Here is a 55,558-nt window from a genome sequence, read left to right as displayed (position 1 = left end):
CGCTCGCTGATCGCGGCGATCGTCGGCGGACTGATTCTCGGCTACGGCGCGCGCCTCGCGTACGGCTGCAATATCGGCGCGTACTTCAGCGGCATCGTGTCGGGCAGCCTGCACGGCTGGCTGTGGCTCGTCTCGGCATTTTTCGGCAACGTGGTCGGCACGAAGCTGCGTCCGGTGTTCGGCCTCGCGGTCGAGCGCGTCAAGCGGACGGGCTGCTGAGCGGGCGGCTTCGGCCGCCTATCGGGCGGGGGCTGCGCTGCCGGCCTCCCTTGCACCCGTCTGAAGCCGTCGCGCGAGTTCGTCAGCGATCTGCTGCGCGCTTTTCCTGACCGCCGTCTTTTCATCGCGGCCCGACAGCACGACCTTCGCGGCGATCACGTACGGGTTGAGCTTGATCACGGCGCCCGGCATATCCCTGCTCGCCCCCTCTTCAACAGTTTCATAGAGCGGCGGTAACTCCGGCGTAGCCAGGTTATCGCAGGAAACCGCGACCTGAAACTGGCTTTGGCCCGCGCCCATACCCACCATCGCGCGACGCAGCCGATTACCCTCATCGACACTGAGAAAAACGCCGCGCACCTGCCAGCCGTCGTGGGGCAGCGGTTCACCCGGCGTGACGCGGCGCGCGTCTACTCCGGCCTTCTTCAGATCGTCCGTCAGAGATTGCGCCATCAGCGCAACCATGTCTCGCGCACGCGCCTGCGGATCCTGCTGCTGACGCACCGGGCCCTCAGGCACCAGATTGCCCAGGATGCCTCGCGCGCGGTGGCCTGGCCCGCTGTCAGGGGCGATGTTCGCGGCGTCGAGATCGAAATCGGAGACATAGACGACCGGCGGTGCGACAGGAGCCGCGAGCGCTGCCGACGAATCCGCGGCCAGACATCCTTGCGCGCTGGCACACACGTACGTCGCCAGACATATCATTCGCACCCATCGCAACACCATTGCGCACCTCCACGCTGATCGACCGGTACTGGTTGCATGGCAGCGACGAAATACGGCATTCATATCGCGGCCGTTCATCCAGCTTAGGTCTTTCAGAAGCGCACCCATGGCTTGATCGTCTGCATCGCGATCTGAAAATCCTATACTGGGTCGGTGCGGTTGCCGACTTCGCGCTTTGTCTGCGCATCCGTTTGCGCGAGTCCAATCGTCCGACATGACGCCTCTGAAACCCGGTGCACCGCGCGTTGCGTCATCTGCCTGACAGAACGGAAAATCAAGCCATGCTGACGATCGACGACATCCGCGCCGTGCCGCTGTTCTCGACCCTCCCCGACAGCGAACTGGAAATCCTCGTGCACGCGTGCGCCGACCTGCATCTATGCGCGGGCGAGTTCGCGGTCCATGAAGGCGGCGAGCGCGCGTTATACGCCGTGCTGTCGGGCAAGATGGAAGTCATCAAGACGTTCGACGGCATCGAGCGAACCTTGGGCTGGCGTCTGCCCGGCACGATCTTCGGCGAAGTGCCGCTCGCGCTGAGCGCACCGTTTCCGGGCGCGTATCGAGCGGCCGAGCCTTCGCGCGTGATGCGGGTCGACGCGCCGCAATACTATGCGCTCGCGGCGGCGTCGCCCGACGTGGCGTTCAAGATGGGCGCGCTCGCGCGCGAACGCATCGGCGGGCTGCAAAGCCTTTCCGCCGAGCCGCCGAAGGCGCGTGTGACGATCGTCGGCAACCGTTGGGACAATGCGTGCACGCTGCTGCGTCAGTTCCTCGCGCGCAATCAGATCAGCGTCGACTGGCTGGCGCCGGATGCGCCCGAATTGGCCGCGCGCTGGCCTGGCACGTGTCCGACGCAAGGCGAGTGCCCCGCGTTGCGCCTCGTCGACGGCACAGTGCTGAGGCGGCCCGCGACCCGCGAGCTTGCGGGACTGCTCGGCCTCCAGACGCAGCCGCGTCTGGCCGGATACGACACGGCGATCATCGGCGGCGGCCCCGCGGGGCTGGCTGCCGCGGTATACGGCGCGTCGGAAGGTCTGCGCACGCTGGTGCTCGAGCGCGAGGCGCCGGGCGGACAGGCGGGCACGTCCTCGCGCATCGAAAATTATCTCGGCTTTCCCAATGGCGTTTCCGGCGACGAACTCGCGAGCCGCGCGCTGCAACAGGCACGGCGGCTCGGCGCGGAGATCCTCGTGACGCGCTCGGTCGAGCGCATCGATGTGCAGGCGCGGCGGATTCATCTCGACGGCGGCGACGCCGTGCACGCTCGAACCATCATTCTCGCGACGGGCGTCGCGTGGCGGCGGCTCGCGATCGACGGCTTCGACCGCTTGATCGGCAAGGGGATTTACTACGGCGCGGCGCGCAGCGAAGCGAGCGCGACGCACGGCCTCGATGTCCATCTGATCGGCGGCGGCAATTCGGCCGGCCAGGCGGCGTTGTACTTCGCCAATCATGCGCGCAGCGTGACGCTCCTCGTGCGCGGCGATTCGCTCGAAAAGGGCATGTCGCGCTATCTCGTCGAACAGCTAGCGGGCAAATCGAATGTCGCGGTGCGGCTGCGCTCGGAAGTCGTCGGCGCGCATGGCGATACGCATCTGACGGCCATCACCGTTCGCGATTCGACGAGCGACGCAGTGAGCCGACACGACTGCGGCGGTCTGTTCGTCTTCATCGGAGCGGATGCGCAGACGGAGTGGCTGCCGCCCGAAATCGCGCGCGATGTGCGCGGCTACGTTCTGACCGGCGATGACGTCGTCAAGGCCGGACGCTGGTCGCATCAGCGCGATCCTTATCTGCTCGAATCGAGCGTGGCTGGCGTGTTCGCGTGTGGAGACGTGAGACTGAGCCCTGTGAAGCGCGTCGCTTCGGCCGTCGGCGAGGGCAGCATGGCGATTGCTTTCGCGCACAGGTATTTGCAGTCGGACGGAGCTTGAGTTCGTCGCGTGAGTCTGCTGCGCGATCGGGTTGCGCGGCCGCTATGGATTCGCAGGCAGCGCGACGCGTTCCAATACCGTCATCGGGCCGAGCCTTTCGATCACGTCCAGTTGAGCCGCATCGCGCACGAACAGCGAACCCGCAAAGCCGAGCGCGTTGACCGACACGCCTTCGACTCGCTCTTGCGATCTCGGCACGAGCAACATCCAGCGCCGCGTGACCAGCAGGTTGTAGGGCGTCGCATGACAGCAGGCACGGTCGATTTCGAGCGCGCCGATATCCGCCGCGTCGAGCAGCGTGCGATAGCGGGAAAGCGCCAGCTTCGGCGCATCCGCGCGAGCCAGATCATCGGCGTGAAAGCGTGCGAACGCATGCCGGAACGGCAGATCCGCCATGCCGTCCTCCGCACCGAGCAAGGGCTCGACCGGCACGGACGGATCGGCTTCCCCGAGCGGCAGCGGCACGATCTGCAGGTGCTTGTGCGGCTGGCTCGCGCCCGCCTGCGTGCCGGCGTTGTAAAAGCCGATGCCGTCGAATTCGGCCATGCACGCGAGCAGCGCTTCGAAATCGGCAAGATCGAGCAGCGCTTCCTGCGGTTCGAATTCGCGCGTGACGATCAGCAGATGATGATCGATCACGTTGAACTTGTTCAGCAACGCGAGGTGAGTATCGGAGATGTCGGCGACGAACAGATCCGGCTCATAGGGAAGAAATGGGTTCGCCTGAGGGTGCTTTGCCGTCTGCAGCTTGCGCGCTTGCTCGCGTTGCTGTTCCTTGCGCGTCAGGCTCGACACCCGACGCACGAGAAAGCGGATGCCGCCGCTGTCGATCACGGACTGTTGCGTGTCGATCGGTCGCAGCGCGCCGCAGCTCAGCGCATGTCCGGTCTGTCGCACAATGGCGGGCCACAGCGTGCCCGGAATCAGGCGTCGTTGTCGTTCCATAGGATGTCGGCAGGCGTGGCGGCGCGCGTAAAGCGGGTGAACGCGCAGCCGCTACAACTTGTAGCCTATCGTGCGCAAAAGATCCTTGCGCCATTGAATGTCCTCCGCGCTTTCCGTGCCGACAGGCGAAAAACCATCGACCACGCCGACGATGCCTCGCCCCTGATCTGTTTCAGCGATCAGCACTTCGACGGGATTCGCCGTTGCGCAGAAGATGCGGCAGACCTCCGGCACGGCCTTGATCGTGTTCAGCACGTTGACGGGGAAAAAGCCGTCGCCCAGAAACACGAAGAAGCTATGGCCCGCGCCGACGTTGGTTGCGTTCTGGCATGCCATCTCGACGAGGCTTTCGTCGGTGCCGGAGCGCCGCACGAGGCGCTTGCCGGAAGCCTCGCAAAACGCGAGACCGAACTTGATGCCGGGCACCGTGCCGACCATCGCTTCGTGAATATCCTCGACAGATTTGATGAAGTGGCTTTGCCCGAGAATGAAGTTGGTCGCTTCGGGCTTGACGACCTTGACGGCGGACAATTGCATGGTGGACCTCGCTCCATTGCGGCAACACGCCGATGAAAACACGTCGAACACGGGCCAACGCGACCGTGGATGGTTCGCGCGTCAGCCGGTCTTCGTCGATCCGGCTTCTAGCCTAGTACTAACCGCGCGTGAGCGAAACCTCGACCGACCACGAGCCGCGGGATTCGAACGCGCCCGGACACCGCTTCCGGGTCGCGCCAGTCCAGGATCGAGCAGGCAGAGAAAGCCTGACTTATGGCGGCACTGATCGACCAAAAGCCGATTCATCCTCATAGCGTTTTGACCCGCTTTAAACCCCCATCGCACCGCGACAACCTCTCCGGGTCAACAAGGTCAACCGCCGGTTTACGCCCCCGACCGAGTGTGCAAGTATCTTCACCAAGCCGCATCCCGCACACTCTTGCGAGGTTCACGATGGCCTGGAAACTTTGGAAGACCGAGAAGCGGTACGACGAGACGCGAAGCTGGCCGAGCGGCACGCATGAGTCGTTGAAGCAGCTTCTGGATATGTACCTGAGCAGCGACTCGCCACCGTTTGCGAACTGGGCCGCGCCTGGAATTACTTTTGCGCCCGAAATCGAAACGCTCGCGCGAAACGGCGTCCGGGGGTATCAGCTTGCCCTCTGGTTGTGGCTTTTCGCCGAGAAGCACGGCACGATCGCGGCAAAAATGGTGCGTGAGTCTTTGTGCCTGCTCGCCGACGCGATGCAACCGTCGTCCGGCGACAAGATCGACTCGCTCCTCGACCTCGAAAACCGCCTCGCGCATTCTGTCGAGGACCTTTCCGCTCAACAGCGCACCTTCCGACTGGAGGGTCTGTCCGTCGAGCTACCCATGGAGTTTTTCCTCGCTACTGCCTTCCTCAGGCTCGCACCGGACTCGCCTTATGCCGGGAACGAAGGCACCGACCTGCAAGGCAACGACTTCAAACTGGCCGACTGTTTTCAGCATGCAACCGAAGAGGGGCTGGCGGTATTCCGGCCCATGATAGACGCGGTCGACTTCGACGCGAAATCGCTGCCCAACTGGAGATGGAGCGCTCATCCCGGCGCCGCCGAGCGACACCTGCAACGCCGCCACAAGAATCCCCTGTTCGCCCTTCATCGCCAGATGGTGACGGCTCACGAGGTCTATGAGGCGCGGCTTGCCGACGCTCGGGCCATCGAGGACATCAGGACCGAGCTCAATGAGACCAGCCGGTCGTTCTCCGAGACGACCGAATTGCCCTTGAACTGGCAGCCCTTCCTCGAAGGATACCGGGACCACGTCGACAGGCTCGACGAACGCCGGCTCGTCGTTGGCGGACAGAGCACGTCGCTCGGCAACGCAATTGCAGCGTTGCGCGCCGACATACTTGCGACCTGGCGCGCTTCGATTCACAAGAACCGGCACAGTCTCGCGACTCTGGAGCAGGAAGAAGCGAAACGGGCTGAGCGACGGACGCTGCTGTATGGATGCGAGTGGACGGCCCAGCTTTTGAGCCACGGGTCGCTGATCCCGGCGGAAGAGGTGGTTCCCGCCCTGCTAAGCGAGCCCCCCTCCGAGCTGGAAAAGGTGGTGACCGGTCTGCGGGGCGAACCGCGACTGCATGAGACGCTTGCGCAGTGTTGTGCAACTGCGCATCGGCTTGTGAACGAGCTTCGCGCGGCTGGCCATCAGCTTCCCGACATCGACGACAAGCTTCGCATTCTGGATGGTGCGCCCGGCCAGTTGCCGGTCTGATCGTCTTCGAGGTGTGCCATGTCCTGTTACCTATTTGGATGCCACGCCCGACCCACAAAAGGCCACTTATGAACTCTTCCTCTCGTGACCCCGCATCTACGCTTTCAGAGTACCTGGAGCTTTCGCTAGACAAAGGAAAGAGCCTGATTTTTGTGCTCTCTCAAGGCGAAAATTGCGAAGTCTACCTTGGTGATCCTGGCGAGCCAGACGCGGACTGGACAAGCTGCGCGGCCATTCCGAACAAGCTGGTCCACGCGCTTCTGGAGACCACGCGGTCAGGATTGAACCAATTGGTCATTGAAGGACAGGCCTACCGCTTCGCTCGGACCTTCGCGCAAGTTGCCGAGCAGGGCGCTGTCGTCTTCACACCTGCGTAGACGTTGTAGCCAATCAAGTTGATGCATTTGATCATGGATGATCGTGACGATTTCCTTGTGCGCAACATGGCGTTCCGCGAGGTCGATCTGGCGGTCGAATGGGCTGCGGCAGAGGGGTGGAATCCGGGCCTCGACGACGCGAGGTGCTTCTGGAATGCGGACCCCAACGGCTTTTTCGTCGGTACCTGGCGCGGGGAGCCGGTGGCATGTATCTCGGCGGTCGCCTACGATGAGCGCTTCGGTTTCATTGGCCTCTACATCGTCAAGCCGGCGTTTCGCGCCAGGGGTTTCGGTCTGCGCACCTGGCAGCACGCGATGCGCTATCTGGGAGATCGTACGATCGGCCTCGATGGTGTCGTTGCCCAGCAGCAGAACTATAAAAAATCCGGCTTCCAGCTCGCCTATCGCAACATCCGCTTCCAGGGCGTCGTGCAAGCTGCGTCGACGCCAAACCTGACGAACGCGCGGGAGGTACCCTTCGCGCAACTGGTTGCCTACGACAGCGCATGTTTTTCGACCGCCCGTCCCCGCTTCCTGGCGGACTGGATCGCGCAACCACAGGCGCTGGCCCTGGCGGCTGTGCGCAATGCTCAGATAAGGGGGTACGGCGTGCTGCGCCGTTGCGGGACCGGCTACAAGATCGGTCCGCTCTTTGCCGACGACGCACGGATCGCCAACGATCTGTTCGACGGACTGGTCGCGAGCGTCGCAGGCGAAGTCATCGCGTTCGACGTGCCGGAGGTCAACACGGCAGCCGTAGCGCTCGCTGAACGCTACGGCATGGTTAGCGCGTTCGAAACGGCGCGAATGTACACTCGCGCCCCGCCAGCCATTCCCGTGCAACGCGTGTTCGGGGTGAGTTCGTTCGAACTAGGTTGACTGCAAAGATCGAGCCGCTGGAAAAAACCGGCGGTGATGCGCCAGACCTCCACTACGATCCGAGCGGTCCGCCCCGAAAGGGAACGATCATCGAGCGACCGTAAGCGACGACTCACGCTTCAATCTTCACTTCGTCGCGCGAAGGCTTGGTACGAACGCTCAGATAGCCGACGGTCTTGCCGCTTTCAATCACCGGTGTGACGTTCGCGCATACCCAGTAATGGTCGCCATTCTTGCGGCGGTTTTTCACGAGCGCTGTCCTCGCGACATGAACGTCACTTTCGCGAGACCCACTTCTTCCTTTCCGGAACTTCGACGGTGGCGTCGACCGGTGTGAACGGTGCGTGAAAATGATCGACGAGGAAGTCGATGAAGGCGCGCGCCCGCGCGGTCTGATTGCGCTGCCTGGGGTAATAGACGAACAGGTCCGCGGACGGCAGCACGGTATTCGGCAGCACCAGCTTAAGGCGCCCGCTCTGTACATACTTGGCCAGATCCCATTCAGAGCGAATCAGAATCCCATGACCGTCGAGCGCCCACCGAAGGACAATGTCGCCGTCATTGCTCGATAGCGCGCCTTTCACCTTGATCGCCTCGATGTGGTCGTTCACGATGTAGCGCCACACGCCATAAGCGTCATCGTTCTGCCGATGAATGATGCAGCGATGCTGGTGCAGGTCCTCCACCCGCTCGGGCGTTCCAGAACGTTCCAGATATTTCGGGGACGCGCAAAGAAAACGGCGATTGCTCATGATGCGCCTCGCGCTCAGGCGACTGTCGGGTAGCTCGCCGAACCGTATCGCCATGTCGAAGGCCCCTTCGACGAGATCGACCGGCCGGTCTGTCACCTCGAACTGAACTTCGACATTCGGAAAACGCTTTGCGAAGTCGGAGACGAGCGGCGCGATGGTGGTCCTGCCAAAACCGAGCGTCGCGTTGATGCGCAACGGCCCATGCGGATCGCGTCTGGCGCCGGATATGGCCTCCTCCATCTCGCGGACCTGCCCGACGATCTGGGACGCGTAGCGCAGATAGGTCTCGCCCTCGGGTGTCAGGCTGACGCTGCGCGTGGTCCGGTTGACCAGACGCGCGCCGAGCCGCTGCTCGATGATCCCCAGCCGCTTGGTCGCCGCTGGCGGACTCAGATCGAGCGCCCGGGCGGCGCCGGACATGCTCCTGAGTTTCGCCAGGAGAATGAAGAACTCAAAGTCGGATGCGGGAGCAGTACTCACTTTTGGTGAAATATGTAGTGAACGTAAGTGAATTCTAGCAAGCTCTTTCGCGGCTAAGCTAAGCACCACATTGAAGCCGGTGTGGCTCAATAACTGTTCAACTCTCTGGAGACAGTGGCGTGAGAATCGTTGAAATCCGCGAAAAAACCGTTCCGATCAGTTCCCCGATCCGGAACGCCTACATCGACTTCAGCAAAATGACCTTGAGTCTCGTCGCGGTCGTCACGGACGTCATTCGCGACGGCAAGCCGGTGATCGGCTACGGCTTCAACTCGAACGGCCGTTACGGTCAGGGCAAGCTGATGCGCGAGCGCTTCATCCCGCGCCTGCTCGAGGCCGCCCCTGCCTCGCTGGTCGACGACTCCGGCGACAATCTCGATCCCCACAAGATCTGGGCGACGATGTTCATCAACGAGAAGCCCGGTGGCCACGGTGAGCGGTCCGTCGCCATCGGCACGATCGACATGGCCGTCTGGGACGCGGTGGCGAAGATCGCGGGCAAACCGCTGTTTCAGCTCCTCGCGCAACGGTACGGCAATGGCGAGGCCAACCGCAAGATCTTCGTCTACGCGGCGGGCGGCTACTACTATCCGGGCCAGGACCACGAAAAGCTCAAGGATGAGATGCGCAGCTACATCGACCGAGGCTACACGGTCGTGAAGAAGAAAATCGGCGGTGCCTCGCTCGACGAAGACCTGCGACGCATCGACTCGATCCTCAGCGTGCTGCAGGACGGCCAGAAGCTCGCGGTCGATGCCAATGGCCGCTTCGACCTCGATACGGCGATCAGGTATGCGAAGGCCCTGTCGCAGTACGACCTGTTCTGGTACGAAGAGGCGGGCGACCCGCTCGACTTCGAGTTGCAGGCGACGCTGCGCAACTACTATGACAAGCCGATGGCAACTGGCGAAAACCTGTTCTCGATGCAGGATGCTCGCAACCTGATCCGCTACGGCGGCATGCGCCCCGATCGCGACTGGCTGCAATTCGATTGCGCGTTGAGCTACGGCCTCGTTGAATATCTGCGAACGCTCGACATGCTGCACCAGCATGGCTGGTCGCGCAGCCGTTGTATTCCCCACGGCGGGCACCAGATGTCGCTGAACATCGCGGCGGGCCTCGGACTTGGCGGCAACGAATCGTACCCGGACCTGTTCCAGCCATACGGCGGCTTCCCCGACGGCGTTCGCGTCGAGAACGGATATATCACGATGCCGGAGCTGCCCGGCATCGGCTTCGAAGGCAAATCCGACCTCATCGCCGAGATGCGCAAGTTGGCTGAATAACGCGCGCGCGCAACGGCACCGACCAGTATTCCCGGTTGAATGGCTCATATAAAGACGGAACGAAGCCGGCTCAATGCGGCCTTTCCACGCTGCTGCGTGGGAGGGCCGCATTTTCCCTTTGAAGACGCCACGCACAGGAGACAGACATGCCAGTATCGAAAGTAAGAAGAGCACTTTCCAAGCTGTACGTTCAGGTCCTCATCGGCATCGTGGCCGGTGTCCTGCTCGGCCACTTCTACCCCGAGCTCGCCTCGCAGATGAAACCGCTGGGCGACCTGTTCATCAAGCTGATCCGGATGCTGCTTGCACCGATCATCTTTGCATCGGTCGTGGTCGGGATTGCGCGCATGAACGACCTTCATCAAGCGGGCCGGGTTGGCGTGAAAGCCCTCCTGTATTTCGAACTGGCCTCGACCATTGCGCTCATAGCGGGAATGGTGGTCGTCAATGTCATCAAACCCGGCAGCGGAATGAACATCGATCCCTCGCAGATCGATGCCGCTGCGATTTCGACCTACACGCACGCGGCGCAGCAACACGGCATGCTCGACTTCTTCATGAGCGTCGTTCCGAATAGCATCGTCGGGGCATTCGCCAAAGGCGAGATGCTTCCCATCATTTTCTTTTCAGTCCTGCTCGCCATCTCGCTGGCAAAGCTCGGACCTCGTGCCGCGCCATTCGTCGACATGCTCGACATGTTCCTTCAAGGAATGTTCGGCGTCGTGCGAATCGTCATGTACGTTGCTCCGATCGGCGCGTTCGGGGGCATGGCCTTCACCATCGGCAAATACGGCATCGGCACCTTGGCATCGTTCGGCGAGTTGATGCTTTGTCTGTATCTGACTTCGTTCTTCTTCGTGTTCGTCGTGCTCGGCCTCGTCATGAAAATGTGCGGGCTATCGCTGTGGAAGTTTCTCCGCTACATCAGGGACGAGATTCTGATTACGCTCGGCACGGCGTCGACGGAAGCGGTGTTGCCGCAAATGCTGATCAAGATGGAGGCGATGGGCTGCGCTCGCCCAGTGGTCGGCATGGTCTTGCCCACCGGCTACACGTTCAATGCCGATGGAACGGCGATTTATCTGACGATGGCGGCCTTGTTCATCGCCCAGGCGATGAACGTCCACCTGAGCATCTGGGACCAGTTGCTCGTGCTCGGCGTCCTGCTGCTCACGTCGAAGGGCTCTGCGGGTGTGGCCGGGGCGGGATTCGTCGCACTGGCCGCGACGCTCGCCTCGATGCACAAGATTCCCGTGGAAGGCCTCGTGCTGCTGCTCGGCGTGGACCGCTTTCTCAACGAGGCGCGCGCAGTCACGAACCTGATCGGTAATGGCGTTGCCACCGTCGTCGTCGCTCGCTGGGAGGGGCAACTCGACAGGAACCTGGCGCGCGCGGTGCTGGATCGCGACAATACGCCTCACTTCCGCACACCTGGTCCTGCCGCGCAACCGGCGATCCCGCCCGCACCGACGACCGAAGCCGCCGCGGTTCTCGACGGCTCGCCGAATCATCAATAGAACTGAACTTTTCCGGGTGGGTGCCGTTAATGCAGAGATATCTCTCCCGTTTCCGAGGCCGAGGCGGCCTTGTCGAAGGCCGTGGCCGACGCCCGGGAAGCGATGCTGCATGGCGCACTCGAGCCGATGATGGACGCGATGAGCCGTGGCGACCATGAAGCCGCCGACCACGATGCGATGGTCGTGATGCCACCGCTGTCGGCGGCTCTCACGCAGAAAACCGCGGATCTGGACAAGTTTCGCAACGAGCAGGGCAATGTGCGTTACAAGACGGCACAGGACCGGTATGACACCCTCGTGACGATTACCGGAATCGCGATCGCCGTCGGTCTTCTGACCTGCGTCACCTGCGGTTTCACGCTGCTTCGCGCAATCGCGCGCCCGATCGATATGACGGTGCGCCATGTCGAGCGACTCGCTCAGGGTGACATGTCGCAGCAATTGCGCTTCGACAGCGATGACGAAATGGGTCGCCTCGTCAGAAGCGTCGGGCAGATGCAGAAGGACATCGGCACGATGATCGAACAGATCGCGCGCGGCAGCGAGTCGATCGCATCCGCGACCCAGCAGATCTCGGCCGGCAACGCGGACCTGTCGGCGCGCACCGAGACGCAGGCGGCGTCCATCGAGGAAACGGCGGCGAGCATGGAGCAACTCACCAATGCCGTCACGGAGAACGCCGCGCACGCGCGTGAAGCGCGCGAACTGGCCGACGCGACGAAGGCGACGGCCGGTGCGGGTGCGGACGTGGTGCGTCAGGTCATCGCCGCGATGACCGACATTCACGACGGTGCGAAGAGGATGGGCGAGATCATTTCGCTGACCGAGCAGACCGGTCTGCTGACGAAGACGGCGGGTCGATTTCGCTTTGCGTCCCTGTCCTGATGCCGCGCTATGGGCTCGCCTGCCGCTGCCGGCCTTAGCTGCGCGCGTCGCCGGAGGTCGTGGCGTCGGGCTCGCCGGTAGGCACCGCCTCGAGAAAGCCGCGCCCCATCTCAGCCTCGAAGCGCGAAGCGCTGCCCTCCCAGATGATGCGTGCATGTTCGAGCACGTAGACACGGTCCGCCTGCGGCAGCGCAAACCTGACGTTCTGCTCGCCCAGCAGTACGGTAATGGGCGTGGACTTTTGCAGCGAATCCAGCGCTTTCGACAATTGCTCGAGAATCACGGGCGCGAGCCCCAGTGTCGGTTCGTCGAGAATCAGCAGCTTCGGCTGGGTCATCAGCGCGCGCGCGATCGCGAGCATTTGCTGCTCGCCGCCGGAAAGCGTGCGCGCGGTTTGGCCCTGGCGCGATTTGAGGATCGGAAAGAGATCGAACAGCCACGACAGCTGTTTGACGCGCACCGTATCGGCGAGATGATATCCGCCGAGTTCGAGATTCTCGCGTACCGTCATATCGCCGAATAGCTCGCGCGTTTCCGGGCATTGCACGAGGCCGGCGCGCGCGATCGCGGCTCCGCTGCTGCCGCGCAGATCGCGCCCGTCGAAGCGAATCGTCCCTTTGTACGGCACGAGGCCCGAGAGCGCGTTGAAAAGCGTCGTCTTGCCCGCGCCGTTCAGACCGACAACCGATACGAACTCGCCCTCGCGCACCTGCAGACTGACGTCGTCGAGTGCGCACGCCTTGTCGTAAAGCACACGCACACCGGTCACCTCGAGGATCGTGGGTCTGGCAATGCCCGCGGCTCCGGTGCGCTGGCGCAACTCCAGCTTGCTGCCCAGATAGACCCGGCGCACCGTCTCGTTCTGCATCACTTGTTCGGCGGTGCCCTCGGCGACATGCTCGCCAAGGTACATCGCGAGCACGCGGTCGGCGAGCGCGGACAGACTTTTGACGTTGTGATCGACCAGCAGCACCGCGCGGCCTTCGGCGCGAAAGCCGCGAATCAGCTCGGAAAACGCCTCCGATTCCGCCACCGTCAGTCCCGCGAACGGCTCGTCCACCAGCACGACCTGCGGGTCGCGCGCAATCGCTTTGGCCATCTCCATGCGGCGCAGATCCGCAAATGGCAGTGTCGCGGGATGCCGATGCATGACGGCGGCAAGGCCCACACGCGAGGCAATTTCCTGCGCGCGCCGGTGCACGTGCGGTTCGGCGGCCAGCTTGACGAGCGAATCAGGAAGCAGCGCGAGCTTGATGTGTTCCAGCACCGTCTGCCGATGGAGCGGCCGCGAATGCTGAAACACGATGCCCACGCCCGCGCGCGCGATCCGGTGCGGCGCCCAGCCGGCCATCTCCACGCCATTCACCTTGACCGACCCCGCGTTGGGCCGCTCGATGCCCATGATCAGCTTCATGACGGTGGACTTGCCCGAGCCGTTTGGTCCGATCAGGCCAAGAATCTCGCCGGGCCGGATGTCGAAGCCGATATCCTTCACGGCGACGAGACCGCCGAAGCGCTTGGTCAGTCCGCGTACGCAGAGCAGCGGCGTGTCGTTCATTGGCGCTCCCTCGCACGCAGCAGATTGCCGAGCAGACCGTCTGGAAAGAACAGCAGCGCCGCCAGTGCGACCGCCGCGACGACGAATGTGTTGAGCTGGCCGAGCGGGCGCAGAAATTCGCCGGCGACGATCAGGAAGATCGAGCCGAGCACCGCGCCGAGTATCGTGCGGCGTCCGCCGAGCACGGCCGCGATGATGATCTGTACTCCCACGCTGAGATCCACCACCGTGCTCACGGAGGCCGTGCCCTGGTAGAACACCAGCATCGCGCCGGCCACGCCGGAGAAAACGGCGCTGATGCAAAAGGCCACGAGCTTGTGTCGCGTGACGTTGAAACCCAGCGCCTGCGCGCCGGTCGCGTCCTGGCCGCTTGCCTGCAGGATCAGACCGACTGCCGAACGCGACAGGCCGAACAGCAGGACGGCGCAAACGATCAGGAACGCGAGCGCGATCCAGTAGTTATGGTTCGCATCGACCGACATCACGTCCGGCACCATCATGCCGATCTCGCCGCCAGTTATGCCCGCAAAGATCACGATGGCGTTCTGCAGCAGCAGCACGGCCACGAGCGTAACCAGCCCGAAGTAAGGACCGCGCAACCGCAGCGCGGGCACCGCCAGCAGCAGGCCGCCCACCAGCGCGACGCCGCCGCCAGCGAGCACGCAAACGGGTATGGGCAGACCCCATCTGGCGTCGAGGATCGCGGCCGAATAGGCGCCGAGTCCGATCAGGAACGTCGGCCCGAAGTTGACCTCGCCGGCAAAGCCGAACAACAGGTCCCACGACATGGCGAACACGCCGAAGTAATACGCAACCGTGAGCACGCCGAGGATGTAGCCCGAAAGCCACCATGGCAACGTCGCCGCCATCGCGACGAGCGCAACGGCGATCCATGCGCCACGCGAACGGAGAAGAACGGACATGGGGGTACGCTCCATTCGCACTGTTAGCGGCGTCCCAGGAAGCCCTGGGGTCTTACATACACCACGAGCACCAGCAGCAGCAACGCGGGCAGCGGCCGCAGGGTCGGCGCGATCAGATAGGCCGTAACGGTTTCCAGATAACCGACGACATACGCGGCCATCAGCGAACCGGACACGCTGCCGAGCCCGCCCAGCACCACAATGGAGAATGCGCTGGCCGTGAGCTGCCCCGCATTGTTGGTGCTCACGCCGAGGAACGAAGCGAGCAGCACGCCCGCGATACCGGCCAGCACCCCATAGATGCTCCACGCGAGAAGATAGATTCGGGAGAGTTCGAAACCGAGCAGCGTGAGACCACGAGGGTTCATCGAAGCCGCGAGCAGCGCCTTGCCCGCGCGCGTGCGGTTCACGAACAGCCACAACAGGGCGATCACGGCCCAGCAGACCGCCGCGATCATGATTTCGTTGAACGGCACGCGCACGCTGCCGACCATCGCCACACCGCTGATCAGCGGGCGCATCGTCACCGGGTTGTCGGTGAAGAGCCACGCCATGCCCTGCTGGATCATGATGCCCCACAGCAGCGTGCCGGTGAGCACGAAGATTTCCTTCTCTTCGCCGGGAATCGCGGCCGAGCGTTGAATGGGCCGCACCACCATCAGGTAGGTGACGAAGGCCGTCACGAGACCCGCCAACACGCCGAGCAGCGTGCCGAGATAGGTGCCAAGTCCCGCCTCGCCCGCGAGCATCCAGCCCATCAGCGCCGCGACCAGCATCACGCCGCCGTGCGCGAGATTCAAGATGCCGGAGACGCCGAAGATCAACGTGAAACCGATCGCGCCCAGCGCGTAGAGGGAACTGATCGCAAAGCCGTCGACGAGAATCTGCAGTAGCAACATGCCCGGCCTTTCATGTTGGTTAAGGTGTCGATGCGTGCGCTGTCCGGGCCTTCGCTACGCGCGGGTCCGGACAGTCGCGATCGTCGCGCTGCTAGTTCGCGCTTGCCTGCTGCACCTTCATGAAGGTCGGGAATTTGACCACGCCGTTGGCAATCGACTTGGGCCAGATCGCAACCTGCTTGCCGTTTTGCCATTGCAGGTCGATGCCCGTGATATAGCCGGGCCCGTACTTCAGCGCGTGCGTGAACTGATCGCTCTTGCCGTAGAACTGCCAGCGTCCGATCGTGCCCACGTAGTCGGTTTTCTCGAGTGCGTCGACCATCCGGTCCGGATCGGTCGAGCCCTTGTTGCGCTTGATCGCGTCCGCGAGGATGTAGACGAGGTCGTAGCTCGTGAAGCCGCAATACGCCGGAGAAACGCCGAACTTCTTCTGATACTCATCCGTAAAAGGGATCGTTTTCGGCGTGATCGCCACGCCCGGCGCCGCGGCCGAGGCCGTGATCACGCCTTCCGTCGCGCCGTTCGTGTCCTTCCAGAAGCTCGTGGTCGTGGCCTGCGAGCTTTGGCCCGACATCGGGATCGGCACCTGCTGGTCGTGCCATTGCACGGTCGGCTGCACGCCAACGTGGCTGATGCCGGTGGTGATCGTATCGGGGTGCTTCGCCTCGATCTGGTTGAAGATCGGCGTGAAGTCGGAAGTGTCAGGATTGAAGCGGATGTGATCGAGCACCTGAAGCCCCGCTTTGGGCAGGCATTCGAGGTAGCGTTCGTCGAGCGGCTTGGTCCACGCCGCGTCCTCGCTCATGACGACCGTCGTTTTCATCTTGAACTGGCCGACCAGAACGTCGTGTGAGAAGTCGCAGATGGACTGTGCGATGAACGCCGACGTCATCCAGCCGTGGAACGTGTACTTGTAGTGGTCGTAGTCGTCGTGAACGTGCTTCGAAATGTCGTTGCTAGCCGCGCCGGGCGTAATGAAGGGCATCTTCAGGCGTCCCGACCACGGCTCCATCGCGAGCGCCACTTCGCTGATGTAGCTTCCGATCACAGCGACTACCTTGTCCTGGGTCGCCGCGCGCTGGAAGGCGCGCACGCCGTCCGAAGCCGATGAATGGTCGTCGTACGCGACGATCTGGATGGGCCGGCCATCGACGCCACCGCTGGCGTTGATCTGGTCCGCGGCGAGTTGCGCCGCCTTGCTGATCGAAGCGCCCGCCACCGAGGATTCTTCGCTGATCACGCCGATCTTGATCGGCTCTGCCGCCGCATGGGCGCCTGCCGGCAGACCCAGGCCCGCCGCTACCATCCCCGTCGCGACGACGCAATGAAAGTTTCGCCACACACTGTTACTGGACATCATGCATCTCCGATTCGAAAGGATCGTTGAGCAACATTTGCCCGCCACATCGCAGCATTTGAAGAATGCGCACACAACAATATTCACGGGACTCGCAGCGCTCAATCGGTACAAACGATGACCGGGTCCCTACGGATTTCATGGTGCAGAGCGGAAAAAATTTTGCCGCCCGCGCCGCCGGACGCGGTTTGTCGTTTGTCCATAGTGAGAGCGAATGGCTATGGACCGCGAGATTAGCGGCCTTCGTCCTCTCGCTCATTCGTGATCCGAAGCATTGTGGCCGCATCGCTTTGCGGGGTTGGTGCGGCGGTTCAATGGACCAATCCGCGCCATGATCAGCCGAGGGCGGTCGCGGCGCGGAAACGGACCACGCGGCAAGCGTGCCTGCGTGCGGGTCCGAACACTGCGCGGCAACCCTGCTTGCTGACACATGTACGTCATGCTAGGTTGCTGCAATTCCCGCTGCCGCATCTGGCATCTATTTTTCGCAACGCTGCGCGCGATCAAAGAAAACGGGGTGGGTTGCTCTGGACTCATCGTACGCATACGCCTTTCCCCTGGAGGAATTCAAGAGCCATGGCTTCAATGATCCAGCGGACGACCCTGTTCGCCTGCCTGCGCGCGACTTCCGTCGCGGCTTGCCTGTCCATCGCCGCCCTTGGTGCCCATGCCGCGGATCTCGTGATCGCAGGCCGGGACGACATCTACGGCCGCGGACTCGCGCAGGCGGTGGACGGCTACAAGAAACAGCACCCGGGCGTCGATATCGAGTTGCTGAAGCTGCCGAACAACGACCTGTATCAGAAACTGAAGCTGTCATTACGCGAAAACACGCGCGCCTATGACCTGGTGATGATGGACGACACCTGGTCCCCCGAATTCATCGCCAACGGATGGCTTCAGCCGCTGCCCGCCACGCTCGCGGATGCCGACATGGTGACGTCCACGATCTCCCTCGGACGCACGTCGACGGGAACCTTGTACGCGATGCCGATCGTCGGCAATGTCGAGATGTTCGCTTATCGCAAGGATCTGCTCGCGAGTCGCGGCCTGCAGCCGCCGCGCAGTTGGGACGACGTGCTGAAGATCGCGCAGACCATCGGCACTGCCGACAAGGACGTCTCGGGTGTCGTGTTTCGCGGCGTGAAGGGTAACCCCATCGTCACCGGTTTTCTGCCGATCCTTTGGGCCTATGGCGGAGATGTCGTCGACACCAACGGCAAGGTCACGATCGATTCGCCCGAAGCGCTGGCCGCGCTGAAGATGCTGCTCGCCCTGAAGAAGTGGGCGCCGAAGGACGTCGACGTATATGGCGCCGGTGAAGTGCGAGACGCCCTGCAGGGCGGCACGGCCGCGCAGGCCATCGAAGTGTGGCCCGCCTGGCTGCCCGCGCTCGACGATCCGGCGAAGTCGCGCGTCGTCGGCCAGGTCGCGCTGCAACCGCCGCCCGGTCAGGTCAAGGGGCCGGCGCCGATGCTCGGCATCTGGCAAATGGGTATTGCGAAAGATGCGGCACATGCGAAAGTGGCGGCGGATTTCCTCGCCTATCTGACTTCGTCGGCCACGCAAACACAACTGGCCGTGCTCGGCATTCCGCCGACGCGCAAGAGCGTCTTCGTCAATCCGACGCTCGTCAAACAGTATCGCTGGTACCCGGACCAGCTGAAGGCGCTCGAAGCGGGCCGTGCGCGGCCTCGCGTGAAAGACTGGCAGCAGATCGAGGCGATTCTCGGCGACGCGTTGCAACTCGCGCTGACGGGGCAGGCCGCGCCCGACGCAGCCTTGCATCAGGCGGCGCAGAAGATCGCCCAGGCCAACGCCGCATTGCAGTGAAAGCGGCGGTGACAGCGCAGACAAGCGTGGGAAAGAGTCGATGAGCGGATTGCGACGTTATCTGCCGCTGATCGTCCTGATGAGCCCAGCCGCGCTCGTGCTCGGCGTGCTGGCGCTCTACCCGATGGCGCGCGTGCTGATCGATTCGTTTTTCTCGGTGAATTACGCGTCGGGGCATCGCTCGTTCATCGGGCTCGCCAACTATCGATCGGTCATTGCGGACGGCGAGTTCGGCACGAGTTTCGTCAATACGATCCAGTTCATGAGCGTGGCCTCGCTCGCTGAAGTCCTGTTCGGCCTCGCGCTCGCGCTGCTGTTCGTGCGCGCGTTTCCGGGCCGGCGCATCGCGTTGCCGCTCGCCGTGCTGCCGATGATGCTCTCCACGCTCGTGTGCTCCGCCATTTGGCGCAATTGGCTCAATTACCGCGGCTTCCTGAATGCGCTGCTCACGGCGGCAGGTCTGCCGGCGGTGCCCTGGTTATCCGATCCGCACCTCGCGCTCTGGTCGCTGATGTTGGTCGATGTCTGGCAATGGACGCCGATGGCATTCCTGATCATTCTCGCGGGGCTGCAGTCGATTCCGCCGGAAATCGCCGAGGCGGCCCGCATCGACGGCGCGAACGAATGGCAGTGCCTGCGATACATCACGCTGCCGCTCGTTGCACCCCACGTCGCCCTCGCGATGCTGCTGCGCTCGATCGACACCTTCAAGCTGTTCGACAAGGTGTACGCATTGACGGGCGGCGGTCCGGGCAATGCCACGCAAACGCTGTCGACGTACATCTACGACACGGGTTTCCGGTTCTTCAACGTAGGACCCGCCAGCGCGGCTTCGGTACTGATGCTGCTCACGTGCGCGGTGCTGGTCTCGGGATACATATGGAAATCGGCCGTCAAGCGCGACCGTTGATGCCTCTCGCACGCTTGCAGGGTTTCGCGCGACGCTCGTCCGCTGCCGCGGTGCGAGGGCTGTTGCGGATCGCTGCGCTCGCGGTGTTGCTGCTGCCGTGCATATGGATGGCTGGCGCGGCCTTCACGCCGACGCTGGAACGCCTCGCCCATCCGCTCGCGTTGTGGCCTTCGGCGCCCACGTTCGAGCATTTCGCGGCGGTGTGGGAAAGCGGCATGGCCCAGGCGGTGCTGAACTCCGTGTGGGTCGCGCCAGGCGCCACGTTGCTCGCGCTCGCGCTGGCTTTTCCGGCCGCTTATGCCCTCGCGCGGCTTGCGTTTCCCGCGCGCCTCGATCTGCTGTTCCTGCTGCTCGTGCTGGCACTGAAGCTGATGCCGCCGATTACGGTGGCCGTACCGCTGTTTTCGCTGGCCAAGTGGCTCCATCTGCTCGATTCGCTGTTTGGGCTGATACTCGCCTATCAGCTGTACGCGCTGCCGATGGCGATCTGGATGTTGCTGCCGTTCGTGCGCGACGTGCCGATCGAATTCGAGGAGGCCGCGGCGCTCGACGGCGCGAACCTCGCGCAGCGCATCGTCTTCATCGTCGTGCCGCTGTGCGCGCCAGGTCTCGTTGCCACCGCCATCTTCGTGTTCATCATCGCGTGGAACGAGTTTCTGCTGGCGCTGTTGTTCGTCTCGTCGCCGAGTCATTTCACGCTGCCGCTCGCCATGGCGGGTTATGTGACCGAGAACGGCATCGACTGGGGCGAACTGATGAGCGCGGGGCTGATTTCGTCGGTGCCGACGCTTCTGCTCGCGGGCTATGTGCAGCGCTATCTGCTGCAGGGCTTTTCGGGCGGGTTGAAGTAGGGGGCTCCGACTTCACGCCGCCGCTGCAGCAGACGCTTTGCTTATCCAGAGGTTTTCTTGCGCCCTGCCCTGACTGATCACACCGTTTCGCCGGCTGACTGGATGTCGGCCATCGATGGCAGCCGCTTGCTGTCCGCACTGACCTTGCCGGGCAGCCATGACACCTGCGCCTACACGGTCGATGACCGGCTCGCGCGCACGCAGCATGCCACGCTCGACGATCAGTTGCACCATGGCGTACGGGTCCTCGACATCCGCTGCCGCCATGTGCGTGATCGCTTCGCGATTCATCACGGCGGCATCTCGCTGGGTCTGACTTTCGACGATGTGGTGCGGACATGCGCTCAGTTTCTCGCGCTTCACCGCGGCGAATGTATCGTCATGTCCGTCAAGGACGAATGGCCCGCGCGCGACTGCGCCCGCGCGTTTGCCGCGACCTTCGAATCGTATGTGGAAAGACATGCGGATGTGCGCTGGCACCTTGCTTCCGGGCGGCCGCGGCTGGAGGCGGTACGCGGGAGCATCGTGCTACTGCGGCGCTTCGCGAGTGAAGAGCCGCTCGGCATCGACCTGACAGTCTGGCCCGAGAACGCGACGTTCGATATCGACGTCGTGCCGGCGCCATTCACCATTCAGGACGAGTTTCGCGTGCCGGTGCCGACATCGATCGCTTACAAATGGCGCGCCATCGATTCACTGTTGAACCTCGCCCCCGCTCTGTGCGACGAGCGGTGGGTCATCAACTTTTGCAGCGGCACGGGGATGGCGGCGCCGCCGGTCGTCGTGGCGTGTGGCGATACACGGCATCGCGGCATTCACGAGCAACTTGCTGAGCGACTCGCGGCTCGTCCGGAACCACGCGGCACGCTGATGCTCGACTTTTGCGACTGGCAGGACTGGCGCCTCGTTGATGCGTTGATCGACTGCAACTGGAGCCGATAAGGTTTCGCTGCGGGTATGACGTTGCCCGCGAACGTCAGCGTGGTTCCTTGTTTGCCTGAGGCTGCCGCGGTGGCGGCTTCGATTCTTGTCCGCGTTGCGCCGATTCACGCGTACAGGCGTCCGGCGGCGTGACATAAGGAACGTCGTCGCGGCAACAGGCATAGATCGGAAACCCATACGCGTTCGTGCCGACGACGGTCGTTGGCCCGTGCAGCGGGCACACCGCCTTCATGGCGCCTCCTTGAAACTCATCGATCAATCGCTTCCATCTTACGCTCGCGTGCGAACGGTGTTTTATGTGCGCCTGCGTTGCCCTTCGAAACCCGGTCCCGTTCACCGCTGCCGACACGCATTCGCTATGCGTGCCGCGCCGCAGCGTTCGTCATTCTCTACAGCACGCGCCGCGGACGAGCGACGCTCCCTGGGCAGCCGCCCCCTCGTGCAGAGCGAGCCGGCCGGGCCCAGGCAGAAGTGTCTGACAGGGTCGGCTGAATTGTCATTTTCTTGCATAACATGCAATGATGCATCCGGGTGGTGCTCACTGCAGTGTCCTGTCATTTCGGTCATTTTCGTGACATTGTTGGGGTGCTCTGCGAAGCAATCGGAGAGCGCACTCATCATCGCTGGCCATTCGCGTCCTTCGTTCGGACGTTCAAACGTCGACTTAGCTCGACTACGCCCCTGACAGCCGACCTTTCTGGATAGGGTATTCACCTAGCCTTTCTTCTCAAAAATTTAACATTTCGAAGTTAGAATTAACCTTCTAAAATCGATTGTTATGTCATTTCATGACAGTTGAAGTAGAGGGCGAAGCATCTGGTCAGTGGCACGGCAGGATTGACGAGGGTTATGGCCAATCGATCGGCCGCGACCCGATTATGGACACGTGTCGTCATTCGACTGTTGAATACCGACGATCAGAAGTGCGATCCGGGCCGAACTGGTTTTGTGGTGTTTATTTAGTCTTACTTATAACACTTTTGCTCCGGAATCCTCTGCGACCGACATTCAGCACGTTCATTGCGCATGTCGTCTCCGGGCCAAGCGGGTTCGAAATCAATCGAGGGAGAAGCAATGAGAGACCTTTCGTCCGAAGTTTTGCTGAAATTCTGCCGAACGAATGCGTCGATTTTTCTTTCGCTCGCCAGCGAAGTGTTTGAAGGGCGCAGAAACTCGCCGCCCTGAACCGGCAGGCGAGAAACACCATTCGGGGCATCTGGAATCTTTGAGCAGTGCGCCGGCGCGGCATATCGCCGCGAGCTGACGCACCCGGCTCCATTCGCGCAATACCACAAGCCTATAAAAACCCGCGCAGTTCAATCAATGCCGCAGCCGTTCCTCCCTTGACGCTGGAGGCGGCAGCGCATTGTGGCAAAGCGATGGCGGGTATGCGAGACGGCCATTGGGTATTCACGATCCTCGCAGACATTACGATCACGGATGGAAAGGATGACGGAACGAATCGTAGTAGTAACGGGCGGCATGGGCGGCCTGGGAGAAGCGATCAGTACGAAACTGCACGACGCAGGGTATGCGGTGGTAGTCACGCACTCGCCGAACAACACCGGTGCGGACAAATGGCTGGCTGACATGGAAACTCAGGGCCGGAGCTTCCGCGCTTACCCGGTCGATGTGGCCGACTACGACTCATGCCAGCGTTGCGCGGACAAGGTTCGGGCGGAGGTCGGCCCGGTCGACATCCTGATCAACAACGCGGGGATCACCCAGGACATGACCCTCAGGAAGATGGACAAGGTGAACTGGGATGCGGTCATTCGCACGAACCTCGATTCGGTCTTCAACATGACCAAGCCGCTGTGCGAAGAGATGGTCGCACGAGGCTGGGGGCGCATCGTCAATATTTCGTCCGTCAACGGTTCAAAAGGCTCGGTCGGCCAGACCAACTACGCCGCGGCCAAGGCCGGCATGCACGGCTTCACCAAGTCGCTGGCACTGGAAGTGGCGCGCAAAGGGGTCACCGTCAACACGATTTCGCCGGGCTACCTGGCCACCAGGATGGTCACCGCGATTCCGCAGGAGATTCTCGATACGAAGGTCCTGCCGCATATCCCGATGGGCCGTCTCGGCAAGCCCGAGGAAGTCGCGGCGCTCGTGCTCTATCTCTGCTCGGATGATGCCGGCTTCGTGACCGGCTCCAACATCGCGATCAACGGTGGCCAGCACATGCAGTAACGCGACACACCGCGCCGGTATGCGCCGGAACATCGGACGAAGCGGCGTGAACCATTCACGCAACACCCCTGTGCTTCCATGAGAGGAACGTGTCATGAGTGAGACCTGGATGGGCCTGATCATTGGGGGCTCGGCCCTCAGCATCGCAATGCTGATGGTGATTGATCACTATCGCCGTGAGCGCAGACGGGCACGACTGCTACGACATCTGGATCATCATGAGTGGTGGCATCAACCGCGCGGGCGAATGTAGATGCATCGTCCGTGCCAATAACAAATCAGATACATCGAGAGGGCTGAAGAATGACACCGGAAACCCCCGGACAACTAAAGGCCACAGGCCATCAGATTACGGTTCGTGCGAGGCGCGGCTGCATGCGGGTCGCCGCAGTGTGGCAGGTATTGATGCCGGTCGCGGATGCCATCGAGGACGTACGGATTACGAGCAACCGTAAACGTGACGTCGAAGACATGACGATCGCGTTTGCCGACAGGCTCTCCGGATCGCTGCACACCGTTCTCAGGCAGTTCGAGACGATGCCGTGGGTGGCCGCCGCGGAGCTTTGCTGAACACCGGGGCCGTGCCGCTAGCAATGGGTCGCGTCGCCACGCGCGCCCCGCGCCCCGCATGGGTTGTTTGGCACGAACCGGCCAATTGAAGCCGGACGTATACGACCGGACCCGGCCGGTCACCACCTGAGAGAAGTGGATGAAAACAACAATCAAGAAAGGGCCCCCGGACAGGGAGAGCCCCTATACACCCCTGACCGCTGGAGATGCGATTTCCCATCTCGAACGGATCCTGTCCTCCGATGGCGCGGATTCGTTGTTCAGCCGGACCTACTGGCGCGCGCGTGTTCAGCAGGTGAGCGCTACTCAAGGACTGACTCCGCAGCAGCAGGCAAGGCTCGTGAAGTTGCTCGAGTCGCTCCCGCCCCCGGTCCCGAGCGAAGAATCGTGCTAGTCACTTTTCGACCTCGCTACATCGTGGAGATTCGGGCGCAACTCGATTGGCAGGCGGCTGCCGGCTCGGACAGCCAATCGCCAGGCCGCGGTCGCACGCCGTCCGCGATGGATCAGAGCTGATCGTCGACATCCAGCAGCCGATCCTCCACCTGCAGGTCTTCGGCGCACTCTCCCCGCAAGGGCAGCTCACCGCCTTCCGGTCGGGGTCGATCGCGGACCATTTGGCAGAGGCGTTCGCGCACGAGGATACGTTGTGCCGTGTCCATCTGCGCGTAACGCTGAATCTGCGAATCCGAAAAGTGGAGTGTGAGCACGCATCGCGCATCCAGCGTCGTGTCGCCATGTGACTCGACGACCCAGGAGGCCTGGATGAAGAACGTCCGGCCGTCGTCGTAGCTGCTGATCGCGGGCGCCTTCGGCGACTCGAATAGGGTGGAAAGAGCCAGTTCGATTTCTTCTACGCGCTGGTTCAGATCGATGTCTTTCATTGAAACTCCTCCTTGTGGTCGAGGGCCCGGTTGCGTGGCCTCGGGCATTGTCGTGACCGCGGGTTCGCTCGACGCTGCGCCCGAGTCGCCCGCTGGCACGACGGCGCTCGCGTGTCAGCACTATGCGTGCCGGCTTTGCGCCTGGCCCCGCCGAATTGATGAATCGATGAATACGCGAGCAAGAACTGTGTCCGGCTGCCGCTGGCCGCCCAATGAAGAGGCAGCGCGCTTCGGCTGAAGCCGTCGAAATCGCTGGCGCGTCCCGAAGTGGGTGCGCGGCTCGTGAAGCAAAGCGCGGACTACGACCGTGCCAGCGCGCGCTGGCCGGCATCGGCTGGGTGCCGCAGGAACGCAATATCTTCAAGTCGCTGACGGTCGAAGAGAACCTGACGGCGATCGCCGTGTCCGGTCCGTGGGATCTGGCTCGCATCTACCGGATGTTCCCGCGCCTGCAGGAGCGCCGCGCCGATATGGGCAACCAGCTCTCCGGCGGCGAGCAGCAGATGTTGGCCATCGGCCGCGCGCTGATGCTCAATCCCAAGGTGCTGCTGCTCGACGAACTGCTCGAGGGCCTCGCGCCGATTATCGTGCAGGACTCCTCTCGGAGATCATCCGCGAAGGCCTCTCAGTGATTCTGGTCGAGCAGAACGCGCGCAAGGCGCTGGGCATCACGCACAACGCCGTGGTGCTCGAGCGCGAATCGGTCGTTCATTCGAGTACGGCGGCCGAGTTGCTGGCCCAGGATCACAAGATCGATACCTTGCTGGCCGGGAAAACCAGCGTGCACGCCGGAGCACTCTCCCGTCAACCGGGCTACGCCGCGAAAGTCGCAACCGCCCTGTTGAACGCATCCGGTCTCGCGACATTCATCCCATGCGACGCACCGTCGATCGTTTCGCGTTCGGCAAACTCGATCCACTGTTCGAGCTTGTCGACCGTATTGCGGAACATACGGGGACTTTTCTGGCCGTCGATCAACAACGTACGGCACTTGATATCGCGCGCGGCTTCCGGCGTATAGGCGGGAAGCGGATCGAGCAACTGCTTTGGCAGCGTGAGCGCGTTGTCGAGCGCCATGCGACGAAAGCTCTCCGGGCTTTTGTTCCAGAACCCCGGCATGCTCACCGAGTCGACGAACATCGACAAGCCGGCGTCGAACTCGCCCCGCTCGATCAGTTCCGCGACCCGTGCGCGCAACACGTTGGTCGCCGGCGGCATGAACGCGGGCTGCCCCCTCGGTTCGGTTTGCAGCGGGCCGCCGGGATCGGCTAGCGTCAGCGTTTTCACGAGGCGCGGAAATTCGCGCGCGAGATGGAAAGCCACGCACCCACCCCGCGAGTGACCGACCAGATGAACGGGAGCAAGGTCGAGCGCCGTGATGAATCCGGCAATTTCCTCGACGTGCGCCTCCCAACTGAAGTCGCTGTGTCCAAATGCATCGATCTCGGGCCAGTAATGGCTCAAGCTCGGCGCGAAGCAGCGAAACCGGCCCGACAGGGAGGCCATCTGGGCGTCCCAATAGCGATAGTCGCAAAGCGAGCCGTGCACGAACACCATCGGCTCGCCGCGCCCGGACTCGACATACGGTATCGCAAGACTCGATGCGGTGGTCACAAACGATGGCGCGGACGCGCCAACGGCCGAGGCCAGAATCGATGGGCTGATACGTGCATTCATCACAGGGCTCCTTTGTCGCCACTATCGAGGGTGTGCTCGCAAAAGAAAATCGCATAATATTGATGGAATCGATCTACTTTTCTGATATCAACCATCATGGCAACGGAAATGAAAGCGCTCGATCTGGACGTGCTGTCCATGATCATCGCGGTCGCGGACGCCGGCACGATCAGTCGCGCGGCGCAGGTCGTGCATCGTTCGCAATCGGCGGTGAGCATGCAGATCAAGACGCTCGAGACGGCGCTCGGCAAGGCGCTTTTCGTGCGCAAGCCTCGCAGCGTGGTGCCGACGCAGGACGGCGAAATGCTGTTGACCTACGCGCGGCGGATGATCGCCCTGCGCGACGAAGCGTGGGCAGCGGTGGTACGGCCCGACGTGACCGGACGCGTGGTGATCGGCGTGCCTGACGACTATGCGACGTCACTGTTCCCGCCGATCCTCAAGAAATTTTCGGCGACCTATCCGAAGGTGGAGATTCAGGTAGTGGGCCTGCCAAGCGTCGCTCTCGAGCCCATGTTGAAAGACGGCACGGTCGATCTCGTCTGCGCCACGCGCGTGAAAGGATTGCACGGCGAGTTCCTGCGTCACGAACCGATGGTCTGGGCCGCCGCGCCAGGCGCGACCGAGATCTGGCGTGAAAGGCCCTTGCCGATCGCCGTGTTTTTGCCCGGCAGCGTCGCGCGGGAGAAAGCCATCCGGAGCCTGGAGCGCGCGCGCATCACGTATCGAACCTCGTATGAAAGTCCGAGTCTGCTGGGTCTGCTGACGATGGCCGAGGCCGGACTCGCAGTGACTCCTTTGGCCAAGTGCGCGGTACCGGCTCACTTCTCGCTGCTGGGAACCGCGAATGGCCTGCCGGAAATCGGCACACTTGAAGTCGTGCTGGCGCGAAGTGCCGCTTCGAAACGGCCCGTGTGCGATTTTCTCGCGGAACGCATTCTCGCCGACCTGAAGAATTAACCCGCAGATCGACGGTTGCGTATCACGCCGCGACGGACAGTTCCGACGGAGCGTACTTCGAGGTCGCGAGCGCCTCGGCGGGAACGGCAACGTGCGCGCGCCGCACCAGCGCGCCGCCGCGAAACAGTCCGCTCGGTCGCTCTCGTGCGCCGCAAAGACGTGGCGGTGCCAACGACCTCAGGACGACTCCCCCTCCTGGACCCCGCGCGACGCGCACATCCGCCACGAAGCCTTCGGCACGGCAGCGGTTTGCGCAACGTCGCGCCACCAGCGTTCGCCGCGATGCACCGCGGTCAGATCGAGCCGCTCGCCCATGCGCGGTGTCGACAGCGCGACGCCGCGCGCGAGCGCCAGCCCCGTCACCCTTTCGAACGGCTCCTGCCAGCGATGCATCGCGAGGTCGAAGGTGCCGTTATGGATCGGCACGAGCCAGCGGCCGCGCAGGTCGATATGCGCCTGCACGGTTTCTTCGGGCTGCATATGGACGTATGGCCACATCGCGTCGTACGCGCCGGTTTCGATCAACGTGACGTCGAATGGTCCGAGGCGCTCGCCGATCGCGCTGAAACCCTCGAAGTAACCGGTGTCGCCGCTGAAAAATACGCGCACATCGTGATCGACGATCACCCACGACGCCCACAACGTCCGGTTGCCGTCGAACAGGCTGCGCCCGGAGAAGTGCTGCGCGGGCGTCGCGGTGAACTCGATGCCCTCGACCTCCGTGCCCTGCCACCAGTCGAACTGCCGGACCTTTGCCGCGTCGATACCCCATTCGATGAGCCGGTCGCCGACCCCAAGCGGCGTCAAAAACACCTCGGTACGCTGCGCCAGGATCAGCACGGTTTCGCGGTCGAGATGGTCGTAGTGATCGTGCGACAGGATCACGCCGCGCAGCGGCGGCAAATCGTCGAGCGAGATCGGCGGCGCATGAAAGCGCTTCGGACCGAGATTGCGGAACGGAGACGCCCGCTCGGCGAACACGGGATCGGTCAGCCAGAACTTGCCGCGCAACTTCAGCAGCATCGTCGAATGACCGAGCCGGTACAGGCTGCGGTCGGGCGCCGCGTCGAGTTGCGCGCGCGTCAGCCTTTCGACCGGCAACGCGTCGGCCGGCACGGTGCCGCGCGGCTTGTTGAACAACACCGTCCACGCGAGGCCGAGCGTTTTGCGCAGGCTTTCCGCCGGACGCGGCTTGACGTTGCGAAAGCGCTCGCCGTCATGCTGCGGCGACAGGCTGAACCTCGCGCGGCTGCGCTGTGCGGCGTTCACGCCGAGCATTCGGCGGACAAAGGCGGGAAGCGACGTCATGAAGTTGACCTTCCGAAGAAAATGTACACTCGGCAGTGTAGATTATCTTAAAGAAAAGTAAACTGCTCAGTGTAAAATCGTTGGATGGAATCCTGTGCCCGCCCCCAACGTCTGACTGACCGAAAGCGCGTCGCGATCGTCGCTGCCGCGATCGAGGAATTCCTCGCGGCCGGCTACGACGCTACCAGCATGGACCGTATCGCCGCCCGCGCGAATGTCTCGAAGCGCACGGTCTATAACCATTTCCCGAGCAAGGAAGCACTTTTCGCGGCGATTCTCCATCAACTGTGGGATGCGAGCCATGACGGCGATGCACCCTCTTATCGTGCTGACCAACCGTTGCGCGCGCAGTTGCTCGATCTGCTGGAGCGCAAGCTGCGGCTGCTTCACGACGAGTCCTTTTTGTCGCTTGCACGGGTGGCGATCGCGGCTGGCATCCATTCGCCGGAGCGCGCGCGGGACATGGTCGCTCGCATGGGCGAACGCGAGGAAGATCTGACGGCGTGGGTCCGGGCGGCCGCCGCGGACGGCCGCATCAAGACCGATGACCCCGTCTTCGCGGCACTGCAGTTGCAGGGGCTCGTGAAGGCTTTTGCCTTCTGGCCGCAAGTGGCGATGGGGCAAGTGCCGCTCGATGCCAAGGAGCAGAAGCGCATCGCGGAAGCGGCGGCGGATATGTTTCTCGCGCGGTATGCGTGAGTCGGTTCGTCGGGTTGGGGCGTCAGGTCGATCGCGTCCCGACGAGCGTACGCGTAGCAATCGCTGTGGCTTTACCCGACAGGGCAAGAAGTTCTCTGCTCGAAGGCGGAGGTGCACGCAGCAACCTTCCGGGAAGCGGCGCCGCAAGAGCGAACTCTTTCTTTTTTCGCAAACGTTTGCCCCCAGGTATCAAGTCTCGGCATCCCAAGCCGAAAACGCGTACATCGCTACGAAACTTTGGAGACCCCGACGTGACGCGCGCTGTGCTCTTACTTGCCGTAATGTTTGTAACAGGCTGCGCACAACTGCAGCAGCCCAATACGGCTCAAGCCGAGAAACCTGCGGTGTCGGACGTGATCATGAAGTTCGACATTCCCGCCGATGCACTCGGCGCGCGCGATCCGCAACTGACTACGGTGCTCGCCAAGGCTGGTGCGCTCGCCGCCGCGCAGAAGCAGCCCACTGTGATCCGCGTAACGGCGCTGGGCCAGGACTTCAAGTACATCAACCAGGCGATCTGGCGGGGCGTGCCGCAGCAGGGGCTCAAACCCACGCTCGAAAACCTGACGAGCGGCACGAACCAGACGTACAGCGTCTCGATCCAGCCGCTACGTGCGGGGAGCTGACACGATGCGCCTGATTGCTTTCGCCGCGGCATCGCTATGCTTAAGTCCGGCCGCATGGGCGGGCCAGCCCGCTGCCAGCGCGCCTGCGACTGCGGCCGGCACTGCCACCGCTGCCACCACAGCCTCTGCGGACAAGGTCTACCCGCCGCTGCCCACGCTCTCCATGCTGCCGCCCTCCACCGGCGACGACGACGATCTTCCCGCGCCGCGCTCGACGTCGCACAACAAGAAAAAGACGCACCAGCACGATTGCCGCTGCGCGATGCCCACGCCGCGCCTCGTCGTCTCCGATGCGTCGCGCACCTATCTCAAGGACATCGAGCGGCAGCTCGATTCCGCGCTGGCGCAGTAAAGCAGGACCTGGAGCCCCGACTCATGGACCAGCACAAGACCAACGCCTTCCGCCCTTTGCGGTCGTGGGCCCTATGCACCTGGGCGGCGCTGCTGGCGCTCGGCAGTTCGACCGCGCAAGCCGCCCCGTCCGCCGACGATTGCTTCGACAAGGCCGGCGCTTACCAGGGCGTCAATCCGCACGTGCTGCGCGCCGTGGCATGGCGCGAATCGAAAGGCGACGCGAGCGCCATCAACCGCAACGCCAACGGTTCGATCGACGTGGGGCAATTGCAGATCAATTCGATCCACTTTCCTGAACTCGAGAGCCGGGGCATTCCGCACCGCGCGCTCACGGACCCGTGCGTGAATATCTTCGTGGCCGCGTGGCTGCTCAAGCAGAAGATGGTGCGATACGGCAACACATGGCGCGCAATCGGAGCGTATCACTCGGAATCGCCGCACGAGCGCGACGCCTACGCGCGCAGCATCCAGGCGATTCTCGTGAGCTGGGGGCTGTTGCAGCCGGAGCGGTAAGGTTCAGGCGCAGGCCTGTCGGGGCAAAGCCGCCACGCCCGACCTGACGAAGCAGGCAAACGCAACCCACTCCGCTAACTGCTCGTCGATGCAAGCTCCATTCGCTTGCGCTGCAGGAACCGGCGCACGGCCGGATCACGCTCAAGGCCGATTGCCAGATCGTACGCGTCGAGTGCTTGCGCAGTCGCGCCGGCACGCGCGAGCAGATTGGCGCGTGCGGCCCAGTAGGGCTGGTAGTCGGCCAGCCGCGGGTCGTCCGCATACGGCGCAAGCGCGTCGAGCGCCGCCTGCGGGCCGTCGCGTTCGGCCACGGCAAGCGCACGGTTCACGGCGACCACCGGCGACGCTGCAATGGCGAGCAGCCCATCGTAGAGCTGCACGATCTCGTCCCAGTTCGGGCGACGCGTCCGGCAGCGATCCACATGCGCCGACTGCAGCGCGGCCTCGAGCTGAAAGCGCCCGATTGCGTTGAGCGCGTTCGCGCGCCGCAGCAGTGCGTTCGCCGCGTCGATCATCGGCGCGTTCCACGTTGCAGGGTCCTGGGCCGACAGCGGCACGTAGTCGCCAGCCGCATCGCGTCGCGCATCACGCCGCGCCTGTGCAAACAGCATCAGCGCGAGCAGGCCCAACGTTTCCGGTTCGTCGGGAAGCAATTCGACGAGCAGTTGCGCGAGATACAGCGCCTCGTCGGCGAGGTCGCGCCGCTCGGTATCGCCGCCGACCGGGTCCGTCCAACCTTCCGCATACGCCGCATAGACCGCTTCGAGCACCGCGTCGAGCCGGCCGGGCAGCTCCTCGCGCTCGGGCACGCTGAACGGAATGCCCGCTTCGCGGATCTTGGTCTTCGCCCGCACGAGACGTTTGCTCATCGCGGCGGGCGACATCAGGAACGCCGACGCAATCGTCTTCGCTTCCAGCCCCAACACCACTTGCAGCATCAGCGGCGTCCGAATCGCGGCCTCGAGCGCAGGGTGCGTGCACGCGAACAGCAGCGCAAGCCGCCGGTCGGGCAACGCGCCTGCCTCACTCTCGTCGATCTCGTCGGCGAGGATCATCAACTGGTTCGCCACGTCGTCGCCAACCTGGCGATGACGCGCGCCATCGATCGCCCGGCGGCGCGCAACCGTCATCAGCCACGCTTCAGGACTCGCGGGACAGCCGTGCTCCGGCCAGTCCGCGAGCGCGGCCGCGAATGCGTCGGCGAGCGCGTCCTCGGCTGCGGCGACGTCGCGCGTGCGCATCGCCAGCAGCGCGACGAGCTTGCCGTAGCTGCGGCGAGCGACCGCCTCGGCAATCGACCGCGCGGCGCCGTCATCGCCCAGGGCGCCGCCGGACGCACTCATGCAGTGGGTGCCTCGTAAGGGGCGGTCCAGACCGGGCGCACCTCCATGACGCCGTGCGCCGCGCCGGGACAACGCGACGCCCACGACATCGCCGCGTCGAGGTTCGGCACGTCGATCAGGTAGTAGCCGGCGAGTTGCTCCTTCGAATCGGAATAGGGTCCATCGAGCACCTGCGGCTTGCCGTCGACGAGCCGCACCGTGGTGGCCGTGTTCGTGTGCTGCAGCCGGTTGGCCCCCACCAGAGCCCCCGCTTTCTTCAACGATTCGGTGTACGCGTGATAGGCGGCAACGCCTTGCTGCCGCTCGCTGTCGGTCATCTTGTTCCAGCCGTTTTCTTCCGAGTAGATCATCAACAGGTATTCCATTTGAGCCTCCGTCATGGGGTTGAGGCGGATGAATTGCATCGGCCGCCATCACAATGACGCGCGGGCCGCATGCTGACGGACAGGGGCGTCAAAAAAATCGCGGACGACCGCCTGGGACCCACGCCGCATTGGAAACAGACGCCTGGCTCGCAGCCCGTTCGACCGTGTTTCGCCAAGCATTGTCGGACGGCTCAAGTGCCTTGTCGACCGGCGATTGGCTGCGGCGCGGTAAGGCCGGACCGCGATCCCTGTTCGGCATGATCCGGTGTCGGCGGAACACTCGCTAGGTCCTGACCGGGACAAAGGCCGGACCGGGATCAGACGTCAAAATTTCCGAAGCGAAATCGATAAATACGCGAGTCTTGGTCGGCAATCGTCGGCCGGCAGGATGAACGGCGTGGATGGGCATCGGCGCCGGCGCGAAATCCGGCAACAGGCTGACGACCGCACCGCTCGCGATCTCCGGCGCAAAGAGCCACGCCGGCGCTTGAACCAGTCCCATATGGGCGAAGGTCGAAGCCCTCCTCGACCAGATTGACGGTTCGCTCCGTGGCCGACAGGTCCACGGACACGTTCGGATACCTGGCGAAAAATGCCGGCAGGCGCGGCACCACATACAGCCGGCCAAAAACCGGCGCCACGGTGACCCGGACCATCCCCGCCAGCGAAACCTGACCGCGCCCGACGGACGATTCGAGCTCCGTGAAATCTCCAATGATGCGCAAACCCGCTTCATAGACCGATTGTCCCGTCTCGGTCGCTACGCGGCTGCCGCTGCCCAGCGGGGAAACACGGTGCAGTTGGAAATCTACGAGGGACTCCATCACGCGTTCCAGCGCTCGACCGACGAGCTTGCAAGCGCCCGATACGCGTTGGACCAGGTCGCGGGGTTTGTCTTGCGATGCGGATCGGCTATCGCCAGGCCCTGAGATTCCGCTGCGATCCCGGCGAGGCTGCCGCGCGCGGACCTCGACTCGAACGCCGCAAAAAAAATGGCGCCGCAGGCATTCAGCCCACGGCGCCATTTCGTGGCGCTACGACGCGAACCACACGCCGTAGCCCGGCAGCACACTTACATCGTCACGGCGTCGGCGACTTCCTTGAAGTCCTCGATCTGGTCGAAGTTCATGTATTGATAGATCTTGTCGCCGTTGGCGTTGAGCACGCTCATGTCGGCCATGTACTCTTCCTTGGTCGGGATCTTGCCGAGGCGTGAGCAGATCGCCGCCAGTTCCGCCGAGCCGAGGTACACGTTCGTGTTCTTGCCGAGACGGTTCGGGAAGTTACGGGTCGACGTCGACATGACCGTCGCGCCTTCGCGCACCTGTGCCTGATTGCCCATGCACAGCGAGCAGCCCGGCATTTCGGTACGCGCACCAGCCGTGCCGAAGACGCCGTAATGGCCTTCCTCGGTCAGTTGCTTCTGGTCCATCTTGGTCGGCGGGGCCACCCACAGCTTGACCGGGATGTCGCGCTTACCTTCCAGCAGCTTCGACGCGGCGCGGAAGTGACCGATGTTGGTCATGCACGAGCCGATGAACACTTCGTCGATCTTCGCGCCGGCTACGTCGGACAGCGTCTTCACGTCGTCCGGATCGTTCGGGCAGGCCACGATCGGCTCGTGGATGTCGGCGAGATCGATCTCGATGACGGCTGCGTATTCGGCGTCGGCATCCGGCGACAGCAGTTGCGGGTCGGCCAGCCACTGCTCCATCGCCTTGATGCGGCGCTGCAGGCTGCGCGGATCCTGGTAGCCCTGGGCGATCATCCACTTCAGCAGCGTGACGTTGCTGTTCAGGTATTCGATGATCGGTTCCTTGTTCAGGTGCACCGTGCAACCGGCGGCCGAGCGCTCGGCGGAAGCATCCGACAGTTCGAACGCTTGCTCGACCTTCAGATCGGGCAGGCCTTCGATTTCGAGAATGCGGCCGGAGAAGATGTTCTTCTTGCCTTGCTTGGCAACCGTCAGCGTGCCTTGCTTGATCGCGTACAGCGGGATTGCGTTGACGAGGTCACGCAGGGTCACGCCCGGCTGCATCTTGCCCTTGAAGCGGACCAGCACCGATTCCGGCATGTCCAGCGGCATCGTGCCGGTGGCGGCCGCGAAGGCGACCAGACCCGAACCGGCCGGGAAGCTGATGCCGATCGGGAAGCGCGTGTGCGAGTCGCCGCCGGTGCCCACGGTGTCGGGCAACAGCATGCGGTTCAGCCACGAGTGGATCACGCCGTCGCCCGGGCGCAGCGCGATGCCGCCACGGTTGCTGATGAAGTTCGGCAGCGTCTGGTGGGTCTTGACGTCCACCGGCTTCGGATAAGCGGCGGTGTGGCAGAACGACTGCATGACGAGATCGGCCGAGAAGCCGAGGCACGCCAGGTCCTTCAGTTCGTCGCGGGTCATCGGGCCCGTGGTGTCCTGCGAGCCGACCGAGGTCATCTTCGGTTCGCAGTACGTGCCCGGACGGACGCCCTGGCCTTCCGGCAAACCGCAAGCGCGGCCGACCATCTTCTGCGCCAGCGAGAAGCCCTTGCCGCTATTGGCGGGCTGCTGCGGCAGGCGGAACAGCGTCGACGGGGCGAGGCCCAGCGCTTCGCGTGCCTTGGCGGTCAGGCCGCGGCCGATGATCAGCGGAATGCGGCCGCCGGCGCGCACTTCATCGAACAGCACGTCGGACTTGACCTGGAACTCGGCGATCACTGCGCCGTTCTTCAGGGCTTTGCCTTCGTACGGGCGCAGTTCGACCACGTCGCCCATTTCCATCTGCGACACGTCGAGTTCGATCGGCAGAGCGCCGGCGTCTTCCATCGTGTTGTAGAAGATCGGGGCGATCTTGCCGCCGAGGCACACGCCGCCGAAGCGCTTGTTCGGGATGAACGGGATGTCTTCGCCCGTGAACCACAGCACCGAGTTGGTGGCCGACTTGCGCGAGGAGCCGGTGCCGACCACGTCGCCCACGTACGCGACCAGGTGGCCCTTTTCCTTCAGCGACTCGATGAACTTGACCGGGCCGCGCTTGCCGTCCTCTTCCGGGGTGATACCGGGACGCGCGTTCTTCAGCATTGCCAGTGCGTGCAGCGGGATGTCCGGACGGGTGGTCGCATCCGGGGCCGGCGACAGGTCGTCGGTGTTGGTTTCGCCCGTCACCTTGAAGACGGTGATGGTCAGGCTTTGCGGCACTTCCGGACGGCTCGTGAACCATTCGGCGTCGGCCCAGCTCTGCATCACGGCCTTCGCATTGGCGTTGCCCTTGTCGGCCAGTTCCTTGACGTCGTGGAACTGGTCGAACATCAGCAGGGTTTTCTTCAGCGCGTCGGCGGCCACGGTGCCCACTTCGGCGTCGGACAGCAGTTCGATCAGCGGCTGGATGTTGTAGCCGCCCAGCATCGTGCCGAGCAGTTCCGTCGCACGGGCGCGCGAGATCAGCGCGCAGGCGGTCTGGCCGTTGGCCACGGCGGCGAGGAAGCCTGCCTTCACGCGGGCGGCTTCGTCCACACCGGCGGGCACGCGGTTGGTGATCAGGTCGAGCAGCGTCTGCTCTTCGCCAGCGGGCGGGTTCGTCAGGAGTTCGACCAGCTCGGCGGTCTGCTGAGCCGTCAGCGGCAGGGGAGGAATGCCGAGCGCGGCGCGTGCGGCCACGTGATCACGAAAATTTTCAAGCATGGGGGACCTGCTGGTATTTGCGTTTCAGGGAAAGGCTTTTAAGGCACTCCAAGCTGTGCCGGGCACTGCTTCGATCGCGATTTTAATTGCAATCCCCATGCAAGGTCAAATGTCTTATGTCTTATATAAGAGTTGTGCGCGAAAATCGTCGATGCGCCACGCGCTTCAGGACCGCCAATCTGACTCCGCGCCCCCTCCCGCACCGCAAAAGCACCGACTGTGTAAGCCGCTTCAATCATTCGCAGTGCCCCGAACACTTTGATTCCTGCCCGCTTAACGGCTACAACAGAGGATGTCCGGCGATGTTCTTCCCGGCCGGATCCAACCGGCAGCGGAGGCGTGAATGAGCTATCAACTGATGGGCAGCATCCTCGAAGTGTGTGAATGCAAGGTGCTGTGTCCGTGCTGGATCGGAGAAGATCCCGATAACGGCATTTGCCGCAGCGCGCTTGCATACCACTACGAGCAAGGCTTGATCGACGGCGTCGATGTATCGGGCCTGACGATCGCGTTCGCGGCGTTCATTCCCGGCAACGTGCTCAAAGGCGGCTGGCGCGTCGCGATGTTCGTCGACGAGCGCGCGAGCGACGCGCAATTCGACGCCCTGGTTAGCGTGCACCGTGGCGAGCGCGGTGGCCCCATCGCGGATCTCGTGCAGTTGATCGGCGAAGTCGTGTCCGTGGAACGCGCGCCGATCGAATACGCGGTCGTTGACGGCAAGGGCAGGATGAAAGTCGGCGAAGCCATCGAGGCCGAGTTGGAGCCCTATCGCGGCCCGACCGGCGAGCCGACCAAACTGGTCGAAAGCATCTTTTCGACGATACCCGGCTCCCCTGCTTTCGTCGGCAAGGCGAACGCATTCCGCCTGCGGCACGAAAAGCTCGCTCTCGACCTCGCCTTGACCGGACATAACGCCATTCAGGGATCGTTCAGCTTCGCGTCGTGAAGATGCTCGCACGCTCGCGGCTGTTCGCGCCGCTGTTCGTCGCATTGACGGGCAGCGCGTGGATCGCGTTATGGATATGGGACGCGGGGCCCTATGCGCGTTTTCTGCATCATGCGGGTTGGGCCGAACTGCCGCTCGTCGGCGCGATATGCCGTCAGGTGCCCGGCGCGAGCCTCACGATTGCGGCATTGCTGCACAGCGTCGCATGGCTGCTGATGATCGCGGCCATGATGCTGCCGACCGCCTTCCCGCTCTTCGACACGTTCCGGCGGATGACCGTCGCGCGCGCAAACCGGCGCACGCTGATGGCGCTTCTGATCGTCGGTTATGCGACGATGTGGGCGCTGTTCGGCGTGCTCGCGCACGGCTTCGACGCGGCGCTCCATCTGGTCGCGGACCAGTCTGCGAGCTTGCTTGCAAACGGCTGGCTGATCGGCGCCGCGATCGTCGCGCTCGCGGGCCTTTATCAGTTCAGCAGCCTCAAGCACCGATGTCTCGACAAATGCCGCTCGCCGCTGATGTTCATCACCGAGCATTGGCGCGGCAGGAGCGCGCGCCGCGAGAGCTTTGCGCTCGGCATCAGTCACGGCGCTTTCTGCATCGGCTGCTGTTGGGCCCTGATGCTGCTGATGTTCGCGGTCGGCACTGGCAGCGTCGGCTGGATGCTGGCGCTGGGTGCGATCATGTCGGCCGAGAAGAATTTCCGCTGGGGCAGCTCCATCGGCAAGCCGCTCGGCATTGCGTTGCTTGTGTGGTCCGCATGGATCGTCCTACAGCACGCCCGCATCGCCTGAGCCATGCGCGGCATCTTGCGCCCACGTAGCTCCGTTACCCCTCTGCGCTTCCAAAGAACGCAGTGAGTTCGTCGGCGACCGCGCGCGGTTGTTCTTCTGGAATGAAGTGCCCGCAGTGACTGATGGTGCGGCCTTTGACATCGGTGAAAAAGGCTCTCAAAGGTGTTGCCATATCGGCGATGGAACCTTGATCGGAACCGAGCGTCAGCAGTGGCAGGTCGAGCATGCCTCGTTGCTTCAGTTCTGCATTCTGTTGGGCGGACACATGCGCGGCCCGGTAATACGCAAGGCCCGCGCGTAAGCCGCCGTCTTTCTTGAGAATGCGTAGATATTCATCGATATCGGCGTCAGTGAAAGTATCGGGATTGGCCGCCTTTTCGCCGCAAGAACCAGTCGAGGTATTCACGTTCCTTGCCGGCGAGCAGCACTTCCGGCAGGTCCGGTAGCCCGTGAAATGCGAAATGCCAGGTGCGCCATGCACGCTCGGGCGCGCTCGGCAACGCATCAGGCAACGTCACGCCGGGGATCCCCGCATCCAGCAGCGCGAGTCGCCGGACTTCGTCGCCGAACATTACGGCGTAAGGAAAAGCCACCCACGCTCCAATGTCGTGTGCAGCAAGAAAGTACCGGGTCATCCCCAGTTGCTGGAGCAAACCGTGAACATGGCTCGCAAGGGTTTGTGTGTCGTAGCCGTCCATCGGACGATCCGAATCACCTTGTCCGGGAAGGTCCGGTGCGACGACTCGGTAGGTCTTTGCAAGCAGTCCCATCACTTTGCGCCAGGCGAACCAGTTCTCGGGAAAGCCCGCGAGCAACACGACCACGTCGCCCTGTGGGTTTCCACCGGTGACGTAGTGCAGCCTCAGTCCGTCGACTGTCGCGAACTTGTGCTCGAATCCTGCTAGCCCCGCAACGGGCCTTGCTACTGGCAACGTGCTTACGATTCCGGAACTCCCTGATGGCACCGGCGAGTGATGTGTTTTCACGAACGAAACTCCTCTGGGTTGGGGGATGACACCGTTGAGCGGCTTTTCTCATTGGCGGATGATGTTAGGAAATGTACGTTTCCTAATAGGGTGACCGGCACGCGGAGGTCATGCGATGCTATGTCTTGATGTGCTTAGTCCAACAGACGCATGGCCTGATCCGCCGCCGCCATCATGTGTGCCCGGGATCGCCCGACTTTGCCGACGACTCTCAAACCTTGCGTCAGACTCAGCAGTGCGAGGCCGGTAGCGTCCGGATCCACGGCGGACGCGATCGAACCGTCTGTCTGGCCCGCTCGGATCAAACGACACAACAGACGCTCCGTTCGCTGCAAAGATGCGACCACATGACTCGCGATCTCATCATCGAAGGCCAGCAGGTCGACTGCACTTCCGACTACGAGACAGCCTCGCTTGCCCTCATCGCCAATTGCAGACTCAGCATAAAACCGCAGAATGGCCCGTACCTTGTCGCGGCCGGTCTGCTCCGCGTCGAGCAGGCGCTGCAACTGGTCATTTCGTAGATGGATGTAGCGCTCGAGCGCGGCAAGGAATACCGCTCGCTTATCGGCGAACGCCTTGTAGATACTGCCGGCCGTGAGCCCCATCGCGGACCCAAGGTCGCCAAGAGACGTCCCTTGATAACCGCGCTCGCGAAAAATCCGGATTGCCCCGTCCAGCGCGACGTCCATGTCGAATTCGCGTGGACGACCTGGAGCACGTGGCTGTCTGGCAGCATGGTTGCGTGTAGTCATACGGCGATTATAGGAAATGATCATTTCCTAATCAAGCTGTCCCAACGTGTACAGGCATTCGCGCCAGGCTCGTCGACCGTCTCATCCACTTTTTCCGTGTACGACTTTTATCTGAGGCCACTGGGGACGATCGGCCGTGACGCGGTCCAACCAATCCGGTGTAGTCTGACGGTCTGGTGCGCATTTTGGAGGCGGCATGGAACGGGAGCTGAAGCTGCGCGTTGCGAAGGAAGATCTCGTCAAATTGCGCAACGCGTCGATGCTTGCGCAATCAGAAGCCACGGCGGGAACGCCTCACCTGCTGACGAGCACCTATTTCGACACGCCCGATTTTTCATTTCACTGGTGCGGGGCTTCGCTGCGCGTGCGCACCGTCGGCAACGACAAAATCCAGACGCTGAAGCGCGAAGGATCGGCCAAGGCGGGGTTGTTCGACCGGGACGAGTTCGAGATGCCCGTGAATAGCGACGCGCCCGATCTGACGCTGCTGTACAACCAGATCCCCGACGACAGCGACTGCGGAAAGCTGATTCGCGACGAGACCGTTGCGGCCCAACTGAAGCCGGTGTTCGTCACGCGGATCAACCGGTCAGCGTTTGTGCTGCGCCAGCCGTCCGGAGACGAACTCGAGCTTGCTCTCGACGAAGGAAGCGTCGAAGCGGATTCGGGATCAGTGCAGATCGCCGCGGTGGAACTGGAACTGAAACAGGGCAATCCGGATGTGCTGTACCGCGTCGCGCTGGAAATGCTCGAAACTGTGCCGCTGCGTATCGATCATCGCAGCAAGGCAGATGTCGGGTATGCACTGCTCATTGACGAGCATAGCGAGGCGGTGAAAGCGCAACCAGTGCGACTGAACAAACGCGATTCGGTCGAGGATGCGTTCTGCGTGATCGTGCGCAACTGTCTGGACCAGGTCCACGCGAATGAACGGGGCGTCGTGTCGGGCCACGCTCCATCGAGCGTCCATCAGATGCGCGTGGGACTTCGTCGCTTGCGTTCGGCTCTCGACCTGTTTGCGAAGGTCATCCCCGCCTCGTCCGGATTCGACGAGGAGTTGCGCTGGATTGCCTCGGAACTCGGTGGCGCGCGCGACTGGGAAGTGCTTGCGGGATCGACGCTCGACCATGCCGGCGCCGACGGCAATGCGGACGAGATCCGGCCCGTCAGACAGGCGTGCGAGCAGATTGCCGTCAACAACCGGCAGCGCGCGGCTGCCGCGGTCGAGTCGGTTCGCTACACGCGGCTCGCGCTCCAGTTCGCGCTCTGGATGAACCGCAAAGGTTGGCGAGATGAGATGTCCGACGAACAGCGCAACGCAATCAGCGGCCCGGTGAAGTCATTCGCCGCCGATGTCCTGCGTCGTCGGCACAAGAAACTGATCAAACGTGGCAAGGGTTTGGCCGATCTGGACGATCACCGTCGTCACCGCGCCCGCATCGCGGCGAAAAAAGTTCGATACGCCACCGAGTTCTTTGCGTCGCTATGCCCGAAGCAGGCCGTTCGCCATTATGTCGACGCGCTCACCGCGCTTCAGGATGATCTCGGCTGGCGCAACGATGCCGTCGTCGCCGATCAGCTTCTGAAGTCGTTGTTGAAAACGTCGCCGGAAGCAGCCTCGGGCGCGGCCTTCGCACGCGGCTTCCTCGCGTCACGCGTCGCTGCCGATCATCAGACATTGAAGAAGCTGTGGAAGCGCTTCAAACTGCTTTCGTCACCGCACTGACGCGAACAATTCACCGCGATGTATCCGGGCACGAACCTGTCACGCGCAACACTCATCGTGAGGTCTCACGATGTTCGAGATCGAAGTCTTATTATCCGAACAAGCGCGACCACGCCGCGCGTATGCGGCGCGCGCGGTCCTCGAACAGGTACGACGCAGCGAGCGCGAACAGGCCTGACATGACCCCCGTCGCGACGTGTTCGAGAACATGAAAGCGGTACTGGCTCAAATGAGAGTAGGCATCGCCGATAGCGGTCAGGCAACCGACGAGCAGTGCGTTGCTATAGCGATTCCCGTACCACTTCGCCGCCGGCGTGAAGGTGAGCAGCAGGGCGAGCACACCGGTGAGCAGCCCGGTTTTGAATGCGATCGCCCAGTGCGTGAGGCTCATGATGTTGCCCCAGCTCCCCGGCATACAGGTCATGCACGCGCTGGTTGGCTGCCAGAAACGCTGGATAAACAGTTTGAAGCGGCGTTTCCATGCGCTTCCCATGATGTACTCCACGATATCCAGCGCGAGATTTCACGCAGACATGGTACATCGCGAGCGTGCCGTGGCGTGTGATGAGCGTGCGGTGATAAAGGACCGTCACACACGTTACCCGCCTCTATGCGTCAGTCAATTGGACCTGCGTCAATTGACTTCGTCCATGATCGATTACAAGCCGTTTGAGGTGGGTGGCATCGAGGCCTTCACTGAAACACCGGTTTTCCCGACGCGTCCTTGACCTTGGTCTTCCATTGCGCGCGGATTTCCGCCACGACCGAATCCGGCAGCGAAATGTAGTCGAGATCGCTGGCAGCCTGGCCGCCGTTCTTGAACGCCCAGTCGAAGAACTTCAACGTTGCCGCGCCTTGCGCCGGCTTGTCCTGCGTCGCATGCAGGAGCACGAAGGTCGCGCCGACGACAGGCCACGCGTCCTTGCCGGGCTCGTTCGTCAGGATCTGGTAGAAGGTCGTCTTCCAGTCCGCGCCCGAGGCGGCCGCCTTGAAGGTTTCGGTCTTCGGCGCAACCACGATACCGGCCGAATTTTTCAGGCTGGTGTAGATCATGTTGTTTTGCTTCGCATATGCCCACTCGACGTAACCGACCGCGCCCGGCAGGCGTTGCACGAACGCGGCAACGCCGTCATTGCCCTTGCCGCCCGTACCGGTCGGCCAGTTCACCGTCGTGCCTTCGCCGACCTTCGACTTCCACTCCGGGTTCACCTTCGACAGAAAGTTCGTCCAGATGAAGCTCGTGCCCGAACCGTCGGCGCGGCGCACCACGGCGATGTCCGTATCTGGCAGCTTCATACCCGGATTCAGCGCGGCGATCGCCGGATCGTTCCATTTCTTGATCTTGTTCAGATAGATGTCGCCAAGCACGGCACCCGACAGAATGAGTTGACCCGGCTTCACGCCGGGCAGGTTCACAACCGGCACGACGCCGCCGACCACGGTCGGGAATTGGAACAGGCCAGTCTTCGCCAGTTCGTCCTCCTTCATCGGCGCATCGGAACCTGCGAAATCAACGGTCTTCGCGATGATCTGCTTGATGCCGCCCGCTGAACCGATGCCTTGGTAGTTGACCTTGCCGCCTCCCGCCTTTTGGTAGGCGTCAGCCCACTTGTTATAGATCGGGGCCGCAAAAGTGCTGCCCGCGCCGGTGATGTTGACGGTTTGCGCTTGCGCGGCCGCGAGCGGTAGAGCAACGGCAAGAACTGCAATTCCTCGTTTGAACAGCATGGTTTGCCTCCACGAGATTGACTGACCGGTTCAATGGTTGCAGCAAGCTACGCGCCGTGATCCCTCTCTTGCGCATTCCGCAGGCCCGGCGTGCCCATCGCCGCGTCGAGCCTTGCCATCGGCTCGAACGTCTAAACTTAGGCGGTTCGAATGACATTTTGTTGACAACTGCGGCGCGGCGTTCAGACGGTCTGATTGCGGCGTCGTTCAGCAATGCGGTTGGCTTTGCCGCGTTGAAGGATGGAATCTCACGGACAGGCTTCGGCTTCTGCATAGTACCGGTTCGGCGCGGGAAAAACTCCGGTGATGACTTCGATCAGAAAGGGGCCGTCATATTGACAAGCTTCACTCAGTACACCATCAAGCTCGTCGATGCGCTCAACCGCGCGCGCGGCCACACCGATCGACGATGCAAAAGCCGACCAGCTATGACAGGGCAATTTGGAGAACTGCTCTGAAATCGAACCACTCCTGATAGCGTCGATATGGATTGCGCCATGTGCGGCGTTGTTCAGAACCACATAGATCACCTTGACTCGGTATCGAGCCGCGGTCTGAATCTCCATGCCGTGCATCATCATGCACCCATCGCCGGTCACCACGACACACGGGCGTTCCGGGGCCGCAAGCTTGACGCCGATTCCGGCTGCGATGGCCCAGCCCATCGGGGCGAGCGAGCTCGACGAAAAGTAGTTGCCCTTACCTGACGACAGCCAGTAATGGGCCATGAAGATGCGGTGGGCTCCGGAATCCACCACGACGTTGCTGTCCTTCGGCAGAATCCGGCACAAGTGCTTAACTACGTCTCCAGGATATAGCGCTTCGTCACCGCTGGAAACTCGGTCTCCTAACTGCTCGAACCGGTGGTCGTACAGGGGAGTCTCGTTGATCTCGGCAATCCACCCCTTTCTTCTTTGCAGTGCTTGCGGCAGCCCGGGAGGGTTGTCCGCGGCTTTCTGGGCCAGCAACCGGAAGCTCGCGGAAATTCCGGAGAAGATTCCTTGACGCGAAATGTGCCCCATCGCCGGTGAATCGAAGCTGTCATCAAAGATGAATAGCTCCTTCCCCCCTGTCAGCCTCCTGCTCCAGTTCATGCTGTCTCGCTGGTTCAGGTCGCTACCAAACACGACTAGTACGTCAAGTTCGTCGGAGTTGATCACCCGTGCAGCGCGCGAATGACTTGAAAATCCGTACACACCCAGTGCAAGGGCATGTTGCTCAGGAAATGCACCTTTTCCCGATAGTGTCGTTGCGACTGGAATGTGAAAGCCTTCGGCAACCTCGAGAAGAAGCTTTGCAGTTTCCGCATCATTGCCGCGACTTCCGACCAGAAACGCGACTCTCTTCGACTGAAACAGATACTGATCGCACAGGGCATCGAGAGCGGCGCGGTTCGCGGGCACTTCGCATGCGTTAAATTCGCGGTGAGCGTAGGGTTGCCGTGCCACCTCCTGACCGGGCAGGACATCCTGCTTTTGAACGTCTACGGGGATACTGATGAATGACTGCGCTCGACGCATCCAGTTCAACCCTTCGATCGCACGACGCATCTCGGCCTGAGTATTTTCCTTGTTCTTTAGCTCGACGATATCCGTCACCAGACTTCTGACCACGCCGCTTTCAAAAATGCCTCCGGGCGTGGCATCCTGGAACGCCCCTTTGCCTTCCGCGTGCGACGAGATCCCGCCGGCAATATAGAGCATCGGAATCCGGTCTGCGTGAGCGGCCGCCATGCCGGGAACGAAATTCATCGTGCCTGGGCCGGAAATCCCTGCGCAAACGCCGAATTTCCGGCTGGCGCGGGCATAGCCATCGGCCATGAAAGCACTGCCAGTCTCATGAGCGCCTACGATTCCGCGAATCAAAGGGGAGTTGTCGATTGCGTCCAGCAGCGGATAGATCAGTTTTCCCGGGACCAGGAACACGTGGTCTATTCCGGCGGACTCCAACGAGTTCACAACCATTGTCGAGACATTGAGCGGAGCGTTTGATCCCATAGTTTTGATTACGATCTCACGAGTTACCGTTAATCGAATCTCACCGCTGCGCATCTGCCCGTCACGCGCTGCATGTCGGAGCGGCGCGAGACGAGATCAGCGATGGCCAGTGCGCGGAGACGGCGAGACGACATTCAAGGCGCTGCACGTCGAGCGCAGTCGCGCATCGCGCTATTTCCTCGAACCCGCTTGACCGGCGGGCCCGGGTGTCTCCGTCCACAATCACACGCCCTGGCTGCACTGTTGATCATCCACGCTGCCTGCGTGCCTGAGGCAGTCGCCGCGCCGCATTGATAGCCATCCGGCGCACGTGTATCGCGGATCTTCGCCCGCTCGACTCCCGCGGGGCTGGCACGCGCCGACGGTATGAATCGACGTCATCCAGCACCCGGAACCGGTCGGAATCGCTCAGAATTTCTGCCAGTCCGTCTCAGTCGCGGCGGCGACGACTACCGGACCTTCTGAAGAGGGGATTGGTCTCCTCGCAACCTTTGCCGGTGTTACAGCAGAGGACGGGGCGCGGTTCAGGGCCGTGCGTTGCGGTACTGCCGCTTGCGTCGTCGCTCGCGATGAAGCAGCCTTCTGGCCATCGACCTTGAAAAAAGCGACCGTCTTGCGCAGGCTTTCCGCTTGCCGGGCCATTGTCTGGGCTGCCGCCGACGCCTCTTCGACAAGCGCAGCGTTTTGCTGTGTGACCTGGTCCATCTGGTTGACTGCCTGATTGACCTGTTCGATACCGGTGCTTTGCTCGCTCGATGCCGACGAGATTTCGCCCACGATGTCGGTCACGCGCTTCACTGACTGCACGATTTCCTTGATCGCACCGCCCGCTTCTTCGACGAGCATCGAGCCTGCCTCCACCCGGCTGAGAGAGTCCGAGATCAACTCCTTGATTTCCTTCGCGGCAGTCGCACTGCGCTGCGCGAGCGTGCGGACTTCACCCGCAACGACAGCGAAGCCCCGCCCCTGTTCTCCCGCGCGGGCCGCTTCGACCGCTGCGTTCAGCGCGAGGATGTTGGTCTGGAAGGCGATGCCTTCGATGACGCCGATAATCTCGGACATCGTGGCCGAGCTGGTGGAGATGTCACGCATTGTGTCGACCACGCGCCCGACGATCTCGCCGCCATGTTGCGCGACGCTCGAGGCGGTACCCGCGAGCGTGGCAGCCTGGGTTGCATTGTCCGTGTTGTGGCGGACCGCCGCAGTCAGTTCCTCCATGCTGGAAGCCGTTTCTTCGAGCGACGCCGCCTGTTGCTCCGTGCGACTCGACAGATCCAGATTGCCTTGTGCGATCTGCGCACTCGCAGTCGCGACACCTTCGGCGTTCTCGCGCACCTCTGATACGACCTGCACCAGGGCGTCGCACATGGCTTTGAGCGACGCCATCAGGCTGTTCGTGTCGCCGGGCCGCAGGGCGATACTGATGTTCAGGTCGCCGGCCGCCACGCTTCTGGCCACAGCAGCAGCCGTCGCCGGCTCCGTACCCAGTTGCCGCGTTACGCTACGCATCATCCATATGCCGATTCCCACGCCGATCGACACGGACATCGCCACGAAGACCAGCATCAAAGTTCGACCTTCCTCGTACACGGCATCGTTGGCTTGAGCTGTCCGTTGCGCGTCGGCCTGTTTCAGGGCAACCAGATTGCCCATCAGCACGAGGGTCTTGAAGCCTTTGTCGTGGTACTCGCCCAGCATGTATTCGGTCAGGCTGTCCCGGTCCCCTAACGCCGCCGCGTTGATCTTGCCTTTCATTTCATTGAAGGCCTGGATGTAGGCCTGCCCAACCTTGATCGAGGTCGGCGAACGTAGCCTTGCCTTTGTCGGTATAGATGAGCGGCTCCGCCTGATTGAGGTGCTCACGTGACGAGGCAAAGGCCTTGTCAGCTTGATCGAGCGAGCCAGCCCGCTGTGCGGCCGTCGTGGCCAGAACCGCGTTGCGCAGATAGGTGCCGACTCTCAGTACGTCGGCGTTAGCCTGCTGTATCAGGTTGAGCCCGACAAGGTCCTGCCGATACGTCTTGTCTGCGTTCGCACTGATCTCCGCCATGTTGTGCAGGCCGATCCCGCTGACAACAGCGCTGATGATCGAAACCAGGATGAACGCACTGATCAGCTTGGCGCCGAGTTTCATATTGCCGAAATTCATAGTTCGCTTTGTTGAGAATGTAAGAACCCGAACGGATAAGCAGGTACATCACCGCTTTGGCGCCCGCTATAACACAAGGCCATACCGACGCGAAACGCAGTACCGGACATAACTGGTTATCGGCAATACGCTCTAATTCTTCAGGTGAATAGCGGGATTATCGCGAAGATTTTTTTACGTCCCTATAAGAGAACAGGAGTGGTCTATTTTGAGCCGATGAAAGTGCCAATCGGTGCACGCGCTCGTGCCGGCCGCACTCGCTTGGTGCAACGCTTTTGGTCGCCCCGAACATGCACGCTCTATCGACGAACAACCGCGCTGAGATTCATTCTGTTTCGATATGTTTATATCGATTCAATATTTAAGTTTTGCATGTTCCGGAGCAGCCGCACGGGCATGCAACACGCGACGAAATTTTATCCAGGAGGCCCTATGAGCAATAGGATCGCGCAGCTTTTCCGGCATTTGACTGCGGGTGTGTATGTGATCGGCGTAGCGGACGGCGAGCGCCGCAATGCGTTCACCGCAAGCTCGGTGATGCAGGTTTCGTTTTCACCATTGCTGGTCGCGCTCGGCATCAGTCCCGAGCATGAGTCGTACGAACTCCTGCGCAGCGGCGCGGTGTTCGCGATCAGCGTGTTGCGCGCGGATCAACAGAGGCTCGCCGAGCACTTCGGCACGCAGTCGGGCCGAGCCGTCGACAAGCTCGCGGTGGCTCGCTGGCGTACCGGCGTGACCGGCGCGCCGCTGCTGCTCGATGCGCTCGCGCATTTCGACTGCCGGGTGACCGGCGACATCGAGGCGGGAGATCATCGGCTGATAGTTGGGCGCGTCGTCGATGGCGCGCTAGCCGGCGCGGACGGCGACCCGCTGATCTACGCGCAGACTGGCAATCTCGACATGAGCGAGGATCTTTATCCGGAGACGTTTTCGTAGTTCGCTGGCGTGATGGCTGCTCAATGCCAGTGCCCGCCATGTCCTCCGTGCCAGCGGCCGTAATAGCCGCCACGGCCATAGCCACCGCCCCAGTAGCCTCCGATCACCACTGACGGTCCCCACCATCCGTAGTAGCCCGGCCATGAATAGCCATAGGGATAGCCGTAATAGCCGGGATAACCGTAACCGTAATACCCGGGATAGCCGTAATAAGCAGGCGCAGGTACCGCGACGTACGTGCAATTCTGTCCCGACAACGGCAAGTCGTTTGGCGCCGGATTCGCGGCCGCCGTACCGCTCGCCGGCACAGGCGCGTTGCCAGACGATGCTTGCGCGGGGCCGGTGGCAGTGGCGCTGGTGCAGGCGTAATAGCCACCGGCTCCCGGATAGTACGAATAAGGACCGTAATAGACGCAGCCAGACAACACACATACGCCCGCCACGCCAGTGCATAGACCAACGATTCCACAACGCATGATCGCTCCCCCTATCCGGGCGCAGCGCAGCCGTCTCGACACGGCGTGTTTTTATTCTAGTCTTCGAATCCGGTCTCGGGTACGGGTCTTGCGAACGGCAGGTATTCCGTGGAAATCAGGAGTTTCGACATGAACCCGCTCGATCCTCTCGACCCGAACGCCTCCGCGACTCCCGTACAGCCCAGCGCCGGCGCACGTATCGCCGGCAGCGGCGTCGGCGACGGTCCCGGACCCGAGGTCATGGCCGCCGCGACGCTCGACGGCAACAAGGTGATCTCTTCCGATGGCCAGGACCTCGGCAAAATCTCCGACATCATGCTCGACGTGCGCAGCGGCCGCATCGCGTATGCGGTGCTGACGGAGGGCGCTTTCCTCGGCATCGGCGGGACCTTGCACGCGATCCCGTGGCGTTCGCTGACGCTCGACACGGACCGCAAGTGCTTCCAGCTGGACGCCACGGCCGAGCAGGTGAAAAGCTCGCCGGGCTTCGACAAGGACCATTGGCCGGCAATGGCCGATCGCGCATGGGGGACGTCGGTCCATCAGTTCTATCATCGCGAACCGTACTGGGAAGCGACGCGCAGTGTCGTCGAAAGCGATCCCGCGACACGTGTCGATCCGACGAGCGGAATCTGAAGACACGCATCGCGACGCTCGAGCACCGCTCCCTCGCACGCGTTGCCTGTTGCGGCGAGCACGCGAGGCGCGGTGCGCTGTTACACCCCGATGGTCCGCGTCGTCTTCAGCGCGATCCACGTCATGCCTTCGCGCAAGCCTTCGAGTACCGCTTCTCTTTCCACGGCGAACACCTGCGACTGATGAAAGGTGCGTTCGAAGTCACCCTCGGGCGACACATGTTTGACATGGATCGTCGACAGGAACCCGCCTTCCTGCGCCTCCCGCGTCTCGACGCTCACGGACCAGGTTCCTTCCTGCGCGTTTGCTGATATGGCCATTGGATGCTCCTCGGGGTTGTCGCGAGCGACTGCCATCGTCAGCGTAATGGCCCGCAACGCCTCTCTCGTTGATCCACGTCAACCGTCGACACGAACCATGAGTCACGCTCGACGTCGTTCGCTTTCCCCGATACTTTCAGCTCCGTTTCAGACGCCCGCCATCGCGTGAAAACCCTGCCGGGAAAACGCGCAATGCCTCTTGCACGCGGCGTGCTTGGCGCGCCGCGCGCACCGATTTCGCGCCCCTCGCCGCGACGTTTCGCGGTAAGCTTTGCGACGGTATCCGCGTCACGAGTTCGTGCCGGTGCGGCCACGCTGCCCTCATGATCGACGAACGTCGGGGTTCATCATGTGGTACGCCTTCATCGATGCACAGCAACGCCTCGCGCGCGCGATGGTCGGGGGAGTTCTGTCCGAACCGGAGTCGGGGCTGCGCCCGCAAGCGGGCTGGCTCGGCCCGGAACAGGCGGCCGACGCGTTCAGCTACTGGCTGCTGAGATCCGCCTGCGCTTTCGAACGAACGCCGACATTCGCGATCCACTCCGTTGCCGGCAACGGTAGCCGCGTTACCGTCGACGAAAGCGTCGTCGCCTCCTTGCCGCTCGGCGCGCTGCTCAGGTTCAAGCGCAACCCCTCTACACCCCCTACCGACGCAAAACTGCCGGTGCTGTTGTGCGCGCCCCTCGCCGGACATCACTCAGTCATGCTGCGCGAGACCGTCGAAACGCTGCTCGAGGAACGTGACGTGTTCGTGACCGATTGGGCCGACGCGCGCGACGTGCCGCGCGAAGCGGGCCCGCTATCGCTCGACGACTACGTGCAGGCGCTCGAAAGCTTCGTCGGCGCCGCCCGCGCGTTCGGTTCGCCGGTTCATGTGATCGCGATCTGTCAGGCGAGCGTGCCTGCGCTCGGCGCCGCGGCGCTGCTCGCCATGGACGAGGCGGCGCCGATCGCGAGCCTCTCGCTACTCGGCGGCCCGATCGATACCCGTTTGAACCCGACCATCACCGACCGCTTCGCCAGTTCCCATTCGCTCGAGTGGTTTCACGACCATGCGATCGATATCGTTCCACCGCCCTATTGCGGCGCGGGGCGTCTCGTGTATCCGGGCTTCATCCAGCAGACCGCGATTTTTGCCGCGCATCCGGAGCGGCAGTTGCGACTCGAAGCGGATTACTGGTCCCGATGGCTCGCCGGCGACATGCCCGGTGCGCAGCGGGCGCTGCGCTCGGCAAACGAATATGCCGCGGTGCTCGACATGGCGGAGTGCTACTTCTTCGACATGCTTCGTGTGGTGTTTCACGAACATCTGTTGCCGCGCGATCTGTGGTCGGTCGCCGGGCGCCGGGTACGAATCGCCGCGCTGCGCGATACCCCGCTGTGCTCGATCGAGGGTGACAGCGACGAGATCACGGGCGCGGGGCAAACGCATTGCGCGCATGCGCTGTGCGATGCATCGCCGATGCGCGCCGCGCGGCAGCTCACCATCGAGCAGTGCAATCACTACGACCTCTTCATCGGGCCGCGTTGGCGCGATGCGGTTCATCCGGGGCTCTGCGAATTCTGGCGCGATGTCGAGCACGCCGCGTTGAAGGTTTGCCGGCCGCGCCGCGCGGCCAGGGGTTCGGCAAGCCGCAAATCGGCGTGAGGTGGCCGGGAAAACGTCAGCAGTCCGCATCTGACGAACGCCGAGCGTCACGTCACGACGCAAGTTCGTCAGTTCCCACGCTCGGTGCCGATCGCTGTTTCGAGGGTCATTTCCGCCGCATCGAACGCGCGACGGATCGCCGCTTTGGCGTCGTCGTCAGTGCAGTGCGCGACGGGCTTGAACTCGCGCGCGGGCGTGACCAGATCCAGCCTCACGTCATACAGCGGATGCGCCGATCCCGGACGCAACGCCTCGATGGCGAGATGGCAGTGCGACACGAGCGCGCCAAACCGCGCGAGACGCACCAGTTGCGCACCTGCTTCCGCTTCGAGCGGAGCGGCACCCGCAAAGCCAAGGTAGACGATCTGCATGTCGATGCCCATCTTCGCCTCCCCTTGCGAGTGTCGATCGAACCTGTTCCGCGCAGGCTCAGGGTCCAGGCGCCTGCTATGGGGCTTATCTTGTTCTTGCCAGAAAGACAGTCATTGACGTGGGTCAAGCGCGGTGAAGGCGAGCACCCTCACTGCATATGCATACCCCCGTTAATCGCAATGTCCGCACCGGTGATAAAAGCCGCCTCCTCCGAGCATAGAAACGCGATCAACGCCGCCACCTCGTCCGGACGTCCCAGCCGGCCGAGCGGAATCTGCGGCAGGATCTTCGTGTCGAGGATCTCGCGCGGCACCGCTTCGACCATCGCGGTCGCGAGATAACCGGGCGACACCGTGTTCACCGTGACGCCGTGCTTCGCGGTTTCGAGCGCAAGTGCCTTCGTGAAACCGTGCACGCCCGCTTTGGCCGCTGAATAATTGGTTTGCCCGTAGGCGCCGCGCGAACCGTTGACCGACCCCACGTTGACGATGCGGCCGTGGCGCCGCTCGAGCATGCCGGGCAACAGCGGCTTGCTCATGTTGAACAGGCCATCGAGATCGGTGCGCAGCACGGCGTCCCAGTGCTCCTTGCTCATCTTCGCGAAGCTCGTGTCGTGCGTGATGCCCGCGTTGTTGATCAGCACGTCTACCGCGCCCAGTTCGGTCAGCACGCGTTGCGCGCAGCGCGCGCATGAATCGAAGTCGGCGATGTCGGCTTCGTAAGCGTGAAAGTCGCGCCCCGTGTCGCGCTCGTGCTGCAGCCATGTCGACACGTGATCGTTGTGCGTCGAGTGCGTCACCGCGACCGTCATGCCCGCGTCATGAAGCGCCCGGCTGACCGCCGTGCCCAAACCGCCCATCCCGCCTGTGACCAATGCCACGCGATCCGTTCCCATCTGAACTCCTCCTTGCCGTGTCTGCCATTGACGGTGCGCGCGCCGGCCTTGCCGGCTCGCGCGGCTAAACGACGCCCGCGAACGGCAGCGCGTTCTGCGAGCTCCACCACCATGCGCTCAGGCCGCCCGCGAGCGGCGCGACGCCTGGCGCGATGCCGTACCCCGCCTGCCACCACGCATACCAGGCGGCGCAAGCGCGGTTGGCCTCGCCGAACCAGTCCGCCTCACGCTGCGCGACGAAAGCGATCGACTTGCTCCAGTCGGCGAAGCACCGCTCGGCGTACTCGTGTGCCGCGCCCTGTGCGGTCTGATACGCCGCCGCGTAGTCGAGCCAGCCTTCGGGCGGTCCGGACGCCGTCGAGGTCCATGGTGAAGCGGGGCGCCCGGGCGGCGCATCGGATTCGGAAATCATGATCGCTGCCCTCCAGAGCACAGCATAGGATTGCCAGGCGCGGTTGCAAACCGTCGAGCGTGCCTGCCACTGTATTGAACGCGCGGCGGCCCGCGCTTGATCTGCATCAACAGCCGCGGCCGCCGGGCCCTTAGACTCCATTTGACGACGGGCTCGAGCCTGCTTGCGCCCGTTTCCCCACGTTTCTGTCACGGAGCTTTGGCGATGAGCTACAAAAGCATTCTCGTTCACCTCGATACGAGCGTTCGTGCACATCCGCGCCTCGAAATCGCATTGCAGCTCGCACACCGCTTTCATGCGACGCTGACCGGCCTGTTTTCGACGTACGTGCCACCGCGGCACGCGTTCTTCGTGATGGCCGGCACCGCCGACTACTACGCGGAGCACGAGCGTCTGCGGCACGAGCGTGCCAGCGCGCTCGAGCGGCTGTTTCGTGCGGAACTCGCGCGCGCGAACGTCGACGGTCATTGGATCGCCGCGAACGGCTACGCGAACGACGTCGTGCCGCCCTATGCGCGTCTCGCCGATCTGATCGTGCTCGGGCAGACCGATCCGACCGATCCCGAGGCGTTCGTCGCCGAACAGTTCGTCGAGCACGTCGTGCTGTCGGCCGGGCGGCCGGTGCTGCTGGTGCCGTCGGGCGGCACTTTCGCGGCGCCCGGCCGCCACGTGCTGATCGCGTGGGACGGCAGCCGCGAAGCCACCCGCGCGATCCACGACGCGCTGCCGTTCCTCGCGCACGCGTCCAAAGTGACGCTGCTGACGGTTCATTCATCGGGCGATCGTCCGCCGCGCGACACGGTTCCGGGCGACGACATCGCACTCACCGTCGCACGTCACGGCGTCAAGATCGACGTGCGCGAACTGAGCGTCGCGGACGGCACGCCGGTCGGCGACGCGCTGCTGTCGCAGGCGGCCGACCTCGGCTGCGACATGATCGTGATGGGCGCCTACGCGCATTCGCGTCTGCACGAAGTCGTACTGGGCGGCGCGACGCGCACGATGCTCGAGTCGATGACCGTGCCGGTGCTGTTGTCGCACTGAAGTGACCGCTTAAGGAGTCCGCCATGTTTCACCGCCTACTCGTCGCGCTCGATGGCAGCGACACCGCCTCCCGTGCGTTCGACGCCGCGCTGACCCTTGCCGCCGAATCGGGCGCCGAGCTGCAGCCGCTGTACGTGATCGACGTGCCCGTCATCGCCTACGACGCGCCCGGCTTCGACCCTTGCGTGATCCAGGACGCCTTCATCGAGGAAGGCAAGCGGATCGCGGCCGATGCCCAGAGCCGGATGACCGCGCGCGGGATCAAGGGCACGGCCCGCACCGTCGAAGCCGCGATCACTGGCGAAGACGTCGCGCATCGCATCGTCGAGGCGGCGCTCGAATGGCACGCCGACGCGATCGTGATGGGCACGCACGGCCGCCGTGGTGTTCAACGACTGATGCTCGGCAGCGTCGCCGAGCGCGTACTGCGCAGCGCCAGCTGCCCGGTGCTGATGGTTCCCGCGCACGCGAACGGCGCGACGCGCGATCGGTCAGTCCCGGCCTGCGCCGAAAACGAACTCACCTGAGCCGCGAAAACCGGGCTGCTGCGCGGCCGCTCCCGCGCGATCGCGCCACGGCTGCGCGACGCGGCGCTTCAGGGCCGCGCGCGCCCGGGTTCGTCATGCCGCACGATCAGCACCGGCTTGTCGGTCGCACGCACGAGCGACTCCGCGACGCTGCCGAGCAGAAAGCGCTGCACGCCGTGGCGGCCGTGCGTGCCCATCACGATCAGATCGGCTTCGATTTCGTCGGCGACGCGCGCGAGCACCGCGGACACGCTTTCGGCGTACGCGTCGATCACCCGCACGCCGCCGGGCACCTGCGCCTCGCGCATCAACTCGCGCGGTGCATCGAGCGCGCGGCTGGCGAATTCTTGCGCCGCGGTCGCCGGTTCCGGCTCGAAAGCCACATCGGCATTGTCCGACCACTTGCCGTGCCCTACCACGCAGCAGGCTTCGAGTGTGGCGCCCGTCAGCTTCGCGAGCTTCAGCGCCTCGGCAAAGGCGCGCTGCGCGCTGGGACTGTCGTCGAGCGCAACCAGAATTCGTGCATACA

At 63.0% G+C, this 55,558-nt stretch carries 56 protein-coding genes and 3 pseudogenes (2 of these 59 only partly in view); 29 read left to right on the top strand and 30 right to left on the bottom strand.

Annotation, left to right across the window (positions count from 1 at the left end):
• On the top strand, positions 1-219 hold the 3' portion of the coding sequence (locus OKW27_RS04710; protein ID WP_429332698.1) for a YeeE/YedE family protein. The gene continues 1,005 nt to the left of window position 1, outside the view; the window shows 219 of its 1,224 coding nt (coding positions 1,006-1,224); the start codon falls outside the window, past its left edge; the stop codon is at positions 217-219.
• A gap of 18 nt (positions 220-237) precedes the next feature.
• Here OKW27_RS04710 and OKW27_RS04705 read toward each other — a convergent pair whose 3' ends face one another.
• A complete protein-coding gene (locus OKW27_RS04705) occupies positions 238-1,053 on the bottom strand; it encodes a DUF4410 domain-containing protein (RefSeq protein WP_429332697.1) in 816 nt (271 codons plus the stop codon).
• A gap of 173 nt (positions 1,054-1,226) precedes the next feature.
• Here OKW27_RS04705 and OKW27_RS04700 point away from each other — a divergent pair, with 173 nt between their 5' ends.
• Entirely contained in the window at positions 1,227-2,879 is a 1,653-nt protein-coding gene (locus tag OKW27_RS04700; RefSeq protein WP_429332696.1) for an FAD-dependent oxidoreductase, read from the top strand.
• Between the two features lie 42 nt (positions 2,880-2,921).
• Here OKW27_RS04700 and OKW27_RS04695 read toward each other — a convergent pair whose 3' ends face one another.
• Both OKW27_RS04695 and OKW27_RS04690 read right to left on the bottom strand, forming a co-directional pair.
• The gene (locus tag OKW27_RS04695; protein WP_429332695.1) at positions 2,922-3,824 is read right to left on the bottom strand and encodes an ATP adenylyltransferase family protein; all 903 of its coding nucleotides are present in this window, start codon (positions 3,822-3,824) and stop codon (positions 2,922-2,924) included.
• A gap of 51 nt (positions 3,825-3,875) precedes the next feature.
• Positions 3,876-4,361, bottom strand: a complete 486-nt coding sequence (locus OKW27_RS04690; RefSeq protein ID WP_018422486.1) for an adenosine-specific kinase — start codon at positions 4,359-4,361, stop codon at positions 3,876-3,878.
• A gap of 414 nt (positions 4,362-4,775) precedes the next feature.
• Here OKW27_RS04690 and OKW27_RS04685 point away from each other — a divergent pair, with 414 nt between their 5' ends.
• From OKW27_RS04685 to OKW27_RS04675, 3 genes are all read left to right on the top strand, one after another.
• Entirely contained in the window at positions 4,776-6,083 is a 1,308-nt protein-coding gene (locus OKW27_RS04685; RefSeq protein ID WP_429332694.1) for a tryptophan leader peptide, read from the top strand.
• Between the two features lie 68 nt (positions 6,084-6,151).
• Complete coding sequence (locus OKW27_RS04680) at positions 6,152-6,460, top strand: hypothetical protein (RefSeq protein WP_429332693.1); 309 nt, start codon at positions 6,152-6,154, stop codon at positions 6,458-6,460.
• 33 nt (positions 6,461-6,493) lie between these two features.
• Positions 6,494-7,339 (top strand): GNAT family N-acetyltransferase, encoded by an 846-nt coding sequence (locus tag OKW27_RS04675; RefSeq protein WP_090811858.1) that lies wholly within the window; start codon positions 6,494-6,496, stop codon positions 7,337-7,339.
• A 112-nt stretch (positions 7,340-7,451) separates the two neighbouring features.
• Here OKW27_RS04675 and OKW27_RS04670 read toward each other — a convergent pair whose 3' ends face one another.
• A complete protein-coding gene (locus tag OKW27_RS04670) occupies positions 7,452-7,589 on the bottom strand; it encodes a hypothetical protein (protein WP_167368780.1) in 138 nt (45 codons plus the stop codon).
• A 25-nt stretch (positions 7,590-7,614) separates the two neighbouring features.
• A complete protein-coding gene (locus OKW27_RS04665) occupies positions 7,615-8,511 on the bottom strand; it encodes a LysR substrate-binding domain-containing protein (RefSeq protein WP_429332692.1) in 897 nt (298 codons plus the stop codon).
• A gap of 179 nt (positions 8,512-8,690) precedes the next feature.
• Here OKW27_RS04665 and OKW27_RS04660 point away from each other — a divergent pair, with 179 nt between their 5' ends.
• From OKW27_RS04660 to OKW27_RS04650, 3 genes are all read left to right on the top strand, one after another.
• Positions 8,691-9,857: a mandelate racemase/muconate lactonizing enzyme family protein gene (locus tag OKW27_RS04660; RefSeq protein ID WP_090810943.1), complete on the top strand. Its 1,167-nt coding sequence runs from the start codon at positions 8,691-8,693 to the stop codon at positions 9,855-9,857.
• A 146-nt stretch (positions 9,858-10,003) separates the two neighbouring features.
• A complete protein-coding gene (gene dctA / locus OKW27_RS04655) occupies positions 10,004-11,374 on the top strand; it encodes a C4-dicarboxylate transporter DctA (protein WP_429332691.1) in 1,371 nt (456 codons plus the stop codon).
• Between the two features lie 39 nt (positions 11,375-11,413).
• Positions 11,414-12,259 (top strand): Tar ligand binding domain-containing protein, encoded by an 846-nt coding sequence (locus OKW27_RS04650; RefSeq protein WP_429332848.1) that lies wholly within the window; start codon positions 11,414-11,416, stop codon positions 12,257-12,259.
• A gap of 34 nt (positions 12,260-12,293) precedes the next feature.
• On the opposite strand, the gene OKW27_RS04645 is transcribed toward OKW27_RS04650, so the two are convergent.
• The 4 genes from OKW27_RS04645 to OKW27_RS04630 all read right to left on the bottom strand — a co-directional run bounded on the left by OKW27_RS04645 (position 12,294) and on the right by OKW27_RS04630 (position 16,996).
• The gene (locus tag OKW27_RS04645; protein ID WP_429332690.1) at positions 12,294-13,817 is read right to left on the bottom strand and encodes an ATP-binding cassette domain-containing protein; all 1,524 of its coding nucleotides are present in this window, start codon (positions 13,815-13,817) and stop codon (positions 12,294-12,296) included.
• On the bottom strand, positions 13,814-14,740 hold the full coding sequence (locus OKW27_RS04640) for a branched-chain amino acid ABC transporter permease (RefSeq protein ID WP_187613388.1): 927 nt from the start codon (positions 14,738-14,740) through the stop codon (positions 13,814-13,816). The genes OKW27_RS04645 and OKW27_RS04640 overlap by 4 nt, the downstream gene beginning before the upstream one ends.
• Before the next feature lie 23 nt (positions 14,741-14,763).
• Positions 14,764-15,639, bottom strand: a complete 876-nt coding sequence (locus tag OKW27_RS04635) for a branched-chain amino acid ABC transporter permease (RefSeq protein ID WP_429332689.1) — start codon at positions 15,637-15,639, stop codon at positions 14,764-14,766.
• A gap of 91 nt (positions 15,640-15,730) precedes the next feature.
• Positions 15,731-16,996 (bottom strand): ABC transporter substrate-binding protein, encoded by a 1,266-nt coding sequence (locus OKW27_RS04630; protein WP_187613386.1) that lies wholly within the window; start codon positions 16,994-16,996, stop codon positions 15,731-15,733.
• Between the two features lie 576 nt (positions 16,997-17,572).
• On the opposite strand from OKW27_RS04630, the gene OKW27_RS04625 reads away from it, so the two are divergent.
• The 7 genes from OKW27_RS04625 to OKW27_RS04595 all read left to right on the top strand — a co-directional run bounded on the left by OKW27_RS04625 (position 17,573) and on the right by OKW27_RS04595 (position 24,689).
• Positions 17,573-18,829 (top strand): ABC transporter substrate-binding protein, encoded by a 1,257-nt coding sequence (locus tag OKW27_RS04625; RefSeq protein ID WP_429332688.1) that lies wholly within the window; start codon positions 17,573-17,575, stop codon positions 18,827-18,829.
• Positions 18,830-18,869: 40 nt separating this feature from the next.
• Positions 18,870-19,739 carry a carbohydrate ABC transporter permease gene (locus tag OKW27_RS04620; RefSeq protein ID WP_090810929.1) on the top strand — a complete coding sequence of 290 codons (870 nt, stop codon included), beginning with the start codon at positions 18,870-18,872 and terminating at the stop codon, positions 19,737-19,739.
• Positions 19,739-20,590: a carbohydrate ABC transporter permease gene (locus OKW27_RS04615; RefSeq protein ID WP_429332687.1), complete on the top strand. Its 852-nt coding sequence runs from the start codon at positions 19,739-19,741 to the stop codon at positions 20,588-20,590. Before OKW27_RS04620 ends, OKW27_RS04615 begins: the two co-directional genes overlap by 1 nt.
• Positions 20,591-20,647: 57 nt before the next feature.
• Positions 20,648-21,532, top strand: a complete 885-nt coding sequence (locus tag OKW27_RS04610) for a phosphatidylinositol-specific phospholipase C (protein WP_429332686.1) — start codon at positions 20,648-20,650, stop codon at positions 21,530-21,532.
• A 1,449-nt stretch (positions 21,533-22,981) separates the two neighbouring features.
• Positions 22,982-23,725 (top strand): acetoacetyl-CoA reductase, encoded by a 744-nt coding sequence (gene phbB / locus OKW27_RS04605; RefSeq protein ID WP_429332685.1) that lies wholly within the window; start codon positions 22,982-22,984, stop codon positions 23,723-23,725.
• Between the two features lie 375 nt (positions 23,726-24,100).
• Positions 24,101-24,295: a hypothetical protein gene (locus tag OKW27_RS04600; protein ID WP_244144728.1), complete on the top strand. Its 195-nt coding sequence runs from the start codon at positions 24,101-24,103 to the stop codon at positions 24,293-24,295.
• 139 nt (positions 24,296-24,434) lie between these two features.
• Positions 24,435-24,689: a hypothetical protein gene (locus OKW27_RS04595; RefSeq protein WP_090810919.1), complete on the top strand. Its 255-nt coding sequence runs from the start codon at positions 24,435-24,437 to the stop codon at positions 24,687-24,689.
• A 112-nt stretch (positions 24,690-24,801) separates the two neighbouring features.
• On the opposite strand, the gene OKW27_RS04590 is transcribed toward OKW27_RS04595, so the two are convergent.
• Positions 24,802-25,179 (bottom strand): DUF3022 domain-containing protein, encoded by a 378-nt coding sequence (locus tag OKW27_RS04590; protein WP_090810917.1) that lies wholly within the window; start codon positions 25,177-25,179, stop codon positions 24,802-24,804.
• A 302-nt stretch (positions 25,180-25,481) separates the two neighbouring features.
• On the opposite strand from OKW27_RS04590, the pseudogene OKW27_RS04585 reads away from it, so the two are divergent.
• Positions 25,482-25,948 (top strand): annotated as a pseudogene (locus OKW27_RS04585) (ATP-binding cassette domain-containing protein); the annotation flags it as partial.
• A gap of 44 nt (positions 25,949-25,992) precedes the next feature.
• Here the strand turns inward: OKW27_RS04585 and OKW27_RS04580 are convergent.
• A complete protein-coding gene (locus OKW27_RS04580; RefSeq protein WP_429332684.1) occupies positions 25,993-26,856 on the bottom strand; it encodes an alpha/beta fold hydrolase in 864 nt (287 codons plus the stop codon).
• Between the two features lie 108 nt (positions 26,857-26,964).
• Between OKW27_RS04580 and OKW27_RS04575 the strand changes: the two genes are divergently transcribed.
• Positions 26,965-27,816, top strand: coding sequence for a LysR substrate-binding domain-containing protein (locus OKW27_RS04575; protein WP_184069590.1), 852 nt, complete (start codon positions 26,965-26,967; stop codon positions 27,814-27,816).
• Between the two features lie 177 nt (positions 27,817-27,993).
• On the opposite strand, the gene OKW27_RS04570 is transcribed toward OKW27_RS04575, so the two are convergent.
• Positions 27,994-29,124 (bottom strand): MBL fold metallo-hydrolase, encoded by a 1,131-nt coding sequence (locus tag OKW27_RS04570; protein ID WP_429332683.1) that lies wholly within the window; start codon positions 29,122-29,124, stop codon positions 27,994-27,996.
• 84 nt (positions 29,125-29,208) lie between these two features.
• Between OKW27_RS04570 and OKW27_RS04565 the strand changes: the two genes are divergently transcribed.
• The 4 genes from OKW27_RS04565 to OKW27_RS04550 all read left to right on the top strand — a co-directional run bounded on the left by OKW27_RS04565 (position 29,209) and on the right by OKW27_RS04550 (position 31,316).
• Positions 29,209-29,823 carry a TetR/AcrR family transcriptional regulator gene (locus tag OKW27_RS04565; protein ID WP_429332682.1) on the top strand — a complete coding sequence of 205 codons (615 nt, stop codon included), beginning with the start codon at positions 29,209-29,211 and terminating at the stop codon, positions 29,821-29,823.
• A 251-nt stretch (positions 29,824-30,074) separates the two neighbouring features.
• On the top strand, positions 30,075-30,449 hold the full coding sequence (locus tag OKW27_RS04560) for a hypothetical protein (RefSeq protein ID WP_090810907.1): 375 nt from the start codon (positions 30,075-30,077) through the stop codon (positions 30,447-30,449).
• 4 nt (positions 30,450-30,453) lie between these two features.
• Positions 30,454-30,801, top strand: a complete 348-nt coding sequence (locus OKW27_RS04555) for a hypothetical protein (protein ID WP_090810905.1) — start codon at positions 30,454-30,456, stop codon at positions 30,799-30,801.
• A 23-nt stretch (positions 30,802-30,824) separates the two neighbouring features.
• Positions 30,825-31,316, top strand: coding sequence for a lytic transglycosylase domain-containing protein (locus OKW27_RS04550; protein WP_090810903.1), 492 nt, complete (start codon positions 30,825-30,827; stop codon positions 31,314-31,316).
• Between the two features lie 74 nt (positions 31,317-31,390).
• On the opposite strand, the gene OKW27_RS04545 is transcribed toward OKW27_RS04550, so the two are convergent.
• From OKW27_RS04545 to acnB, 5 genes and pseudogenes are all read right to left on the bottom strand, one after another.
• The gene (locus OKW27_RS04545; protein WP_429332681.1) at positions 31,391-32,659 is read right to left on the bottom strand and encodes an RNA polymerase sigma factor; all 1,269 of its coding nucleotides are present in this window, start codon (positions 32,657-32,659) and stop codon (positions 31,391-31,393) included.
• The gene (locus tag OKW27_RS04540; RefSeq protein ID WP_018422516.1) at positions 32,656-33,024 is read right to left on the bottom strand and encodes a YciI family protein; all 369 of its coding nucleotides are present in this window, start codon (positions 33,022-33,024) and stop codon (positions 32,656-32,658) included. Before OKW27_RS04540 ends, OKW27_RS04545 begins: the two co-directional genes overlap by 4 nt.
• A 283-nt stretch (positions 33,025-33,307) precedes the next feature.
• Entirely contained in the window at positions 33,308-33,526 is a 219-nt protein-coding gene (locus OKW27_RS04535; protein ID WP_429332680.1) for a LysR substrate-binding domain-containing protein, read from the bottom strand.
• A 67-nt stretch (positions 33,527-33,593) separates the two neighbouring features.
• A pseudogene (locus tag OKW27_RS04530) lies at positions 33,594-33,680 on the bottom strand (LysR family transcriptional regulator); the annotation flags it as partial.
• Between the two features lie 416 nt (positions 33,681-34,096).
• Positions 34,097-36,682: a bifunctional aconitate hydratase 2/2-methylisocitrate dehydratase gene (acnB, locus tag OKW27_RS04525; RefSeq protein WP_429332679.1), complete on the bottom strand. Its 2,586-nt coding sequence runs from the start codon at positions 36,680-36,682 to the stop codon at positions 34,097-34,099.
• A 343-nt stretch (positions 36,683-37,025) separates the two neighbouring features.
• Between acnB and OKW27_RS04520 the strand changes: the two genes are divergently transcribed.
• Together OKW27_RS04520 and OKW27_RS04515 are read left to right on the top strand one after the other, a co-directional pair.
• Complete coding sequence (locus OKW27_RS04520; RefSeq protein ID WP_429332678.1) at positions 37,026-37,628, top strand: DUF1326 domain-containing protein; 603 nt, start codon at positions 37,026-37,028, stop codon at positions 37,626-37,628.
• 2 nt (positions 37,629-37,630) lie between these two features.
• The gene (locus OKW27_RS04515; protein ID WP_429332847.1) at positions 37,631-38,422 is read left to right on the top strand and encodes a DUF2182 domain-containing protein; all 792 of its coding nucleotides are present in this window, start codon (positions 37,631-37,633) and stop codon (positions 38,420-38,422) included.
• 34 nt (positions 38,423-38,456) lie between these two features.
• Here OKW27_RS04515 and OKW27_RS04510 read toward each other — a convergent pair.
• Positions 38,457-39,282 (bottom strand): annotated as a pseudogene (locus OKW27_RS04510) (alpha/beta fold hydrolase).
• Positions 39,283-39,542: 260 nt separating this feature from the next.
• Complete coding sequence (locus tag OKW27_RS04505) at positions 39,543-40,100, bottom strand: TetR/AcrR family transcriptional regulator (protein ID WP_429332677.1); 558 nt, start codon at positions 40,098-40,100, stop codon at positions 39,543-39,545.
• Between the two features lie 259 nt (positions 40,101-40,359).
• Between OKW27_RS04505 and OKW27_RS04500 the strand changes: the two genes are divergently transcribed.
• Positions 40,360-41,889, top strand: a complete 1,530-nt coding sequence (locus tag OKW27_RS04500) for a CHAD domain-containing protein (protein ID WP_429332676.1) — start codon at positions 40,360-40,362, stop codon at positions 41,887-41,889.
• A gap of 91 nt (positions 41,890-41,980) precedes the next feature.
• On the opposite strand, the gene OKW27_RS04495 is transcribed toward OKW27_RS04500, so the two are convergent.
• The 5 genes from OKW27_RS04495 to OKW27_RS04475 form a co-directional block, all read right to left on the bottom strand.
• Positions 41,981-42,382 carry a hypothetical protein gene (locus OKW27_RS04495; RefSeq protein ID WP_090810890.1) on the bottom strand — a complete coding sequence of 134 codons (402 nt, stop codon included), beginning with the start codon at positions 42,380-42,382 and terminating at the stop codon, positions 41,981-41,983.
• Between the two features lie 200 nt (positions 42,383-42,582).
• Positions 42,583-43,617 (bottom strand): phosphate ABC transporter substrate-binding protein PstS, encoded by a 1,035-nt coding sequence (pstS, locus tag OKW27_RS04490; RefSeq protein WP_090810888.1) that lies wholly within the window; start codon positions 43,615-43,617, stop codon positions 42,583-42,585.
• Between the two features lie 248 nt (positions 43,618-43,865).
• Positions 43,866-45,581: a thiamine pyrophosphate-binding protein gene (locus tag OKW27_RS04485; RefSeq protein ID WP_429332846.1), complete on the bottom strand. Its 1,716-nt coding sequence runs from the start codon at positions 45,579-45,581 to the stop codon at positions 43,866-43,868.
• 441 nt (positions 45,582-46,022) lie between these two features.
• A complete protein-coding gene (locus OKW27_RS04480; protein WP_429332675.1) occupies positions 46,023-47,369 on the bottom strand; it encodes a methyl-accepting chemotaxis protein in 1,347 nt (448 codons plus the stop codon).
• A gap of 1 nt (position 47,370) precedes the next feature.
• A complete protein-coding gene (locus OKW27_RS04475; protein ID WP_429332674.1) occupies positions 47,371-47,763 on the bottom strand; it encodes an MCP four helix bundle domain-containing protein in 393 nt (130 codons plus the stop codon).
• A 432-nt stretch (positions 47,764-48,195) separates the two neighbouring features.
• On the opposite strand from OKW27_RS04475, the gene OKW27_RS04470 reads away from it, so the two are divergent.
• Positions 48,196-48,699 (top strand): flavin reductase family protein, encoded by a 504-nt coding sequence (locus tag OKW27_RS04470; protein WP_429332673.1) that lies wholly within the window; start codon positions 48,196-48,198, stop codon positions 48,697-48,699.
• Positions 48,700-48,719: 20 nt separating this feature from the next.
• Here OKW27_RS04470 and OKW27_RS04465 read toward each other — a convergent pair whose 3' ends face one another.
• A complete protein-coding gene (locus OKW27_RS04465; RefSeq protein ID WP_429332672.1) occupies positions 48,720-49,127 on the bottom strand; it encodes a hypothetical protein in 408 nt (135 codons plus the stop codon).
• A 177-nt stretch (positions 49,128-49,304) separates the two neighbouring features.
• On the opposite strand from OKW27_RS04465, the gene OKW27_RS04460 reads away from it, so the two are divergent.
• Entirely contained in the window at positions 49,305-49,811 is a 507-nt protein-coding gene (locus OKW27_RS04460) for a PRC-barrel domain-containing protein (protein ID WP_184044898.1), read from the top strand.
• Between the two features lie 80 nt (positions 49,812-49,891).
• On the opposite strand, the gene OKW27_RS04455 is transcribed toward OKW27_RS04460, so the two are convergent.
• A complete protein-coding gene (locus tag OKW27_RS04455) occupies positions 49,892-50,131 on the bottom strand; it encodes a hypothetical protein (protein WP_090811852.1) in 240 nt (79 codons plus the stop codon).
• A gap of 349 nt (positions 50,132-50,480) precedes the next feature.
• On the opposite strand from OKW27_RS04455, the gene phaZ reads away from it, so the two are divergent.
• Positions 50,481-51,779 carry a polyhydroxyalkanoate depolymerase gene (gene phaZ, locus OKW27_RS04450; RefSeq protein ID WP_429332671.1) on the top strand — a complete coding sequence of 433 codons (1,299 nt, stop codon included), beginning with the start codon at positions 50,481-50,483 and terminating at the stop codon, positions 51,777-51,779.
• Between the two features lie 68 nt (positions 51,780-51,847).
• Here phaZ and OKW27_RS04445 read toward each other — a convergent pair whose 3' ends face one another.
• From OKW27_RS04445 to OKW27_RS04435, 3 genes are all read right to left on the bottom strand, one after another.
• Entirely contained in the window at positions 51,848-52,162 is a 315-nt protein-coding gene (locus OKW27_RS04445) for a hypothetical protein (RefSeq protein ID WP_429332670.1), read from the bottom strand.
• 137 nt (positions 52,163-52,299) lie between these two features.
• Positions 52,300-53,046, bottom strand: coding sequence for an acetoacetyl-CoA reductase (gene phbB / locus OKW27_RS04440; protein ID WP_187613367.1), 747 nt, complete (start codon positions 53,044-53,046; stop codon positions 52,300-52,302).
• 64 nt (positions 53,047-53,110) lie between these two features.
• Positions 53,111-53,458, bottom strand: a complete 348-nt coding sequence (locus OKW27_RS04435; protein WP_429332669.1) for a polyketide synthase — start codon at positions 53,456-53,458, stop codon at positions 53,111-53,113.
• 204 nt (positions 53,459-53,662) lie between these two features.
• On the opposite strand from OKW27_RS04435, the gene OKW27_RS04430 reads away from it, so the two are divergent.
• Both OKW27_RS04430 and OKW27_RS04425 read left to right on the top strand, forming a co-directional pair.
• Positions 53,663-54,502: a universal stress protein gene (locus tag OKW27_RS04430; RefSeq protein WP_184069548.1), complete on the top strand. Its 840-nt coding sequence runs from the start codon at positions 53,663-53,665 to the stop codon at positions 54,500-54,502.
• Positions 54,503-54,525: 23 nt separating this feature from the next.
• Positions 54,526-55,029, top strand: a complete 504-nt coding sequence (locus OKW27_RS04425) for a universal stress protein (protein ID WP_090810869.1) — start codon at positions 54,526-54,528, stop codon at positions 55,027-55,029.
• 68 nt (positions 55,030-55,097) lie between these two features.
• Here the strand turns inward: OKW27_RS04425 and OKW27_RS04420 are convergent, their stop codons facing one another.
• Positions 55,098-55,558, bottom strand: the 3' portion of a protein-coding gene (locus tag OKW27_RS04420) for a universal stress protein (RefSeq protein WP_429332668.1). Its footprint extends 1 nt past the window's final position; 461 of the gene's 462 nt are visible here — the last part of the coding sequence; only part of the start codon is in view: it crosses the right edge, with 2 bases visible at positions 55,557-55,558; the stop codon is at positions 55,098-55,100.

Origin of the sequence: Paraburkholderia sp. 35.1, assembly GCF_050436525.1 — a bacterium.
Lineage (GTDB): Bacteria > Pseudomonadota > Gammaproteobacteria > Burkholderiales > Burkholderiaceae > Paraburkholderia > Paraburkholderia tuberum.
Note: the sequence above shows the minus strand (reverse complement) of the source record. Positions and strands in the feature narration are given on the sequence as shown.

Coding starts and splice junctions, on each gene's coding strand:
- OKW27_RS04520 (WP_429332678.1), top strand. CDS start 37,026: ATGAGCTATCAACTGATGGGCAGCATCCTCGAAGTGTGTGAATGCAAG.
- OKW27_RS04565 (WP_429332682.1), top strand. CDS start 29,209: ATGGAATCCTGTGCCCGCCCCCAACGTCTGACTGACCGAAAGCGCGTC.
- OKW27_RS04480 (WP_429332675.1), bottom strand. CDS start 47,369: ATGAAAGGCAAGATCAACGCGGCGGCGTTAGGGGACCGGGACAGCCTG.
- OKW27_RS04580 (WP_429332684.1), bottom strand. CDS start 26,856: ATGAATGCACGTATCAGCCCATCGATTCTGGCCTCGGCCGTTGGCGCG.
- OKW27_RS04700 (WP_429332696.1), top strand. CDS start 1,227: ATGCTGACGATCGACGACATCCGCGCCGTGCCGCTGTTCTCGACCCTC.
- OKW27_RS04630 (WP_187613386.1), bottom strand. CDS start 16,996: ATGTCCAGTAACAGTGTGTGGCGAAACTTTCATTGCGTCGTCGCGACG.
- OKW27_RS04590 (WP_090810917.1), bottom strand. CDS start 25,179: ATGAAAGACATCGATCTGAACCAGCGCGTAGAAGAAATCGAACTGGCT.
- OKW27_RS04595 (WP_090810919.1), top strand. CDS start 24,435: ATGAAAACAACAATCAAGAAAGGGCCCCCGGACAGGGAGAGCCCCTAT.
- OKW27_RS04690 (WP_018422486.1), bottom strand. CDS start 4,361: ATGCAATTGTCCGCCGTCAAGGTCGTCAAGCCCGAAGCGACCAACTTC.
- OKW27_RS04550 (WP_090810903.1), top strand. CDS start 30,825: ATGGACCAGCACAAGACCAACGCCTTCCGCCCTTTGCGGTCGTGGGCC.
- OKW27_RS04455 (WP_090811852.1), bottom strand. CDS start 50,131: ATGGCCATATCAGCAAACGCGCAGGAAGGAACCTGGTCCGTGAGCGTC.
- OKW27_RS04535 (WP_429332680.1), bottom strand. CDS start 33,526: ATGGGACTGGTTCAAGCGCCGGCGTGGCTCTTTGCGCCGGAGATCGCG.
- OKW27_RS04515 (WP_429332847.1), top strand. CDS start 37,631: ATGCTCGCACGCTCGCGGCTGTTCGCGCCGCTGTTCGTCGCATTGACG.
- OKW27_RS04675 (WP_090811858.1), top strand. CDS start 6,494: ATGGATGATCGTGACGATTTCCTTGTGCGCAACATGGCGTTCCGCGAG.
- OKW27_RS04495 (WP_090810890.1), bottom strand. CDS start 42,382: ATGGGAAGCGCATGGAAACGCCGCTTCAAACTGTTTATCCAGCGTTTC.
- OKW27_RS04645 (WP_429332690.1), bottom strand. CDS start 13,817: ATGAACGACACGCCGCTGCTCTGCGTACGCGGACTGACCAAGCGCTTC.
- OKW27_RS04625 (WP_429332688.1), top strand. CDS start 17,573: ATGGCTTCAATGATCCAGCGGACGACCCTGTTCGCCTGCCTGCGCGCG.
- OKW27_RS04575 (WP_184069590.1), top strand. CDS start 26,965: ATGAAAGCGCTCGATCTGGACGTGCTGTCCATGATCATCGCGGTCGCG.
- OKW27_RS04620 (WP_090810929.1), top strand. CDS start 18,870: ATGAGCGGATTGCGACGTTATCTGCCGCTGATCGTCCTGATGAGCCCA.
- OKW27_RS04425 (WP_090810869.1), top strand. CDS start 54,526: ATGTTTCACCGCCTACTCGTCGCGCTCGATGGCAGCGACACCGCCTCC.
- OKW27_RS04430 (WP_184069548.1), top strand. CDS start 53,663: ATGAGCTACAAAAGCATTCTCGTTCACCTCGATACGAGCGTTCGTGCA.
- OKW27_RS04570 (WP_429332683.1), bottom strand. CDS start 29,124: ATGACGTCGCTTCCCGCCTTTGTCCGCCGAATGCTCGGCGTGAACGCC.
- OKW27_RS04635 (WP_429332689.1), bottom strand. CDS start 15,639: ATGTTGCTACTGCAGATTCTCGTCGACGGCTTTGCGATCAGTTCCCTC.
- OKW27_RS04615 (WP_429332687.1), top strand. CDS start 19,739: ATGCCTCTCGCACGCTTGCAGGGTTTCGCGCGACGCTCGTCCGCTGCC.
- OKW27_RS04545 (WP_429332681.1), bottom strand. CDS start 32,659: ATGAGTGCGTCCGGCGGCGCCCTGGGCGATGACGGCGCCGCGCGGTCG.
- OKW27_RS04680 (WP_429332693.1), top strand. CDS start 6,152: ATGAACTCTTCCTCTCGTGACCCCGCATCTACGCTTTCAGAGTACCTG.
- OKW27_RS04475 (WP_429332674.1), bottom strand. CDS start 47,763: ATGAATTTCGGCAATATGAAACTCGGCGCCAAGCTGATCAGTGCGTTC.
- acnB (WP_429332679.1), bottom strand. CDS start 36,682: ATGCTTGAAAATTTTCGTGATCACGTGGCCGCACGCGCCGCGCTCGGC.
- OKW27_RS04600 (WP_244144728.1), top strand. CDS start 24,101: ATGCGGGTCGCCGCAGTGTGGCAGGTATTGATGCCGGTCGCGGATGCC.
- phaZ (WP_429332671.1), top strand. CDS start 50,481: ATGTGGTACGCCTTCATCGATGCACAGCAACGCCTCGCGCGCGCGATG.
- OKW27_RS04435 (WP_429332669.1), bottom strand. CDS start 53,458: ATGATTTCCGAATCCGATGCGCCGCCCGGGCGCCCCGCTTCACCATGG.
- OKW27_RS04555 (WP_090810905.1), top strand. CDS start 30,454: ATGCGCCTGATTGCTTTCGCCGCGGCATCGCTATGCTTAAGTCCGGCC.
- OKW27_RS04665 (WP_429332692.1), bottom strand. CDS start 8,511: ATGTCCGGCGCCGCCCGGGCGCTCGATCTGAGTCCGCCAGCGGCGACC.
- phbB (WP_187613367.1), bottom strand. CDS start 53,046: ATGGGAACGGATCGCGTGGCATTGGTCACAGGCGGGATGGGCGGTTTG.
- pstS (WP_090810888.1), bottom strand. CDS start 43,617: ATGCTGTTCAAACGAGGAATTGCAGTTCTTGCCGTTGCTCTACCGCTC.
- OKW27_RS04685 (WP_429332694.1), top strand. CDS start 4,776: ATGGCCTGGAAACTTTGGAAGACCGAGAAGCGGTACGACGAGACGCGA.
- OKW27_RS04695 (WP_429332695.1), bottom strand. CDS start 3,824: ATGGAACGACAACGACGCCTGATTCCGGGCACGCTGTGGCCCGCCATT.
- dctA (WP_429332691.1), top strand. CDS start 10,004: ATGCCAGTATCGAAAGTAAGAAGAGCACTTTCCAAGCTGTACGTTCAG.
- OKW27_RS04505 (WP_429332677.1), bottom strand. CDS start 40,100: ATGGACGTCGCGCTGGACGGGGCAATCCGGATTTTTCGCGAGCGCGGT.
- OKW27_RS04500 (WP_429332676.1), top strand. CDS start 40,360: ATGGAACGGGAGCTGAAGCTGCGCGTTGCGAAGGAAGATCTCGTCAAA.
- OKW27_RS04540 (WP_018422516.1), bottom strand. CDS start 33,024: ATGGAATACCTGTTGATGATCTACTCGGAAGAAAACGGCTGGAACAAG.
- OKW27_RS04640 (WP_187613388.1), bottom strand. CDS start 14,740: ATGTCCGTTCTTCTCCGTTCGCGTGGCGCATGGATCGCCGTTGCGCTC.
- OKW27_RS04445 (WP_429332670.1), bottom strand. CDS start 52,162: ATGGGCATCGACATGCAGATCGTCTACCTTGGCTTTGCGGGTGCCGCT.
- OKW27_RS04470 (WP_429332673.1), top strand. CDS start 48,196: ATGAGCAATAGGATCGCGCAGCTTTTCCGGCATTTGACTGCGGGTGTG.
- OKW27_RS04460 (WP_184044898.1), top strand. CDS start 49,305: ATGAACCCGCTCGATCCTCTCGACCCGAACGCCTCCGCGACTCCCGTA.
- OKW27_RS04485 (WP_429332846.1), bottom strand. CDS start 45,581: ATGGTTGTGAACTCGTTGGAGTCCGCCGGAATAGACCACGTGTTCCTG.
- OKW27_RS04705 (WP_429332697.1), bottom strand. CDS start 1,053: ATGGGTGCGCTTCTGAAAGACCTAAGCTGGATGAACGGCCGCGATATG.
- phbB (WP_429332685.1), top strand. CDS start 22,982: ATGACGGAACGAATCGTAGTAGTAACGGGCGGCATGGGCGGCCTGGGA.